This window comes from Shimia sp. R11_0 (assembly GCF_017744035.1).
Classification (GTDB): Bacteria; Pseudomonadota; Alphaproteobacteria; order Rhodobacterales; family Rhodobacteraceae; genus Shimia; species Shimia marina.
Genome location: NZ_JAGHQY010000008.1, coordinates 110166 through 166290 on the forward strand (window position 1 = coordinate 110166; position 56125 = coordinate 166290).

Consider the following 56125-nt stretch of genomic DNA (forward strand, 5'->3'; position numbering starts at 1 on the left):
TATGGGAGTTTGGGTGCCCTCCATGGCTCCCCCGCCAGAGACCAAGCTTGCCAAAGTGATCGGCAAAGTGATCGCGGTGGTACGGACGCAGGATGCGCCAATGGGATCGCCGTCTTTGAAGGAATACGGGTTCAATCGCGCTGGCTTTCATGTGCTGGCCCGGCATGTGTCTGCGCTCTTGCAGGGGCGCGCGCGCCAGACCCCGCTGTTTGATGCAGAGGGCGCGCCGATTGTTAAACCGCGTGTGCTTAGCAAGGAAGAGCGTCTGGCCGCGCAGAAATAGGCCAAGGTGATCACGATTTGCACAGGAGTGCCTGTTGGCTCTGCAGCAGGGGTGCCGCTTGGCCTGCGAACGGGGTAGTCTCTTTGAACCTATAGTGATTCAGGAGGCCGCAATGGTCCGTTATTCCCTTCTCGCGCTGATGATGATGAGCGGCGCAGCATATGCCGCAGATGGCAAAGAAGATGTCTGTAAGTATCAGGGCGCTGTTATGAAGGCCATTCAGGAGGCGCGTCTGGACCGTGTGAAGGCGGACAAACTGGAAGCGCATCTGTTGGAAAACGACCCAAGCTGGCCGCCCAACTACAACATTGCGATCGAGCAGTTCGCGCCAATTGTCTACGGCGCCAAACGCCGTGATCTTAAAAAAGTGGATCTGGGTGCGCAGATTGAACAGCAGTGTCTGGACAATTGGGAGAAGATTCAGGAAATGCAGAAGTCCGTTTCCAAATGATCTTCTGACTGATGTGATCTGACCGCATGTCGCTACCGCCCGGATTCCTTGATGAGCTTCGCAGCCGTACTTCCATCACGCAGGTGGTGGGGCGCAAAGTCATGTGGGATCCGCGCAAGTCCAATCAGGGCAAGGGCGACATGTGGGCACCATGCCCCTTTCACCATGAAAAAACAGCGTCTTTTCATGTCGATGATCGCAAGGGCTATTACTATTGCTTTGGCTGTCACGCCAAAGGAGATGCAATCAAATTTGTCACGGAAACCGAAAATGTGAGCTTCATCGAAGCGGTGGAGATTCTGGCCGAAGAGGCCGGGATGCAGATGCCCAAACGGGACCCTCAGGCGCAGCAGAAAGCGGATCGTCGCACGCAGCTTGCCGAGGTCATGGAGATGGCGGTGCAGCATTTTCGCCTGATGCTGAATGCGGCGGCAGGTGCGGAGGCGCGGGCCTATCTGGACAAGCGCGGTCTCTCCCAAGAGGCGCGGGATCGCTTTGGCATTGGCTTTGCGCCAGAGGGCTGGCAGGGGCTTTGGGATCAGTTGACCAGTAAGGGCGTGGCGCCGGATCTGATCCTTGCGGCGGGGTTGGCCAAGCCGTCGACCAAAGGCGGCAAGCCCTATGACACGTTCCGCAATCGCATCATGTTCCCGATCCGCGATGGGCGCGGCAAATGTATCGCCTTTGGCGGCCGTGCCATGGATCCAAACGACAATGCCAAATATCTCAACAGCCCGGAGACCGAGCTTTTTGACAAGGGGCGTAATCTTTACAATCACGCTCCCGCGCGGGAGGCGGCAGGAAAGGGGCATCCGCTGATTGTGGCGGAGGGCTATATGGATGTAATCGCGCTCAGTGAGGCCGGGTTTGGCGCATCGGTCGCTCCGCTTGGCACAGCGGTCACAGAGAACCAGTTGCAGCTGCTGTGGCGCATTTCGGACGAGCCCATAATCGCGCTGGATGGCGACAAGGCCGGGCTGCGCGCGGCGATGCGGGTGGTCGATCTGGCGCTGCCCTTGCTTGAGGCGGGCAAGAGTCTGCGCTTTGCGGTGATGCCAGAGGGGCAGGATCCGGATGATCTGATCCGGGCCAAAGGAGCAGGGGCCGTTCAAAAGGTTCTGGATGGTGCGATGCCCATGGTCAACCTGCTCTGGCAGCGGGAAGTCGAAGGCAAGGTTTTTGACAGTCCGGAACGCCGCGCGGCTTTGGACAAGCAGTTGAAGGCCAAGATCAACCTGATCAAAGATCCGTCAATCAAATCGCATTATGGCGAGGCGGTTAAAGAGCTGCGCTATCAGTTGTTCCGCCCACAACGTGGGGGCGGCACAAGGTTCATTGGCGGTGGCAAGCGCGGCAACTGGCAGGCGCAGCCGGTGGTGCAGAGCGGCACCAAGGTCTCCATGCTTGCGGCCAGTGAGGGTCCGGTGGAACAGCGTTTGCATGAAGCGGTGGTTCTTGCAGTGGCTTTGGTGACGCCGGCGGTGCTTGAGGACTTCGAGTATGAGCTGGAAAGCATGGAGTGTCTGGATGCAGAGAATGCGCATCTGCGCGATGTGCTGTTGCGCTATGCCAGCAGCCCGGATCCAAGAGAGGCCGTGGAAATGGCTTTGGGGCCGGAGATGGTTGAAAATCTGCTGCGCCAACCCCATGTGGCCATCACACCCGCCGTGCGCAAAGCTGGTGATCAGGCGCTGGCGCGGGTCACATTGACCGAAGAATTGGCCAAGATCAAAACCGTCCGGGGACTCGATGATGAGATCGCCGAGGCGGAAGAGGATCTGATGGGCGTTGCGGATGAGGCCATGACCTGGCGTCTGCGACAGGCCGCAGAAGAGCGCAACCGCGCCATGCAGAGCCGCCAGGAAGAAGGCGGCGATTTTACGACCGGGGCCAATGGGGCGCCGATTGACCGAGACGAACGCGCAGCGCTGGATGCGCTGATGCAGAATATTGATTTCTCACGGGGCGGAAAACCACCGCGCAAAGGGTGATTCGATGCACGCCTTTCTGCCTCGTGAGCAACAGATGAAGAAAACGGGCTTTGTGGGGTTGCGAATCACCCCGTCTAGCGATTGATTCGACGCTAGCGAATCACCTTCAGCCCGAACTTGCAGGAGCACTTAATGGCCGCCAAGGACACCGACGACCAGAAGCCCGCCGATCAGGACGCCGAAATCTCGCTCGATATGAGCCAGGCCGCCGTCAAGAAGATGATCGCCGAGGCGCGGGAGAAGGGCTACATCACTTATGATCAGCTCAACCAGGTTCTGCCGCCCGATCAGGTGAGCTCCGAGCAAATCGAAGACGTGATGTCCATGCTCTCTGAGATGGGCATCAACATCATCGAAGACGAAGATGCCGAAGACGAAGAGGCCAAATCCACCGCCGTTGTGGACACCTCCTCTGCGAACCGTGGCGTTGCGATTGCCAGCGGCAATAACGAAAAACTCGACCGCACCGACGATCCGGTGCGCATGTACCTGCGCGAGATGGGCTCTGTTGAGCTGCTGAGCCGCGAAGGTGAGATTGCGATTGCCAAACGCATCGAAGCCGGTCGCAACACGATGATTGCCGGCCTCTGTGAGAGCCCTTTGACGTTTCAGGCGATCACCATCTGGCGTGACGAACTTCTGTCCGAAGACATTCTGCTGCGCGATGTGATCGATCTTGAGACCACCTTTGGCAATCAGATGGGGGAAGATGGCGATGAGGAAGAGGAAAGCCCCGTCGCCGAAGCCGCCAATGTGACCACGGCGCCCAAGAAGGAAGCCGAGCAGGAGCTGGACGCGGACGGCAACCCGATTGCCAAAGACGATGACGATGATGAAGACGAGCAGGCCAATATGTCTTTGGCCGCGATGGAAGCCGCGTTGAAGCCGCGGGTTCTTGAAACGCTTGATATCATTGCGCGTGACTTCGCCATGCTGAGCGACATGCAGGACGCCCGTATTTCTGCAACGCTGAACGAAGATGGATCCTTCTCTGATACGGATGAGGAAACCTATCAGAAGCTGCGCTCAGAGATTGTGGAGCTGGTGAACGAGCTTCACCTACACAACAACCGTATCGAAGCGTTGATTGACCAGCTCTATGGCATCAACCGCCGCGTGATGCAGATCGACAGCTCCATGGTGAAGCTCGCTGATCAGGCGCGCATCAATCGCCGCGAGTTCATCGACGCTTATCGCGGACGCGAGTTGGACCCGACTTGGCTGGAAGACATGTCCGAGAAGTCTGGTCGTGGCTGGCAGATGTTCATGGAACGCAGCCAGGACAAGGTTTTGGAATTGCGCAACGACATGGCTCAGGTTGGTCAGTATGTTGGTCTGGATATTCCCGAATTCCGCCGCATCGTGCAACAGGTGCAAAAGGGTGAGAAAGAAGCCCGTCAGGCCAAGAAAGAAATGGTTGAGGCCAACCTCCGCTTGGTGATCTCGATTGCCAAGAAGTACACCAACCGTGGCCTGCAATTCCTTGATCTTATTCAGGAAGGTAACATCGGCCTGATGAAGGCGGTGGACAAATTCGAATACCGTCGCGGCTATAAGTTCTCCACCTATGCGACTTGGTGGATCCGTCAGGCGATCACGCGTTCGATCGCCGATCAGGCGCGCACCATCCGTATCCCGGTGCATATGATCGAAACGATCAACAAGCTGGTGCGGACCTCGCGTCAGATGCTGCATGAGATTGGCCGCGAGCCAACGCCAGAAGAACTAGCTGAAAAGCTGCAGATGCCGCTTGAGAAAGTGCGCAAGGTGATGAAAATCGCCAAAGAGCCGATCTCTCTGGAAACCCCGATCGGGGATGAGGAAGACAGCCAGCTGGGCGATTTCATTGAGGATAAGAATGCTGTGCTGCCACTGGACAGTGCCATTCAGGAAAACCTCAAAGAGACCACCACGCGGGTTCTGGCGAGCCTCACACCGCGTGAAGAGCGCGTGCTTCGGATGCGCTTTGGCATTGGTATGAACACCGACCACACACTTGAAGAAGTGGGGCAGCAGTTCAGCGTGACCCGTGAGCGTATTCGTCAGATCGAAGCGAAGGCGCTGCGCAAGCTTAAGCATCCGAGCCGCTCGCGCAAGCTGCGCAGCTTCCTGGATCAATAAGTCATGTCTTGGTTGAAAACTCTGTTCGGAGGCGGTGCCAAAACGGATGCCGCCTCTGCACAGGAAGCGCAGGCGGTGGAATACAACGGCTTTCACATCACGCCGACCCCCATAGCGGAGGGTGGTCAGTTTCGGATTTCTGCACGCATTGATGCGGTGATTGATGGTGAGCCGAAGACCCACACTTTGATCCGTGCAGATGTGCTGCGGGATCAGACAGAGGCCAATGAGGCGTCGATCGGCAAGGCAAAGCAAATGATCGACCAAATGGGAGATCAGATCTTCTGATCTGTGTTGAGGGTCAAATGTCTTCTGTCTGGAGTGTTTGTGACGTGATGTGACGTCGATTTTAGAAGGGCCGCCGGTTGGGGGCCTTTTTTATTGGTGCTTGTAAGACTAAGCTGGAAAGGCTTGGTGTTACCAATTTGAGCAGAAAGAGGCTGTGATGAAACGTTTTTTGCCAATCCTGGGCTTGTTGGTTGCCGGATGCTCGGCCACGTCAGATGGGGGATATGTGACCATTGGCAATATTCGGGTGAACCCTGTGTCTGAGGACGTGTTTGAAGTTGCGGCCCGCCCTGGTGGCAATATGCACAACCAGCTCTGGTGCGGTGCGGGCAACTACGCGCGTCAGGTTTTGGGCGCGCCGCCAAATGCGCGCATCTATGTTGTGGGAGAGGCCGGTCCTGCGGTGACCAGCGACAGCCGAGATGCGGCACAGTTTTCTTTGAAGCCAAGTGGTCAGGCCGTTGGCGCGAGCGGCCGTAAAGGTGGATGGGGGCCGCGCATTGGCGAGGATGAGTTTGTCGGAGACGCAAGCCGCTATTGCTCTGCCATCAATGATGCGTTTCTCTTCTTTTAACTGTGATACCGAAACCCGCTGAGACTCCTTTAGGGGATCTGAGTAGGGTTGCGGAACTCCATGTTAGATGTGTGGTTTGGGAATTTGTGATGAAGATACCTGCTTTAGGACTTTCAACTTGTGCCATTATTTTGGCAGGCTGCATGGGCTCTTCCGGGTTTGTGACCAGCACAGGTGTGCGCGTGAACCCTGTGAATGAGGATATCTTTGAAGTTGTCGTGCGGCCTGGTGCCATTGAGGCAGATTTCTGGTGCGGGGCCGGAGACTATGCACATCGGGCCTTGGGAGCTGAAGGCAATGCACGGGTCTATGCGGTGAGTGGTACTGGGCCTTCGGTGACCAGCGATGGTCCGGATGCGGCGCAATTCTCTCTCAAACCACTGCGTGCATCGACAGGGGCAACCGGCAGCATCTGGTCTTGGGGCCCGCGCGTTGGGGATAGCCGATCTGTCAGCGATGCTCGAAGCCAGTGCAATCGATCACGCAATGACTTTTGGTCCTAAGCTGTGCGGGGCGCGGTCATAAGGTGCATTTGTCTTGCGATTGTCGGGTTGGAGATTGCGGGATGCGACAGTTCCGGCAGCGCGGTCTTCAGGGCCCACAACGGCGTGCGCGTGAATCCGGTGACCGAAGATGTTTTTGAGGTGTTTGCGCGGCCAGGTGGACGACAGTCCGATTTTTGGTGCGGGGCCGGAAATTATGCCAGTCGTGTGCTTGATGCACCTGACACGGCGCCAGTTTATGCAGTGGGTGGCGCTGGTCAGGGGGTGACCATGAAGAGTCCAGACGCGGCACAGTTTTCTTTGAAGCCGCCGGGGGACGCGCGTGGTGCGACTGGCCGGCCCGCAAAAGGAAGTTGGGGGCCCGATGTGGGGCAGGCGGTTTCGGTGGGGCAAGCGCGCAGGAGTTGTCAGCCCCTGCTCAATCAGGATGATTGAGCCTTATCACAGGTCAGATTGAGATCAGATATGCAGACGGAATTTCAAATTTCGACGAGAGGTGCCGGGCTCTATGAATTTACACAGCACGTAGCGCAGTGGGTGGGGGCTTCTGGGCAGCGTAGCGGTCTGCTGACCCTGTTTGTGCGCCACACCTCTTGTAGCCTTTTGGTGCAGGAGAATGCCGATCCCGAGGTGCAATCCGATTTGCAGGCGTTCTTTCACCGTCTGGTGCCACCCACAACCGATCCTGCGATGTCCTATTTGACCCATACCTATGAAGGGCCAGATGACATGCCCGCGCATATCAAAGCGGCGATGATGCCGGTGTCTCTTTCTATCCCGGTGACAGAAGGCCGCCTTATGCTGGGCACTTGGCAGGGGATTTATATGTTTGAACATAGAAATGCGCCGCACACGAGACGTGTGGCAGCGCATTTAAGTGCATGAAGGGATAGGCCGGGGAGCCTATGCCTTGGACATAGCAGCGTTGCCTGCAAAGCTCACGGGGAAAGAAACTCAGATTTTCCCCATATGCTCTATATCGCGGTTTACTTTTGCCTCTACCCAAAGGGTTGTGGTTGACCTATAGTGCCTGTGGATAAGTTGGGAAAATACCCAATCGGCCATAAGATTATCAGGCCGTTTCAGAGCAGCAGGTACGCAGTAGGTACAAGGGGAAGTCAATGCGCTGTCCGTTTTGTGGAAACATCGACACTCAGGTGAAAGATTCACGTCCAGCGGAGGATCATGTCTCGATCCGGCGGCGTCGGTTCTGCCCAGCTTGCGGTGGGCGCTTTACGACTTATGAGCGGGTGCAGTTGCGCGATCTGGTGGTTGTGAAATCCAACGGCCGTCGCGAAGATTTTGACCGTGACAAGCTGGAGCGTTCGATCCGGATTTCCATGCAGAAACGTCCGGTTGAGCCAGAGCGTATTGATCAGATGATTTCAGGCATTGTGCGCCGTCTGGAGAGCATGGGTGAGACAGATATCCCCTCCAAGACTATTGGTGAGATTGTCATGGAAGCGCTCGCCCGGATTGATACGGTGGCCTATGTGCGCTTTGCCAGCGTCTATAAGAACTTCCAAGCCGCCGATGACTTCGATAAATTTGTCAGCGAACTGCGTCCGGATCCTGCTCCAGAGGAATAATCGTGACTGATCGCCGATATATGGCGCTGGCCCTGAGTTTGGGGCGGCGCGGTCAGGGTATGTGCTGGCCCAATCCTGCTGTTGGTTGTGTCATCGTGAAAGATGGCCGCATCGTGGGCCGCGGCTTTACGCAGCCGGGCGGACGTCCGCATGCGGAGCCTGTGGCCTTGGCACAGGCGGGAGCCGCCGCGCGTGGGGCCACGGCCTACGTCACGTTGGAGCCGTGTTCACACCATGGCAAGACGCCGCCCTGTGCGGAGGCGCTGATTGCGGCAGGTGTGGCGCGCGTTGTTGTGGCGGTGGAAGACAGTGATGCGCGCGTTTCCGGGCGCGGGCTGAAGATGCTGCGGGCAGCGGGCATCGAAGTGACGCTGGGCGTGATGGCGGAAGAGGCCGCGCGCGATTTGCAGGGCTTTTTTCTCAAGACGGATCTGGGTCGTCCTTTCTTGACCTTGAAGCTGGCCACCACTTTGGATGGCCGTATTGCCACGGCCTCTGGAGAGAGCCAGTGGATCACAGGGCCAGAGGCACGGCGCGAAGTGCACGCCATGCGTCTGCGCCATGATGCGGTGATGGTGGGCGGCGGCACCGCGCGTGCGGATGATCCATCTCTGACCGTGCGTGGGATGGGCGCAACAGCGCAACCCGTGCGGGTTGTGGTCTCACGCCGGCTGGATCTCCCTCTGATGGGCAATCTTGCACGCACGGCGCAGGACATTCCTGTTTGGATTGCCCATGGCCAGGATGCGGATCCCAATTTGCAGCAAACGTGGCGTGATCTGGGGGCTGAATTGTTGCCTTGTGGGCTTGAAGGGGTTCAGCTCTCTGCCACCTCTGTTTTGCAGGCTCTGGGCAAGCGCGGATTGACGCGTGTGTTCTGTGAAGGGGGCGGGGCTTTGGCGGCTTCTCTGCTTGCCGCCGATATGGTTGATGAATTGATCACCTTCTCGGCGGGTATGGTGCTGGGCGCAGAAGGGCATCCGGCCATTGGAGCCATGGGGCTTGCCAGACTGGCGGAAGCCCCAAAATTTGATCTGATCTCCCAGCGCGCGGTGGGGCGGGACATCATGTCTGTCTGGCATCGTCTGGAAGGACGAGCCGGACGCCGGTGAGTTTGGGGCTGGTGTGTCTGAAGAAGAAGAGCTTACCGCCGCCAGAGGTGGTGATAGCTTGAAAACTGTCCCTGCAGCTTTGACAGCAGGCGGTTGCCAAGGCCGGGGTGTGGGATGTCTCCCGCTTGCAAGCGCTCAATGATGAGTTCTGGCGTGCAGGCAAGGCTGCTGACCGGGTCATGGTACCGGGGATAATCAATCAAAGTGGCGTGGATGAGCCCGGTCAGGCTTGGCCGGGCGCGTCGTCTTGCAGGCGGTGTACCTAGATCCTGCGTCAGCCCCCAGCCTGCATAAAAGGGCGCGCCAAAAGTGGTAACTTTGCATCCGCGGATGAGAGCCTCAAAACCGGTCAGGGACGTCATTGTCCAGATTTCATCGACATGATCGAGAAGATATCCCATGTCGGCCTGCTCAAGGACCATATCCGCCAGCGCCTCTGCTTCATTTCTGTCAATGGCACCTTGGCGTAATCCAGCTTCTACATCCGGGTGCGGTTTGAACAGAATGCGGGCGGCGGGGTTGGCCGCGCGGGTGGCGCGCAGCAGGGCAATATTGGTCGTTATCTCGGAGGTGCCCTTCAGGATGGAGGCGTCATCCTCAACCTGTCCGGGCACCAGAATGACATGGCCGCTTGGCAGATCAGGCGTCTGACCTGAAAGATTATATTTGCTCACGCGGGATTTACGCAAAGCGGAGCGCAAGGCCAGAGCGCGCCGCTCCTGATCAATGCGCAGGGTTTCGCGCTTGGCGATCCAATGTTCCAGACGGCTTTCTTGGCTGGGGTCATAGTAGATGCCCAGATCATCACAGACCAGCGACAGAGGCGGCACCAGAGCTGCGCCAAGGCCGCGAGAGCGTAGAAAACCGTCTTCCAGTTTCACGGCATTGTCCGGGCCGGCTTTGTTGGCCCAGACCATGTGTGGCGCACTTTTTTTACCGTGCCGATCAAAGGTCATGGGGGCGTGTTGCCCAAAGAACTTTTGCAATGGTTTACGTTTCCATAGGCGCATGCCAAAGGCGTTCCAGCCTTTGCGGTCTTCATGCCATGCGCGTGCCTGTGCCGCCATCTGCTCCAGCGCAACTTCGAAATCACAAAGCTGGTCGCGGCAGGGATCATACCAAGTGGGATAAAGGATCATGGCGGCGGCAAAAAGCTGCGCTCGGGTCAGGCGGCGTTGGCGGCGGTACAGCGGGAATTCATCCTGCGTCAAATCCCATCCTGCATAGAAGGGCTGCCCAAAGACGCGAGGTTTATGTCCGGCAAGAATAGCCTCAAACCCCATCTGGGACGACACGGTATAGACGGCGACAGCCCCCTCCAGAAGGGACCATGGGCTGTGCGCGCTGGTGCACAGCGTGACGCGGTCGGTCTCATGTTCTGGCCCGTAATAGCCTGCGCGGGTGCCTGCCTGAGTTTCTGGATGGGTTTTGATCAGCACGGGCGCGCCGGGATTTTCTTCCTGTGCCAGCACCAGCATTTCCTGAAACCGTGCCTCATTCGCATTGCTGGCGCGCACCGCGGCATCATTGCGGGTTTGGTCGATCACCAGCACATAACCGGCGGCGGGCAGGGGCTGATCGAGGTTGACGGCTGCATATTTTGTCAGATGGGTTTCCCGTAGCCGGGCGATGCCGCCGCGCGCCCGGTCGAGCAAAACAGTGTCATCCAGTGCATGGTGTTTGAGCAGGTTTTCCAAGTCAGAAGGCTGGCTTGGGTCAAAATGCGGACAGATACCATCAATGAGCAAGCCAATTGGCGGCTCCTTCGCCACGCGTCCCGGAAACAGAGAGCGCAGGAAGGCATCCTCAAGAAAAAGCTTGGAGGCACCGGTTTTCTCTGCGGCTTTGAGGCCGCGATGTGCTGTGGGGCTGTTGCCCCAGATGGCAATCAGATCTTCTGGAGTGGGCCTGCCTAGACGCAGATCATACCCGGCAAGGGAGAGAATGCGCCGCAGGCGCTTTTGCAGGAAAAAGCCGCCGTTGAATGCAAAAAGCCGCCGGGGTTTGTCGCTCCCGGCGGCTTTGATATCAGTTGTGTCCTGCACAGTTACAGGCCGCCGAGGCTGCTCAGCGTATCTGCGGAGGTCAAAGTACCTGTGATTGCAGAGATGGTTTTGTCCCAAGTGGTGATCGGCGCTTCGGTGACATAGAGTGTGTCGCCATCGCGAATGATGAAATCGCGCGCCATGAACATACCATTGGGTTCGGTCAGATCCAGCACATAGACCATGCGCTGCGCGCCAGTGAGGTCCTTGCGTCCCAGCACGCTATTGGCAATGTCATCAGCTTCGTTGCGGAACACAAAGACGCCTGTCGGGTCACTGTTGGTTGGGGTGAGGCCACCCACTTGTGCCAACGCTTCAATTGCGGAGAGGTCTTTGGTGAAAAAGTTCACACGGCTTTGCGTGCCGGTGGCACCAAGCGCGGTGAAGGCGCGGGTGTCTTCCTCAACCAGAATGCGGTCCCCGCCACGCAGCGCGATGTCCAGCTGTGGGTTGTCATAGAGATCTTGAAACCAGATCTGCCCTGTTGTGGAGCCGCGCAGCACGGTGATCTGCGCAATTTCAGGCACAATGGTCACGCCGCCGGCCTGCGCGAGCATGGTTGAAAGCGTGCGGGTGGGGCGCTCAATCGGGTACACGCCCTGCGCGCCAACCGCTCCCACGAGAGAGACCGTTGCCCCGTCCCCTGCGGCGCGGCGCACTTCAACCTGTGGGTCCGGGGTCTGTTCTTCGAGTTTGGACGAGATGATCCGGCGGATGCCTTCGGGCGTGTTGCCCGCCGCCCGGATGCGGCCTGCATAAGGGACAAAGATAAAGCCCGCGCCGTCCACCTGAACTTCTTCGAGCACAGCGGCCACCTGGCCTTCGGGGCCCAGCAACGGCTTATCGACGTTTTCCCAGATGGTCAGCGCCAGAATATCGCCTGGGCGGATGGTGTCAGAGCCCAGTTGTCCGGCATTCTGAAAGTCGCTGGAGAAGCCAAGGGCAGGCACGACGGCCGTGGCGCGCGAGACGCGGTCGTTGACGGCAACAATGAAGGCATCGCCTTCGCGTTGAACCGACCCGGCATAAATTTCACGTTTGTTTGGCCCGGAGCGGGGCACAAGGCTGCAGGACGTCACAGCTGTCAGCGCGACAGCCATCACGGCGCACTTGCCCAAGCGGGATGCAAAGAGTTTCACTGCTCGGTCTCCTCGACCTGTTTATTCTGCCTCAGTTTTTTGAGACAACTTATCGAAATTCAATCCAAAAATCCAGCGCTAGACCTAGTGGTTGTCACTTCACCAGCCGCAACTGTTGCCTTGGGGCCGCTGTGCCGGTGGCCAGCGCCTGATAGGGGTCTTCGTCAGACAGCATCATATCCACCACCTGACGCAGCAATTGGCGACGCCCGCGCGCAGAATAAAACCCGCCGGGCACCTGACTGGTTTCCAGGAGATAGCGACGGTAGGTTTTGTAGGCGCGATTGTCAGGCCGGGTGGCACCGGCAAAGAAATCCAGCAGGGCCTGTGTGCTCACAAACTCGGGCTGATCATAGACCGCGCTGCCGAAGGCTTTCAGGGGAATGCCCCGCCAGAGCACCTGCTGGGCTGCGGTGGAGTTCACGGTGACAGCGGTGCGCGCATCGTTGAGTAGCTGGGCCAGTTTGCCGCCGCGCACGTAATGCACCCGATCTTGCACATGGTGTTTACGCGCAAGCCGCTTGATCTCCCGGCGCAGCGGAACGCGGCCATCCTCAAGCGGATGGGCCTTAAAGACCAGATGGTGATGCAGTGGCGCGCCAGAGGCAAAATTCTCAATGGTGAGCGCCAGAAAATCCGTCATGCTGTCAAAGGGGGAGTGGATCTGGAAACTGCTGTCATGCTCAAGCTGGAGCAGAGCCAGATGGTAAGGAAAGCCCCCAAAGCGGATGCGTAAAGTCGCAAGACGCCGCTCCAATGCCTGAAATGGCATCAGAAGAAGACGCCGCACATAGAGCTGAAACTCGCGCGTGACTGTCAGTGCGCGGTGGGGTTTGAAATTGCGGTAGCGCCGATTGGCGAACATCACAAACCAATGATAAAGCGCGCCATAAAACACATGTTGGCGCATATCACCCCAATGACCCGGAGGCATGGGGGTTTCCATATCGGAACTTTCCAGCGCCTTTTCCATCTGGGCAATGTTCATCTGCATCAGGCGCGAATTGCCATTCGAGCCGCCACGCTCATAGGTCACCCAATAGGGACGCAGGTAGCCTTCTTCAAAGACATGTACGGTCACACCCTGCGCCTTTGCGATCTTCACGGCTTGGGTATGGATGGGGCGGGTGTCCCCATAAAGCACAATGTCTGTGACGCTTTTCTGTATCAATATATCTGCGAAGACCTTGGGCCAATCCTCTGGGGTGCCTCGAAAAGGTAGAAAAGTCTTGCGCTGTGTCCAGAAAGCCTGATCGCCCGCATTGAAGCCCACGCGCCATGTCTGTGCCCCTGAGCGACGGAGCATGCGCGACAGGGCTGCAAAAAACGGCCCATGCGGCCCTTGCAGGAACAGGTAAACTCTATTTTGGCCCATGGTATTTGTCATGCTCTGCAACCTTACAGGCGGGTTCTATCGAATTTGTTAACCATCTGAAATGGCAAAAATATGGAACAGCTGTGCGGAGGGCGGGGCAGGGGGCAGTGGTGAAACACGCTGGGCGCTTGTCATGTGCGCGGGTGCCGGTTAGGTCTGTCTCAAACCCTTACAGTGGAGCGCATCATGTTTACCGGAATCATCACAGATGTGGGCGAAATCAGCGCGCTGGAGCAGCGTGGCGATCTGCGGGCGCGCATCAAGACAGCCTATGACATCAGCACAATCGACATGGGTGCGTCCATTGCGAGTGACGGCGTCTGCCTTACCGTCGTGGCGATGGGCGATGATTGGTATGACGTGGAGATTTCAGCGGAAACCGTCTCCAAAACCAATCTGGGGGATTGGGCGGAAGGGCGCAAAGTCAATCTGGAGCGGGCCTTGAAAGTGGGTGACGAACTGGGCGGACACATTGTGTCGGGGCATGTAGATGGGGTGGCAGAAATCATCGCCATGCAACAGGAGGGCGACAGCACGCGCGTCACCTTCCGTGCCCCAGAAGATTTGGCAAAGTTCATTGCGCCGAAAGGCTCCGTGGCGCTGAATGGCACATCCCTTACCGTCAATGAGGTGGAGGGGTGCGATTTTGGCGTCAATATGATTTCACACACCAAAGAGGTCACCACTTGGGGCACGGCCAAGGTGGGTGATCAGGTGAATCTTGAGATTGATACCTTGGCCCGCTATGTGGCGCGGCTTGCTGAGGTCGGCGTCTGACAGGGCAGGCTCTGTGCCAATAAGGCTGGGGGCTCTGCCCCCAGACCCCCGGGATATTTCTGTCAAGAGGAAGGGGGCTTTAGATGCAAGTTTTGTCTACGGCGGTTTTGCTGGCCTGCATCTGGCAATTTTTCTCGTTTAGACGGCTCTGTCTCAAATTTGTGGTGTGGCATGGTTGGTGGCACGGCATGATGACCACATCCATCTACAACTGTAATGTTCGGCGGAGAGGTCGTGCGCGAGAGCGCCTGTGTCCTGCGCTTCGTGATTGGATGTCGTTGCGTTTTTGCCTGCTTGGGTGTCGCGCCCGCACTGGCATTCGGGCGGCGCATGGGCTATCTGGGCAGCAACCAAGCGGAGAGACCTCATGTCCTTTGAACAGCCCGGACCCGTCGAGCAGAGCCTGCGCGATGCGATCAGCCCGATTGAAGAGATCATTGCCGATGCGCGCGATGGCAAGATGTATATCCTTGTGGATCATGAGGATCGCGAAAATGAAGGGGATCTGATCATCCCGGCGGAATTTGCCGATGCGGCGGCCGTCAACTTCATGGCGACTCATGGGCGCGGGTTGATTTGTCTGCCGATGACGGCGGAGCGCATTGATGCGCTGGATTTGCCGATGATGGCGGTGAACAACTCGTCGCGCCATGAAACTGCCTTTACCGTCTCGATTGAGGCGCGTGAGGGGGTGAGCACGGGGATTTCCGCCGCAGATCGCGCGCTGACGATTGCCACGGCCATCAACGAACAGAACACCATGGCCGCCATTGCCACACCCGGGCATGTCTTCCCATTGCGCGCCAAACGCGGCGGTGTGCTGGTGCGGGCGGGTCATACCGAAGCCTCCGTGGATATTTCGCGCCTCGCGGGGTGCCACCCCAGTGCGGTGATCTGCGAGATCATGAATGAAGATGGCACCATGGCCCGCCTGCCAGAATTGGTGGAGATGGCCAAGAAGCATGGCCTGAAGATTGGCACCATAAGCGATTTGATTGCCTATCGGTCGCGCGTGGACAACGAAGTGGTGGAAACTTCGCGTGAGACCGTGATGTCGGAATATGGCGGCGAGTGGGATATGCGCATTTTCACCGATCAGATCCACGGCATCGAGCATGTTGTCATGATCAAAGGGGATATCACCACGCCAGAGCCGGTTCTGTCACGCACCCATGCGCTGCATGAGGCCAGTGATGTGCTTGGGCTGGGGCCAAAATCGGTGAATGAGCTGCCGACGGCGATGCGCAAGATTGCCGAGGAAGGGCGTGGTGTGGTCTGTTTGTTCCGCGAAGTGCGCCACAGCCTTTATGCCGAAGAAGACGAAGGCCCGCGCATTGTGAAGCGCACCGGACTCGGCGCGCAGATCCTGTCAAACCTGGGGTGTAAGGAGTTGATCCTGCTCACAGACAGCCCGGAAACAAAATACCTTGGACTTGACGCCTATGGTCTGTCCATTGTGGGCACACGCCCAATCCTGTCGGAGGAATGATCATGGCTGGCGCAGAAAAACACTACATCATGCCGCGTGCGGAATTTGACAAGCCGGTGAAGCTCGCGATTGTCATGTCGCCCTATTACAAAGACATCGCGGATAATATGCTGGCGGGTGCTGTGGCTGAGATCGAAGCCGCCGGTGGCACCTATGAGGTGGTCGAAGTGCCCGGAGCGCTGGAAATCCCGACGGCGATTGGCATTGCCGAGCGCATGAGCAATTTTGATGGCTATGTCGCGTTGGGCTGTGTCATCCGTGGTGAGACCACCCATTATGAAACTGTCTGCAACGACAGCAGCCGTGCAATCCAGCTTTTGGGACTGCAGGGCCTCTGCATCGGCAACGGCATCCTGACGGTGGAGAACCGCAAGCAGGCCGAGGTGCGCGCCGATCCGGCCGACCAGAACAAAGGTGGTGGTGCGGCGGCTGCGGCCTTGCATCTTGTGGCATTGGGCCGTAAGTGGGGCGCTCCGCGCAAAGGCGTTGGTTTTCTTCCAGATGCCGAAGAGATGAAACTCGCTGGCCAACTCAAGGACACTCCAAAGGCATGACCCTATCCGGCAACCAGAAACGCAAGATGAAATCTGCCTCCCGTCTGTATGCGGTGCAGGCGCTCTTTCAGATGGAAAGCTCAAACCAGACCGTCGATCAGGTGCGGGTGGAGTTTCTGGATCACCGGTTTGGTGCCGAAGTGGAGGATGGCACCGACATGATCGAAGGGGATGCGGATCTGTTTCGCAAGACCCTTGAGGATGCAGTGAACTATCAGGCCCCCATTGACCAGATGACCGATCGTGCGCTGGTGGCCAAATGGCCGATCGACCGGATTGATCCGACCTTGCGGGCGCTGTTCCGTGCGGCAGGGGCGGAAATCCTGCAAAGCGAGACCCCGCCCAAGGTGGTGATCACCGAATATGTGGGGATTGCAGCGGCCTTCTTCCCCGATGGCAAAGAGTCCCGTTTTGTGAATGCCGTGCTCGACCATATGGCCCGAGAAGCCAAGCCAGAGGCTTTTTGAGGCCGCTTTGATGGTTGGGCGAGTCTTCAAGCTCTGTTAACTTTGTTGGATCACTCTGGCGCGCAACCGATGGGTTGCGCGTTTTTTGCGCTCAGCTGTGCTGACGCAGCGTTCGCGCCAATCTGTCGCGCAGCTGTGACTTGCCCACAAGGGCGGGCTGGCGTTTAATGATCGCAAGGAGGCACCGTCATGCCAAAGCTGATTGCTCTTTATATTCGTCAGGTGGCCATTGGGTTCGCCATTTCTGCAGCCTTTGTGGCGATGCTGCTTTATCTCAATGTTGCAAATCTCTGGCATCTGGTCAGCAGTAGCTCGGATGGGGTGCTGGCGGTGGTTGTGATGTGGGTGCTCAACGGCATTGTTTTTGCAGGTGTGCAGTTTGGCATCGCCATCATGCGCATGAAAGACGACGATCATCCGGGCGGGGGCAAGCGTGATGCGCTGCCAACAGGGTTGCAACAGGTGATGTTGGCAGAGCCGGTGCCGGTGAAAATCGACCAACGCAGCCCGCAGAAAAAGCAATTGCAGCGCTGATGCTTTGTGTCGACCGCAAGGTCAGGCGTAAGTAGATAGATTGTGAGAGCCATCTTGAAGAGCCACCGTACGCACGGTGGCTTTTTTGTTACGGTTTGAAGTGGCGCGGTCGTCTTCGCAGAGCGGACGGATCTTGTGCTTTGGGTCCTCTCTCATTGCTGATAGGCGGGGCGCATGCAGTGGATTATTCAAGACTTTGAGGACACGCGGAAACTCGGGCAGGTATTGGCGGAGCTTGGGCGCGATGTCAGCTGGCACAAGGTTGTGCCTTTCGTCGGAGAACTGACACCGGAGCCAGTGATCCGAAATCCTAAGTCTGTTTTGCTTTTTGGCGCCTACAGCCTTTGGAAATATGCCGACTCCCATGGCCTGTTTCCCGGGGTGTTTCGCATCGCTCCGTTTCTTTATGAGGATGTCTGGCGTCCGTATTTGCTGAATGGCAGCGAGGCTCTGGTGATGCCTCTGTCAGACTGCGCTGTGCGACTGACGCCGTCAGAGCGTCTGTGGTTTCTGCGTCCCGTGGAAGACAGCAAGGAAGTCCCGGGCCGTGTTTTGCCAGCAGCGGAGATTGTGGCATTGGCCCAAAGGGTGGCTCGGCTTTCGTTGGAGGAGCTGCCGATTGGATCTTTGCGCCCAGATACGGAAATCATGCTGTCCGCGCCGCAGGCGATTGAAGCCGAGTGGCGGCTGTGGATTGTCGCAGGTCAGGTGGTGAGTTATTCGCGCTACAAACAGGCCGGGAAGGTCGCCTATGTGCAGGACATCCCCCTAGAGGCTCTGGCCTTCGCGCAAAAGATGGTGGCTCTCAATCCTGACTACAGCGCAGCCTATGTGATAGACATCTGCCAAACGGCAGATGGTTTTCGCATTATTGAGACAAACTGCATCAATGCAGCTGGGTTTTACGCGGCAGATATCAAAGCCATCGTTGCGGCGCTTGAGGTGCGTTTCGATCAGGGCTGACCTGGCGTGCGGTCTCACGCAGCGCTGCGTTAAAAGTGGCGGGCCCGCAAACGCGACCGTTCGGTTATCTCATTCCCGAGGACCTGTATGTACAGGTGGGCGCCAGGTAACCAGGCCAGGGCCAGGACAGAGCCAGCTCCCTCGGAATTGCTTAAGGCCACCGGAATGCAACCATATCACGGGAAGGGCAGCACCCGCCGACCTCGTATCTATGCGCCAATCCCTTGTGGCGCAAGAGGTGGGGCTGAAAAGGCTGGTATATTCCGGGCTTGCAAAATGTTCCTCAAATGTTCACATTTCGTGCATGTCTGATGAAAACCCGCCCACTCCACAGCCCCCTTTGCAACCCGGCCAACTGCTGGCGCGGGGTGTTGCGCGGCATCTGCGCGGCCATGGGTTTGTCTCAGTAGAAGAATTTGTCCCCACGCGGGGCTTGCGGGTGGATGTTATGGCTTTGGGCCCCAAAGGAGAACTTTGGGTGATTGAATGCAAATCCAGCCGGGCGGATTTTCAATCTGACACAAAGTGGGAAGGCTATCTGGAGTGGTGTGATCGCTACTTCTGGGCGGTGGATACAGAGTTTCCCACAGATCTCCTGCCAGTGGGCAGCGGGCTGATCTTTGCGGACGCTTATGATGCGGAAATCATCCGCATGGCCCCTGAAGAGAGGCTGGCGCCTGCGCGCCGCAAAAAAATCATTCAGAAATTTGCCACAGATGCCGCCCGCCGATTGCAGCGTTACCGCGACCCAAGGCTTGCCCCAATGCCCGATGAGCAGACATAGCTGCGCTGCGATGGAGGGGCTGACCCCTCCGATGCTTTTTAGCTTGTTTACTTAGAGACCTGACGTGCGGTGGCTGCTGCGGCGCGGATTTCCTCGGCGATCTCTTCGGCCTCTTCCGGATCAAAATCCATCGGGATCTCAATGCCCTTTGCCTCGATGTAGATGCGCACAAAGCCCTGATCTGTTGGGCCGATCTGCAGGTTGGCTTCGATCTCGCTTTCGGTGTTGATGCCCATGTGTTTTCTCCTGTGCTGCGCGCTCGCCTAGCCTGATCTGTCCTCAATAGCAAGAACTGCTGTTGAGACGTGGCTGCGCGCTTGCGCGGATGTCGCGGTTGGTGGGCTTTTTACGGGAGTGGTCCTGTGGATAAAGTCTGTAAAAGGCTGCTCTCCAAAAAACTTATCAAACAATCTGCCAATTTCCTGTTTTAGGCGCTTGCATTCCCTGTGAGGGGGCGGTAAATCGCCCCTCACAGGGCCGCCTTAGCTCAGTTGGTTAGAGCGCTGGATTGTGGATCCAGAGGTCCCCCGTTCAAACCGGGGAGGCGGTACCATCACCCCCAAAATAAACGCATGAATATGCTTGTAGGCATACCCGCACGCGTTTTGAGCACGTTGCGCGACAAGGTGGGCACACCCTGTGCAATGCCATGCCAACATCCCACGTTCTTCTGACCTTGAATACTCTGGGGGAGGCGTAGCCTGCTGCGCCGGGGGCAAAGCCCCCTCTCACAAAGCCGCTTTAATGCTCGACAGTCGACCCAAAGGCGCCGGGGGACAGGATGATCTCCTGGCGCCGCGCACCGGTGATCCGATCATGGATCAGGATACGGTTGTCTGTGGTGACAATCGCCACCCAGCCATCTCCCATGGTCACGGCCTGCGCCACCGCGCCATCCTCCAGAGTAAGATTTTCAGGCAGGATCGGCCCATCGTCACGGAAGCGCATGACAAGCAGGACAACCAGCGTTACAAGCCCGACAACCATAATCCCCGTCATGCCCGTCACCAACAGGCGCAGGAAGCGCAGGTTGGCTGGCTCAATTGGTTCTGGAGACTCATCCATGGCTCAGGCCCTTGTAGAATTTGTGATTGCGGAAGATCCGCCCAAGCGCCTTGATAAGGCGCTTTCCCGTGATGTGCCAGTGGAAGCCAGTCTCAGCCGCACCCGACTGTCCAAGTTGATCGGGGAGGGGGGCGTCACGGTAAATGGTGTCGTTGTCGCAGATCCTAAGCATAAGGTGACAGGCGGGGAGGCCATTGCCATCACGGTGCCGCTGGCTGAGGAAAGCCACATTGGCCCCGAAGACATTCCGCTGGAGGTGATTTGGGAAGATGAGGATCTGATCGTCATCAATAAACCTGCGGGTATGGTCGTGCATCCGGCGCCGGGTACCCCGAATGGCACGTTGGTCAATGCGCTGCTGCACCATTGTGGTGACACGCTGTCCGGTGTGGGCGGCATGAAGCGGCCGGGAATTGTGCATCGCATCGACAAGGAAACCAGTGGGCTCTTGGTGGTGGCCAAAACCGATGCCGCCCATCAGGGGCTTGCGGCCCAGTTTGAAGCCCACACGGTGGAACGCTACTACCGTGCGGTCTGTTACGGCGTGCCTGATGCCAATGATCCGCGTCTGCGCGGTGTGCGTGGGGTGAATTTTGAAACAGGCAACATCATGAAGGTCACCACCCATCTGGCGCGGCATAAAACCGACCGTCAGCGGCAGGCAGTGCTGTTTGAAGGCGGGCGTCATGCCGTCACGCGGGTGCGCATTGTGCAGCCTTTTGGAACGCCTTCGGTGGCCTGCCTCGTGGAATGCTGGCTGGAAACCGGTCGCACGCATCAGATTCGCGTGCATATGGCCCACGCTGGGCATGGACTGGTTGGGGATCCCGTCTATGGGGGGCGGCGCAAACTGGCGGAGAAAGCCATCGGAGTCACAGGCGCAGCAGCGGCCAAGGGGTTTGCCCGTCAGGCCCTGCATGCCGCGGTGCTTGGCTTTGAGCATCCCGTCACAGGAGAGCACCTGCGATTTGAGGCCCCTTTGCCGCAAGACATGGCGCAATTGATCGAGGATCTTGGCGGCGCTTGACGTATCAACTGGCTTTGCAACAAACTGCACATGGCTGTGAAAAACCGCGACACCCATTCCAACAGGCCTGAAAAAAACCTAGTCTTGGAGTCAGAAATTCGCGTGCAACGGTTGAAATCCCGTTAGCGCAACCTAAATGGATGTTAACGAGATAAACATCGAGGGAGGCAACTGAGATGAGCAACTATCAGAATCTGCCGGCACCGACTCCAGAGGGCGGGCTGAACCGCTATCTGCAAGAAATCCGTAAATTCCCGCTGCTTGAGCCGGAAGAAGAATACATGCTGGCCAAACGTTGGGTCGAAGAGCAGGATGCCGATGCGGCCCACAAGATGGTCACATCCCACCTGCGTCTGGCAGCCAAGATTGCTATGGGCTACCGCGGCTATGGTTTGCCGCAGGCGGAGGTGATCTCTGAGGCCAATGTGGGGCTGATGCAGGCCGTGAAGAAGTTTGACCCTGAAAAGGGCTTCCGTCTGGCGACCTATGCCATGTGGTGGATCCGGGCGAGCATTCAGGAATATGTGCTGCGCAGCTGGTCCATGGTGAAACTTGGCACAACCTCCGCACAGAAAAAGCTGTTCTTCAATCTGCGCAAAGCCAAGGCGCGCATTGGAGCGCTGGAAGAGGGTGATCTGCGCCCTGAAAACGTAGAGCGCATCGCCAATGATCTTGGGGTTACTCAGGATGAGGTGATCTCAATGAACCGGCGTTTGTCTGGTGGCGACGCTTCGCTGAATGCTCAGGTCGGCTCTGAGGGTGAAGGCACCATGGAGTGGCAGGACTGGCTGGAAGATGAAACTGCAGATCAGGCGGGCGATTATGAAGCCCGCGATGAACTGGAGGCGCGCCGCGAACTGCTGGTTGAAGCGATGGAAGTGCTCAATGATCGTGAGAAAGACATTCTGACACAGCGCCGTCTGGCCGAGAAAGCTGTGACGCTGGAAGATCTTAGCGGGCAATATGACGTGAGCCGGGAACGTATCCGTCAGATTGAAGTGCGGGCGTTTGAAAAGCTTCAAAAGCGCATGCGTGAACTTGCGGGATCTCGCGGGATGCTTGCAAACGCATAAGCCGCTGGCGGTGCGCCATACAAAACAAGAAATTGTCCTGCAGCCTCTGGTTGCGGGGCTTTTTTATGTGCGGCTCTTGCCAGTGTTGTCGCGCCCCCATTAGGCTGCGGGCAACAGAGGAGGGGGGCGCTAACATGACAGATTCACCAATTCGCTGGGGCATAATGGGGGCTGCCAATTTTGCCCTCAAACACATGGGGCCTGCCATTCACGCGGCCTCCGGGGCTGAGTTGACGGCTGTTGCCAGTTCAAGTGCCGACAAAGTGGCCAAATTTGCGCACTTTGCGCCTGGGCTGCGCCACCATGACAGCTATGATGCGCTACTGGCTGATCCTGAGATTGATGCGGTTTACATTCCTTTGCCCAACCACCTGCATGTGGAGTGGGGCATAAAGGCGCTTGAGGCGGGCAAGCCTGTGCTGATCGAAAAGCCTGTAGGGATGAATGTGGCCGAAATTGACCGGCTGATCGCGGCACGTGATGCAGCTGGCCTGCTGGCCGCTGAGGCCTTTATGATCGTACATCATCCACAATGGCAACGTGCCAAGGCTCTGCTTGAGAGCGGGGCCATTGGCAATTTGCGCCACGTGAACGCGGTCTTCTCCTACTTTAATGACGATGCCAGCAACATCAGAAATCAGGCCAATATTGGGGGCGGTGGGCTGCGTGACATCGGCTGTTATGTGTTGGGCGGCGCGCGCTACGTGACAGGCCAAGAGCCTCTGTCACTGGATTACGCGCGCATTCAGATGCAGGATGGTGTCGATGTCTTTGCGGACATGGGGTTTGCCTTTGAAGGGTTCACGTTTCAGGGCTACACAAGCATGCGCATGGCACCACGGCAGGAGGTGCATTTTCATGGAGACAGGGGCGTGATCAATCTCAGTTGTCCCTTCAATTCAGCTGTGTTTGATCAGGCCGAGGTGATCCTGTCGCGCCCGGATCTCACGCGTGAGGTCATGCGCTTTCCCGGCGTGAACCAATACGTGCGACAGGTCGAGGCCTTTGGAAGGGCGTTGCGGTCTTCCGAAAGCTATGCGTGGCCTTTGGAGCAGGCGCGCGGCTTGCAGGCGATGATTGATCAGGTTCTGGCTCGCGCCTGATCTATAATAAAAACCCCCGATGGTATTATCGGGAGTTTCACAGCTTTTGTTAAGGTCAACGAGAGGGCAGCTTATTCGGCTGCTTTGCTCTCTTCTGCGGGCTTTGCCGTCTCGTCGCTGGCATTGCTCTTCTCTTCTGTTTTTGCGCTGGCTGCCGGTGCTTTTTTGCGTGGGGCGCGCTTGCGAGGCGCTTTCTTCGGAGCCGGCTTGGGCTCTTCTGATTTTGCCTCCGGCGTTTCCACAAGGCCGCTCTCTGCTACATCGACGATCAGATCTGGTTGATCGGCTTCCGATGGGTCCACGGCGAGGGCCATGGCGTCCGCTTCGGCCGCAGGTTGTGGCTGATCGCCATTGGCTTCACGTTCCTGACGCTCCATGCGTTCCCGACGCTCGCGATCACGCTCTGCCTGGCGTTCCCGGTTTTGGCGCTCCTGTTCTTCGCGGCGGGCTTCTTGCTCGCGCTGCGCTTCATTTAGCATGCGTTGGTAATGCTCCGCGTGCTGTTGGAAGTTTTCAGTGGCGACACGGTCATTGCTCAACTGCGAATCGCGCGCGAGTTGATTGTATTTGTCGATCACCTGTTGAGGGGTGCCGCGCACCTTGCCTTCCGGACCGGAGCTGTCAAACACACGGTTGACGATATTCCCGGAGGGACGGTTGCGGTTTGACTTGTTCCGCGAACGTGACTTCGAAGATCTCATGTTTTCTGCAATCCAGCCTTGGTCAAATGCGGTCGCTCGTCCCGTTTCACGCCTCTTGCGCTCAAAATTTCCGGGGGCGACAAATTTTTGGCTTGATGTCTTTTCGGGACCGCCCGAAACCGGGCATCCACCAAAAGGACAGCAACTTGATATTGCGCCTTGGGACTTCGCACAAGGCCTTTTCGCACCGGAAACTTTCTAAATTCGCAATTTTGATGCGGAATTTACAGGTTTTGCCCGGTCACGACACGGTCACGCCCATCCAGATCCGGCAGAACGGCGATATTTTTCAGACCAGCATTTTCAAAAAGCGTGGCCACATCGGCGCTTTGTTGCCAGCCAATTTCCACCATCAGCCAACCGCCGGAGGTGAGGTGCGCCGGTGCACCCGCTGCAATTTTGCGATAGGCCGTCAACCCGTCCGCCTCATCAGTGAGTGCCATGCGCGGCTCATAAGACAGTTCCGGGGCCAGCGAGGCCATTTCCTCCATTGCAATATAGGGCGGGTTGGAGACAATCAGATCATAGGTGCCGCTGACATGTGCATACCAATCGCTTTGGATCAGTTCGACCCGATCCGCAACGCCCACTGCAAGGGCATTTTCATGCGCCACCCCCAGCGCGCCCTGAGAGAGGTCGGTGGCAATGCCGGTGGCCGTTGGGCGCTCTGCAAGCAGTGATAAGGCGATTGCGCCCGTGCCTGTGCCAAGATCCAAAAGCCGAGAAAAAGGGCGCTCAAGTGCCGCTAGGATCAGCGCTTCAGTTTCCGGGCGCGGGTCCAGCGTGTCAGCGGTGACTTTGAAGTCATGTTTGTAGAATGCCCGCTGACCAATGATATGCGACATTGGTTCGCGTGCCATGCGGCGCGCCAGAAGAGAATTCAGTGTGGATTGCTGTTGCTCAGTGGCTGCTTCCCGCGCTTCCAGTGACAGCCTTGCGGCTGGAACCTCTGTGGCTTTTGCCACCAGAAGCCGCGCTTCTCTTCCGGGATCCTTAAAACCGGCGGCTTTCAACCGCTCGCCAGCTTGCGCGATCAGCGCCGCGATGGTGAGGCTCACCCCTCCATCTCCGCCAGTGCAGTGGCCTGCGCATCTGCGGTCAAGGCATCAATGATTTCATCCAGATCCCCGGTCATCACCGCATCCAGCTTATAAAGTGTGAGGTTGATGCGATGGTCGGTCATGCGGCCTTGTGGGAAGTTATAGGTGCGGATGCGCTCTGAGCGGTCCCCCGAGCCAACCTGACCGGCGCGCTCAGCGGCGCGTTCATCCGCCAGACGTTGACGTTCCAGATCAAACAGACGGGTTTTGAGCACCTGCATGGCGATCTCGCGGTTGCGGTGCTGCGACTTTTCCGAGCTGGTCACGATGATGCCCGTGGGCAGGTGGGTGATGCGCACCGCAGAGTCGGTGGTGTTCACATGCTGCCCACCCGAGCCTGAGGCGCGCATGGTATCGATGCGGATGTCATTGGCGTCGATTTGAATGTCCACGTCTTCAGCTTCGGGCAACACAGCCACGGTGGCGGCAGAGGTGTGGATACGCCCGCCGCTTTCCGTGGTGGGCACGCGCTGTACCCGATGCACGCCGGATTCATATTTCATGCGGGCAAAAACATTGTCACCCTTGATATGGGCCACAACCTCTTTGATGCCGCCCAGTTCGGTGGCGTTTTCTTCAAGAATCTCAAGTTTCCAGCCGCGCGCCTCTGCGTAGCGCTGATACATGCGCAGCAGATCCCCGGCAAAGAGTGCGGCCTCATCGCCACCGGTGCCGGGGCGGATTTCCAGAATGGCGGGGCGCGCATCTGCGGCATCTTTGGGCAAGAGCGCCAGTTGCAGCGCATGTTCGGCCTCAGGCAATACGGCGCGCAGCGTGGGCAGCTCTTCTTCTGCGAGATCTTTCATATCCGGATCTGTGAGCATCTCTTCGGCCTCGCTGATATCACTCACCAATTTCTGGTAGGTCTGCACCTGTTCCACCACAGGTTTCAGTTCAGCATATTCTTTGGCCAGCGCAGCAATGTCGCCGCCGCCTTCGGCCATTTGCGCCTCAATAAACTCAAAACGCTGGGTGATCTGGAGAAGTCGCTCTATCGGAACCATGTCGCTAAGTGGGACAATCCGCGGAGTTGGTCAAGAGCGTGTTGTAGTGTAGGATCATCCCATGACACGGTTTTTGGCGATGCTGGTACTCTTGGCCACGCCTGCTTGGGCGGATGGCGTGATAAATGGTGTACCTGTGGATTGCTACTGCACCGACAAACAGGGCCAACGTGTCGAAGTGGGGGAAATGATCTGCCTTCAGGTGGATGGGCGCATGTTCATGGCGCAATGCCAGATGTCGCTCAATGTGCCCATGTGGCGCGAAATCTCTCCGGGCTGTTTGAGTTCAAGACTGTCTGCGCCCGCGCGAACTGGGCCCTTACAAAGCTTCGATCCAAGCATCCACACGAGCGGCATTGACGCCAAAGTCCTTTAGGCCAAACCGCGACCGTCCGAATACTTTAAGCAGCTCTCCATCCTGAATCGCGGTGGTGTAATCCGGGTATCCCATCACTTTCGTGCGGGTGATGAAGGTGACCATGCCCTCTTCAACAGATCCGGCCAGCACGCTGGTATTTGGTGTTTGGATGGCGATCTCTGCAAATTTGGCCAGCCCATCACTGCCCGTCACCACCATCCGGCGGACGCTGTTTTCAGAGTTACTGTCGTGGTTGATCTGGACATCGCGGTGCCATTTGGCCGGATCGCTTGGCGCCAGTCTCACATAGGCCAAGCCAGCTGCTAGGAATACAATCAGTCCAACTACGATCGCCATTTTTGCCCTCATATTCACAATATCCAGTGGTGAAGAATCATGAACAGTATACCCCACGGCACTACGGAGCGGACGCCGTATCTGGCCGCAGGGTGGACAAACTCTTGCTGTTTCAGGTGGTTCCGTTGCGGCAGTTGCGACGGTTCCAGCCCCAAAGACAGATCAATTCAAGGGCCACATGCGCACCTGCAACAGCTGTGGCCCCGGTTGTGTCAAAGGGCGGGGAAACCTCGACAACATCGCCACCGACCATATTGATGCCAGCAATGTCACGTAAAATGATGCTGGCCTGCCCACTGGAAAGCCCGCCCCAGACTGGCGTACCTGTGCCGGGCGCAAAAGCTGGATCAAGCCCGTCAATGTCGAAGGTCAGATAGGTCGGGTGATCCCCGAGAATGCCTTTGATCTTTTCCGCGACAGCCACGGGGCCGTTCACATGCACCTCCCGTGCATCAATAATATTAAAGCCCAGCGTGTCGGGATTTTCCGTGCGGATGCCCACCTGAACCGAACGCGATGGATCGACCAGACCGTCTTTGACAGCTTTGTAAAGCATGGTGCCGTGGTCGATGCGTTTGGGTTCATCATCCGCCCAAGTGTCGGTATGAGCGTCAAACTGCAAAAGACTCATCGGCCCGTATTTCTCGGCATAGGCTTTCAGGATGGGGTAGGTGATGTAGTGATCGCCCCCCAAAGCAATGCTGGCCGTGCCGCTGTCGAGGATGGTGCGAATGTGGTTGGTCAGTGTTTCCGGAAATTCCATCACGCGGGCGTAGTCAAAGGCCAGATCGCCATAGTCCACAATGCTGAGTTCGGTCATGGGATCATAGCCCCAGCCATAGGGCGGATCAAAAGCCTGAATGGCGCTGGCTTCACGGATCGCACGGGGGCCAAGCCGGGTGCCCGGGCGATTGGTCACGGCCATGTCAAAAGGCACGCCAGTGACGGCGATATCCACGCCACTGAGATCTTTGCTGTAGCGCCGTCGCAGGAAGGAAGTTGCCCCGCCAAAGGTGTTTTCAAAGCTCAGCCCGCGCCGCTTGTCGCGGGTGAAAGCATTGTCGACCTGGGTTTTGGCATCTTCGAGCGCCATGGGATGTCCTCATTTTCAAAATTTGATCAAATTTCGCAAATGGGACAAAAAGGTCAAGCCCAAAGAGTTCCGATGCTCCTTTGAGCGACCTATTTGTTGGGGATAAAGGTCCTTTACAGGGCGCTTTCTGTGCAGAGCGCCCTGTGGTGTTCCGGTCACTGGTGTTTGCTCAACGTGGCTGTGCTGTTTCTACCAGTTTGGCAAAAAACGACGCGCCGATGGGGGAAATCTCATCGTTGTAGTCAAAGGCAGGGTGGTGCAGGCCAGCGCCGTCCCCTGCGCCGAGGAACAGATAGCTGCCCGGACGGGCCTCCAGCATATAGGAGAAATCTTCCGCACCCATTTCCATGGGCTGGTTGGCATCGACATTTTCCGCACCTGCAATGGCGCGCGCCACATCAGCGGCAAAGGCTGTCTGATCAGGGTGGTTGACCGTTGCTGGATAATCAATTTCCAGATCGAGCTCCGCTGTCAGCCCATAAGCGGCGGCTGTGCCTTGGGTGATTTCGTCCAGACGGCGGTGGATCATCGCCTGCACGTCTTTATCAAACGTGCGGATGGTGCCGTTGATGAAGCCGTCATCCGCGATCACATTGTTTGTGCTGCCCACGTGGATCTGGGTGACAGACACCACGGCTTCGTCGCGGGTGTCATGGTTGCGGCTGACAATGGTCTGGATGGCGTTAACCATGGCCACAGCCGCCACAACCGGATCGATGGTTTCCTGGGGGTAAGCGCCATGCCCGCCTTTGCCCTGAAGGCGAATGGTGAACGTGTCCACCGAGGCCATGATTGGGCCGGGGCGGGTGTGAAAGCTGCCAACCGGCACGCCGGGCACGTTGTGCAAGGCATATACCTCTTTCACATCAAAACGGTCCATCGCGCCTTCTTGGACCATGATGTTGCCGCCGCCGCCATCTTCTTCGGCAGGTTGGAAGATCAACGCCACCCGGCCAGAGAAATTGCGGGTCTCCGCCAAATATTTTGCGGCCCCCAAGAGCATGGTGGTGTGCCCATCATGGCCGCAGGCGTGCATCTTGCCATCGACAGTGCTGGCGTGATCCAATCCGGTGATTTCCTGCATCGGCAGCGCATCCATATCGGCGCGCAGGCCAATGGTGGGGCCGTCGCCTTGGCCGTTGATGAGGGCAACGATGCCCGTCTTGGCGATGCCTTCATGGATTTCATCCACGCCAAATTCTTTCAGCCGCTCAACCACGAAGGCGGCAGTTTCAAAGCAATCAAATGCCAGTTCTGGATGCGCGTGCAGGTGCCGGCGCCATGTTTTCATCTCTTCTGCGTAGTCTGCAATGCGATTTACAATCGGCATGACTGGACTCCCCTCACTCATTTCGCTCAGATGCCGTCAAACCAAAGACTGGAGCGCAGCGCAATGGCCGAAGATCCCCTTATCCTGAACCCGAATGGCGGTATGCCGCGTCTGCTTGAGATCATGCGCCGTCTGCGCGATCCGGAAAGCGGCTGTCCTTGGGACATCGAGCAGGATTTTGGCACCATTGCGCCTTACACCATTGAGGAAGCCTATGAAGTTGCCGACGCGATTGAGCAGGAAGCCTGGGGTGAGTTGAAAGGGGAACTGGGGGATTTGTTGTTTCAGACGGTGTTTCATGCGCAGATGGCGCAGGAAAAGGGGCTGTTCACCTTTGATGAGATTGCCGACACCATGTCTGACAAGATGGTTGCGCGCCATCCGCATGTCTTTGGCGATGAAGATCGGGAGAAATCCGCCGAGCAGCAGGTCCGGGATTGGGAAACCGTCAAGGCTGCGGAACGGGCAGGGAAGGCACAGGGCGGCACGCTGGATGGGGTGGCGCTGGGCCTGCCAGCCTTGCTGCGGGCGGTGAAGTTGCAGAAACGGGCGGCACGGGTCGGCTTTGACTGGCCCGATGTGTCTCATGTGCTCGACAAGATTGTTGAAGAGGCCGGGGAACTGGTGGAGGCGCGTGAGACCTTGACGCAGGCAGAGGTCGAAGAAGAGTTTGGTGACATGCTCTTCGTGATGGCCAACCTTGCGCGGCATTTGAATGTGGAGCCTGAGGCCGCATTGAGGGCGGCAAACGCCAAGTTTGTCCGGCGTTTTGAAGGGGTGGAGGCCAAGCTTAAAGCAAGGGGGAAGACCCCGCAGGAAAGTGATCTTGCCGAGATGGACGCGCTTTGGGACGCTGTGAAAGCAGAGGAGAAAGTGCGCCGTTCCTAGGCATCTTTGCGGGGCGCTGTTGGCGAAGAGCGTTTGGGCACTGTGTGCCACAAACGCGTGGCGCGACGTTTGAAAAACCGCCCAATTTCTCTGAAAGGACGGAAGTAGATCGTGCCAAGATCGGCCTCATAATCCGCATCCCGTCCCTCTAATCCAAAGGTCAGATCCTTTTCACGCTCAGAGAGGTGCAGCGAGCCAAACAGCCAATCCCAGACCGCGAGGGCTGCGCCAAAGTTTTTGTCATGATGTTCTTCGGCAACGGAATGGTGCAATTGATGTTGCGCGGGTGAGATCAGAATGCGCTCCAGCCATGGCCAGTAGTGAATATCCACATGGCTGTGACGTAGATTGGATCCGGTCACATGGAATGCGAAGACCAGCACATTGACCCCCACCACGGTGTAAAGATCCACGGTATTACCAAAGAGAAAGATAAACAGACCAATCGTGCTGCCCTGTGCCACGGCTCCGCGCGCCCCGTAGAGCACACCTTCAAGTGGATGCACACGGTAGACGGTGATGGGCGTCATGGTCGTTGCAGAGTGATGTACCTTGTGCAGCGACCAAAGCGCAGGCCAGCGGTGCATCCAGCGGTGCAAAAGGTATTTGGTGAAATCATCCACCACAAACATGGTCAGTGAAAACAATGCCACAACCAGAGTCTTTGGAGTGCCGCCCAAGGCACCAGACCGCACCCAGTCCTGATCGTGAAGCAGGTAGAACATACCCGTCGCAATGCCGACCTGCGTAAGCAACAGCGGCGAAATAAATCCGCTGAACAGGCGGTTGAGCACAAAAATCTTGTAGTCGGCTTTGGCAGAGTTTGAAAAAAAGATGCGCTTGTCAAAGAGGCGACGCAAAGAGCTGCGGCCGGTTGTGTCCGGTGTTTTGCGCCCTACCCACCAGATCCAGACAAAGGCGATGATCAGCGACAGGAAGAGATAGCCCACAAACACCCGTTTGCGCGGATCTGCAAAATCCTGAACGATCCAGATCAGATTGTCCCAAACGTCCATGTCCATACCTCCTGCCTGTAGGTGTTTTCGAACAAAAAGGGCGCCCATGTACAGGGCGCCCTAACGTCTTGCCCAAGTGGCGAAGATTAGTCGGTTTCGGCGTTGCTGTCAGAAGACAATTTGCCTGCCAGAGTTTCCAGATCTGCGGTGGCATCATTGGTCAGGGAGGCCAGACCAAAGGTGTCTTTCAGCAGCTTCTGTGCCTGCAGCATCTGCAGCTGGTAGTCGCTCCAGGTGGCGCGGCGCTCACGCAGGAAGTTGCCATCCGCGTCGATGCCGGTCACATAGGTGTTGTCCAAAGTGACAGGGCCGTAGCCGATCAGCTTGTTAAGCTCGGTTGCGGTGCCGCCGAGGTTGTTTTTGCCGGTCTGCAGCGCCATGGCGAAGCCTTTCAGCTCACCCCAGTGCTTCACGTAGTTGCGGTAGGCTTTGGCCAGCTCTTCGCCTTCCAGGGAACCCATTTTGGCGATGTCTTTGTAGACCGAACCCGCATATTTGAAGGTTGCTTCCGCCAGCACTTTTTCCCAGTTGCTCTCGATGACTTCAGCGTAAGCTTTCAGCTCGCTGCGCTGTGCATCTGTCAGAGCTTCGCCTTTGGCGTCTGCGATCAGTTGACGACCGTCAATGAAGGCCTGCATGATGGTGTGCATGTAGTTGGTGGACTGTGTGCCACCTTTGTCTGCGCCCGCAGCGTAGTAAGCCGGGCCAAACACATGTTCGGATTTCAGGTCCACCACACCGTCGCCGTCCGCGTCAGCTGCAGCCAGATCTTTGCCTTTGGCAATGCCGTAAGCCTGCTTTGGGGTCAGGCTCATGGTGTGTGCCGGGCCGCCCCAGTAGCCGAAAGCTTCATCCCAGGAATGCTCTTTGCCGGTGTAATACGCGCCGTCTTTGTAAGGCTTGTCGTTTGGCTTATTGTCCGCTTCAAGCTTTTCGTCGAGATAGTTGTCGACGGCTTGGTTATACATCATGGCGCCCATGGTGTACTTGGAGATGATCTGACCCCAGTCATAACCGTTTTCTGCGTCAAAGCCGCCGTTGGATTGTGCAGCGTGTTTGATCATGTGCAGCACGGCCTCTTGGCCGGAGACATTGCCAGGCCACGCAGGCATTGCGCCATTGTAGAACTTGCCGGAGATGTTTTTGCCTTTGGAGATTTCGTTCACGGTGGATTGCTTTACCGGGAAGCCGTCCTTGGAGGTAGGTGCCAGAATGGCGAGGTCTTCGTCAGAACCGTTGAAATAGGCCAGCAGCATGGCTTCAACCTCTGCAGCGTTTGCGCCGCCGTCACCTTTGGCCGCGGCCTTCTTCAGGCTGTCATGCAGCGCGTGGCGCGCGATCTGGCCGGTGTAGGAGACAGAGTTTGTCTTGTCGCCTTCGTAACCTTTCACGGTTACGGGGAAGGGGCCATAGGTGTCAGCTGCGGTGGCGGCGGTTGCAATAAACGCACCTGCGACGAGGCTGGTTGTGAGTTTCAAAAGTGTTTTGGACATGAACTGTCTCCCGTCTCCGAACTTGAGTGTTACACTCAACTTTTATCCTGATTGTTTCACTCAATGAATGGCGGTAGTAAGTCAAGTGATTTTGTCGGAAATTTTATATTCGCAAATCCGCGAGGTTGCACGGTTTCGATCAATAAAAGTTAACAATAACAGAGCCCTTATTCTGAGGGGCGCAGGCGTTTAGAGATGCGACAAGATAGATCAGTTGACCCGACAATTCCTCTCAGGTTTAAGCGCCATAAGGATTTTGAAACGTGGAGATGTGAAATGCGTTCCTTGAAGACCTTTGCCATGGCAGCCGCGCTTGGCGGTGTTGCGGTTCCGGCGCTGGCTGAAGAAGTCAATGTGTACTCCTATCGTCAGCCTGAGTTGATCAAACCATTGACGGATGCCTTCACTGAAGAGACGGGAATTAAGGTCAATGTGGCCTACCTCAAAAAAGGCATGGTTGAGCGTCTGGTGGCCGAGGGCGATCGTTCCCCTGCGGATCTGGTGCTGACGGTGGATATTTCTCGTCTTAATGCGGTGGTTGATGCGGGTGTGACACAGCCAGTGGTGAGCGATGTGATTGCCGCCAATGTACCCGAAACCTATCGCGATCCTGAAGGCCACTGGTTTGGTCTGACCACCCGTGCGCGCATCATCTATGCCTCTAAAGACCGTGTGGCGGACGGCGAGGTGACCACCTATGAAGATCTCGCAGACCCCAAATGGGAAGGTCGCATATGTACCCGTTCTGGCACTCATGCCTACAACGTGGCGCTGACTTCTGCCGTTATTGAACATCATGGTGCGGAAGGGGCCAAAACATGGCTGGAAGGTGTGAAGTCAAATCTGGCGCGTAAACCTCAGGGCAATGACCGCGCGCAGGTGAAAGCGATCTGGGCCGGGGAATGCGACATCGCTGTGGGCAACACCTATTACATGGGTAAAATGCTCAAAGACAAAGAGCAGCAGGCCTGGGCGGATAGCGTGAACATTGTGTTCCCAACCTTCGAGGGCGCTGGCACACATGTGAACATCTCTGGTATCGCGCTCACCAAGGCGGCGCCTAACAAAGAGAACGCCATCAAAATGATGGAGTTCCTCACCGGTTCCAAGGCGCAGGAAGTCTATGCCTCTGCCAATTTCGAATATCCGATTGCGCCGGGCATGGAAGCTGATCCACTGGTGCAGAGCTGGGGCGCGTTCACGCCGGATGACGTGAACCTGATGACCCTCGCCGGTCACCGCTCCGAAGCACTGAAGTTGATCGAAGAAGTTGATTTTGACGGCTGATACAGCTTGTAATAAAGACAAAAAGGCGGCCCCTGTAGCCGCCTTTTTTATCTTCAAATCCTCTGCAAACACGGAGCGTGGTTCGGGGGATTGAGTGGTTAGGTTGGCCCGATCAGCGGGCCGCGAGTGCAAGCAGGCTGCGGCGTAAATCCTCCGTGCCCGTCTCCCCAAGCGTTTCGCTAATCTCTGTTTCAATCAGGCGAATTTGTTCCGCTGCGAGTGTGCGCCAGCGCTGACCTTTGTCTGTGATGGAGACGATCTTGTCGCGTTTGCTATTGGGATCTGCATCGAGGGAAACCATGTCATGGCGGATCAGGCGCTCCACCGCCTGCTGCGCGGCCTGGCGTGAGAACCCCATTTCTCGATGGATTTCTGAAAGCCGCACGGTGCGCCCGCGCAATTGCGCAAAGAGGCGCATGTCCGCAGGGCGCACATCGGCAAATTCCGTATTGGCGCGAGCCGCATCCATTTGCCCGTTCCAGCGGGCAATCAATGTCATCATTATGCCTTTGATATTTTGCCCCAGAAAGGCCTCGTCTTTTTTATCAATCATGGTTGACAAATTATTCCTGGTTCCGATTTATCAATCATAGTTGATAATTTATGGAGAGTGCAATGAATCGCAGAAGCTTTCTTAAGTCCGCAGGGGCCAGTGCGTTGTTTGCAGGAGGGAGGCTTGCAGGCGCGAGAGCTGCGTTTGCGCAGACCGCGCCGCGCCCTTTGCCACTCATTCCAATGAAGGATCTGACAGGCGGCATCAACGAGCGGATCCCTCTGCATCTTAAGGTTGGTCGGCATGATTTTGGCAATGGCGTGTTGAGCGATACGTTTGGGATCAATCAAGAATATCTCGGCCCGGTTCTCAGGGTCAAACAGGGGCAAACGCTGCCCTTTGATGTGCGCAATGACATTGGCGACACATCCACCTTGCACTGGCACGGCCTGCATATTCCCGGTGATGTAGATGGTGGCCCGCATCAGGAGATTGAGCAGGGCCAGGTCTGGTCGCCGGATGTGCCTATTGTGCAGCACGCTTCTATGAATTGGTTCCACTCCCATATGCACGGCAAGACTGCGCGTCAGACATATACGGGGCTGGCCGGGGTGCTTCTGGTGGAAGATGACGCCAGCCTCTCGGCCGATCTGCCCAAAACATATGGCGTGGATGATTTCACGCTGGTGTTGCAGGATAAGATGTTCGGCGGTGATGGTAAAATGGCCTACGAGCTTTCAGGCGAAGTATTTGAAGATGGTTTTGAGGCGGATACGCTTGTCATCAATGGTGCCATTGCCCCTGTGGCGCAGGAGGTGCCGAGCGGGCTGATCCGGCTGCGCATTCTCAATGCCTGCAATGCTCGGTTCCTGACGCTGTCCATGGCGACGGGGCCCGTCACGGTGATCGCATCAGATGGCGGTTTTCTTTCGGCTCCCGTGGAAACTGCTGAGATCGTGATGTCTCCGGGCGAACGATATGAGATTTTGGTGGACATGCGACAGGCAGAGAGCAATGCGCTGAACGTTGCCTATGATGAGGGGGGATTGGGTTTTCTGGTCAATCTGTTCGGCGGGTCCCAGACTCTTACGGCGCTCATCTTGCAGCGCTCATCGCGGAAAGGTTTCACCGGGAGTATGCCAAAGCAGTTGGCGAATCTCGCGCCGCCGCGCCCCTATGATGCCACTGTGACACGCTCCTTTGAATTGCAGATGGATGTTGGCGCCGATCTTGCTGCGCTGGCATTGGCGTGGGACAACTTCTGTGGCAATGCCGGTGCCATGGCGATCAATGGTCTGCCCATGCAAATGGATCGCATCGACGAAGAGGTGCGCAAGGGCGATACGGAAATCTGGCGCATTTCTGTGGATGACCAATTGCATCCGTTTCATATTCACGGCTGCTCCTTCCGCATCCTCACACAGAATGGCGCCCCGGCACCGGCCTATGCGCAGGGCTGGAAAGACATGGTGCATGTCGAGGAGGGCTGGTCAGAGGTCTTGGTGCGGTTTGATCATACTGCCCCTGCGGATGCGCCCTATATGTATCACTGTCATATTTTGGAACATGAGGATTGTGGCATGATGGGACAGTTCACGGTGACCTGAGATCTGCGGATCTCACGGGTTTAAGGCGGCCGCTCTGGTACGGTGCCTTATCCCAGCCGCGCGCGCAGCACCCGCAGCATGTTTTGCCCCATGACTTTGCGAATCTGCGCCTCGCTTAGGCCCGCATCCATCAAGGCTTGCGTGAGGGCGGCCAGCTCTGAGGTATCAAAGGCCGTGGGGACAGAACCATCAAAATCCGACCCCAGCGACACGTGGTCTTCCCCGAGAAGATCCACTGCCGCCTTCACCGTTTTGGCAACACCTGCCGGGCTGTCATCGCATGTCACATCCGCCCAATATCCGATGCCCACAACGCCCCCGGACGCCACGATGTCCTGCATTAGAGCATCCTCATAGTTTCGTTTCACCGGGCAGTTGCCATAAATTCCCGTGTGGCTCACGATCAGCGGCATGTCGGTCATCTCTATGACCTCCCGCGCCACGCGGGGGCTGGAATGGGCCAGATCAAGCACCAGATTACGCGCTTCTATGGCCTGTACCACCTCGCGGCCAAAAGGCGTCAGCCCTTTGTTGCCAATCCCATGCAGCGAGCCGCCCAACGCGTTGTCAAAGAAATGCTGCAACCCGATGACGCGGTAACCGGCATCTTGAAGGTGTTGCAGGTTTTCGAGCTTGCCTTCCAGCGGATGTGCACCTTCTATACCGAGCATGCCCGCGGTCACATTCTGCCCTGCGGCGCGATCCGTCAGGACCTGATCCAGCTCCGCAGCGGAGCGCACGATGCGCAATGCGCCCTCTGAGTCGGCTTCGGCTTTATGCAGACGTTCAGACTGATAGATCGCACGTTCAAAAATCGATCCCCATGTGCGGCTGGGCCAGAGTTGGCCAACCGCCAGCAGGGTGATGTTGTCGCGCGCATCGGCGGCGTTTTCGTCATAGTTTTGTCCAGTAGGCGATTTGGTTACGGCTGTGAAGACCTGGAGGGCCACATTGCCTTCCTGCAGACGTGGCAGGTCCACCTGCCCACGCTCGGCGCGTTTCAGGGGATCACGTTTCCACAGCAATGTATCTGCATGCCAGTCCCCGATGATCAGGTCCTCATGCAACGCCTGCGCGGCCGCGCTGACCGGGTAGGGCGCATGGTCGGCCACCGCGTTGCGGGATTTCTCCACATATCCGGGGGCGACAATCAAAAACAGGGCGACCGCCACCAAAGAGAGCAGCAAGAGCCGCCCCAGCCATTTCCCAAAAACGCGCATTCTCTCTCCCCCGCATGCCTGTATGTTGAGCACAGCCTAGAAGCGGCGCAGTGTTTCACAAAGGGTGACGTTGGGGGACTTGGCTGACGTTACGGGAAGAGACCTGACTCACTCCATCCGAACGCAGTTGATGGGGGCCCCACCGGGGCTGATCACCATGTAGTTTTCTGATGTGAACTGGACCTTGGCCGTGCCCTCGGCCCCTTCCAAAAGGCTCATGCGCAGTCGTTCGGCATGGTCCGATTTGCGGGCGTCTTTCCCATTAATGGTGAAGGCATTGATGCTGGCGCCTACTGCTGTGTCGCTAAGTGTGCCCGCCTCAAAGACATAATCAGAGCGATAGCGTGCCTGTGCAAACACCTCCTGATCCACCCCAAGAAAGGTGATGTTCACCAAAGCGTTCAGGCGGCCATTGGCATCAAAGGTCACATTGGAAAGCGCGGTGCTTTGCGCCGTATCACGCGCGCAGGTCCAGGTGCCAATCAGCGATTGCGCGGCGCTGGCGGAAGCGGTGGCGCAGATCAGAGCGCAGGCGGTTATTGCGGCTTTCATGGATGTAACGTCTCCTGTGATGATACCCAAAAGTACTTGAAACGATGCTTCGTCACATCCAAGGGTAGTATAGAGTGATGCGCGCTTCAACGTGGCTCTGCGATTGTTTGTAGACTGTGATGGCGCTGTCGCAGGAAGGGATCGCTATGGCCGAAATGCTGATCATTTATCATTCGCGCACCGGGGGCAGTCGCCAAATGGCACAGGCGGCGTTTGACGGCGCTCAGCAAGAAGGGCAGGCTCGGCTGTTGCGCGCTGAGGAAGCGCTTGCAGACGATCTCTTGTCGGCGCAGGGCTACCTCTTTGTGGCACCTGAAAATCTCGCCAGCCTCTCTGGTGCGATGAAAGAGTTTTTTGATCGGTGCTACTACCCGGTTTTGGGGCAACTTGAGGGGCGCGCCTATGCCCAGATGATCTGTGCAGGCTCTGATGGGCAGGGGGCGGCACGGCAAGTGGCGCGTATTGCCACTGGCTGGCGTCTGAAAGAGGTGCAACCACCGTTGATCATCTGCACAAATGCGCAAACCGCCGAAGAGATTATGGCCCCAAAGACGCTATCTAACAACGACTTGCAGCAGTGTTTTGATCTGGGGGCTGCCTTGGCCGCAGGCCTTGCGATGGGCGTGTTTTAGCCAGTTTTACAGCCCGTAGGACTCCCGCATCAGGGTGCCGATGTACTCCGCAGCACTGATCGGCGCATAGCGCGCTGGACGTTCGGGGGACTGACAGTTGTCTAACACGCCAAGCTCCCACAGTGGATTGGTGCTGGCAAAAAAGGGCAGGGAGTAGCGCTCCAACCCAGTGCGATTGACCACGCGGTGAAAAGTGGAGCGATAAAGATCGTTGGTCCAGCGCTGCAACAGATCCCCCACATTCACCACAAATCCCTCTGGCATCGGCGGCACGGCAATCCAGTCATCCGCAGCGTTCTGCACCTCTAGCGCTGGTACAGGGCCTGTCGCCACAACCGTGAAAACGTCGTAGTCAGAATGTGCGCCAATCCCCATGATTTTCTCAGGATCATAGACCGGTGTCTGCGGCGGATAATGGGCCAGACGCAACTCGGCAATGGGTTTGGTGACATGGGGAACAAAGAAGTCTTCCGACAGATCCAGAGACAGGGCAAATCCCCGAAACAGCCGCGCGCTCAGGGCGACCATTTCGCGGTGATAGGCCATTACAGGGGCGCGGAAGTCTGGCAGATCTGGCCACTGGTTAGGGCCACAGCCATAGGTGCCTGCCAGCGTATCCGGGTCTTCCGGCCCCAGATCAAGGGCGAGATCAAAATGCTCATGCAAATCGCCGTCATTGTCGGGGTCTGTATTTTCCTCAAGCAGCCCACCATAGCCGCGCAGCAGTGGCGAGTTTTTCACAGAGACTTTGCGCTTCTCCGCATCAGGCAGCGCAAAGAACCGCTTGGCGGCAGTAAAGGCACCGGCCTGCACCTCCATGTCCACACCATGGTCTGTGATCTGAAAGAAACCTACCTGCATGCAGGCATCGCGAATTTCATCCGCGACGGCCTGTTTGGCGCCGGTATCGCTGCCAAACAAGGGCGCGAGGCTGATCACTGGAATGGAGGTGAACGTCTCGGTGATTTCTGCGCGGGCCAGAAGTCGGGAGGCATTGCGGGATTTGATATCAAGCTGTTCGTCCACAGGCGATCTCTTGTTTGGCGTTTGTTGTTGCGCGCACCCTATCTGGATGGCGCATGGGGGCAAGTGGTCTGGCCTATGATCCGTGTGCGTCAGGAGCCCAGATAGGCCGCATCTCTGCTGCAGACGATGTCGCGCCCCTCTGCACGGATTATCAGATCGGTCGCTGTCAGCGTCGTCACCTTTGCTTGGACGTTGTCATCCTTCATCAGGAATTCCTTGAGCATTTTGGCTTCTTCGCCTTTGGAAATATCCTCCCCATCAGCGGTGAAGCTCAGAATGCGCGCGCGGATCGGCCTGTCGGTCAGGGTGCCCTCTTCGGAGAACGTATAGCGGCCTTTGTATTTGGCTCGGGCGCGCACATCGAACTCCGGCACAAAATAGGTGATCCGCATATCTGCGAGCATGATGCCATTCTTTTTGAACTCGATCTTTGACACAGCCTGACCTTCTGTGTCCTTGTCCAGACAATGCCAGGTGCCTAGCAGGCTCTGAGCCGTTGCTGGCAGGGCCAAAGTCAAAGTGGTTGCAGCGGCGAAAGCAGCCAACTTTATCATTACGTCACCTTTGAGAAAAAGCCGGGGATCAGGCCCCGGCTTTTGTCTTTACTCCATCGCTTCCAGCTCGTCGATCATATCTGAGATCATCGATAGGCCTTTGTCCCAAAAGCTGGGATCTGAGGCATCCAGCCCGAAGGGAGCGAGCAGCTCTTTGTGGTGCTTGGATCCGCCCGCTTTGAGCATGTCAAAATACTTGTCCTCAAAGCCTTCGCCGCCTTCAGCATAGACTGCATAAAGCGCGTTCACGAGGCCGTCGCCAAAGGCATAGGCGTAAACATAGAAGGGCGAATGCACGAAGTGCGGGATATAGGCCCAGAAGGTTTCATAGCCTTCCATAAAGTCAAAGGCTTCGCCAAGGCTTTCCGCCTGTACCGACATCCAGAGTGCGTTGATGTCTTCCGGAGTGAGCTCGCTTTCGCGGCGGGCCGCGTGCAGTTTGCATTCAAAATCATAGAAGGCGATCTGGCGCACCACGGTGTTGATCATGTCTTCAACCTTGCCCGCCAGCAGGATTTTGCGCTGCTCCTGGGTTTCTGCCTTGTCCAGCATGGCGCGGAAGGTCAGCATCTCGCCAAAGACAGAGGCAGTTTCTGCAAGCGTCAGGGGCGTGGAAGAAAGCATTTCACCCTGCTCAGCGGCCAACACCTGATGCACGCCATGGCCAAGCTCATGTGCCAATGTCATCACATCGCGCGGTTTGCCCAGATAGTTCAGCATCACATAGGGGTGCACGCTGGTCACGGTGGGATGTGCAAAAGCCCCCGGCGCTTTGCCCGGCTTCACGCCCGCATCAATCCATCCTTTGGTGAAGAACGGCTCTGCAAGTTCGCCCATGCGCGGATCAAAGGCGTTATAGGCATCCATCACAGTTTTCTGCGCGGTGGCCCAATCCACAGTGGAAGGGTCTTCCATCGGCAGGGGCGCGTTGCGGTCCCAGACCTGCATACGGTCCAGACCCAGCCACTTGCGCTTCAGCTCATAATAGCGGTGCGACAGTTTGGGGTAGGCGGCCACAACCGCATCGCGCAGCGCTTCAACCACCTCGGCTTCCACATCGTTGGACAGGTGGCGGCCTGTCTGTGCGCTGGGCATGTTGCGCCAGCGATCCACAACTTCTTTCTCTTTGGCAGCGGTGTTGTGCACGCGGGCGAAGATTTTGATGTTGTCGTTAAACACGCGCGCCAACTCATGGGCGGCGGCCTCACGTTTGCTACGATCCGGGTCTGTCAGGAAGTTCAGCGTGCCTTCGATGTTGTACTCTTCACCGAGCACGTCAAATGTCAGGCCTGCGATGGTTTCATCAAACAGGCGCTCCCATGCGTCGCCCACCACGCCAAGATCATGCAGGAATTTCTCCAACTCATCAGAAAGCTGATGTGGTTTCATTGCACGAATGCGGCGGAAAACTGGCTCATAGCGCGCAAGTTCTTCGTTTTCTGCAAAGGCTGCGGCCAGTTTTGCATCGTCGATGCGGTTCAGTTCGAGTGTGAAAAACACCAGCGGCGTGGAGAAATTGGTGAGTTTCTCCTGCATATTGGCCATGAACTGTGCCCGCTCGGCATCTGTGGTGAGTTGATAGTAGCGCAGACCGGCATAAGACATGATGCGGCCGGAGATTTGCGAGATTTTTTCGTTGCGCTGCACACAGTTCAGCAGGTCAGCCGCAGATAGATCTGCCAGCTTGCCCTCATAATCCGCTGCAAAGGCTGCGCATTCCCCTTCCAGCCACTCCAGATCCGCAATCAGTTCTGGCGCGTCGTCCCCGGCATAGAGATCGCTCAGATCCCATTCAGGCAGATCGCCAAACTCTTGGGAGCCTGCGGCGGCATTGGCATCGCGGACTGGGAAAGGAAGGTTGAGCATCAAAGCCCCCTGTGTTGAGAAAAATCTTGATGCTCAGATAGGCAGAGCAGCGGGGGAGGTTCAAGAGGGGTGCGGGGTTTGAGTGGCAAAGAGCAGTTGTGAGCGGCAAGAAGGGGCCAGCCCCTCTGTCGCAGCAAGCTGCGCCATTCACCCCGGGATATTTAGGGTCAAATTAAGCGGGCAGCGCTTATGTGTGAGAGGCAAAGAACTCTGCGGCAGCATCAAAAACATGACGTCTTGTCTGGGGCACTTCCATCATCACTTCATGCTCCCCATTTGCGATCATGTCGAGCGTCCCGTTGGGCCAGCGTGCCATTCGGTCATGAATGTCCTGCGTGTCGACAATAGCTTCATCGGTGCCCAGAAAGGTAAGGCAAGGGATGTCCGGTGAGGCCTGTGTGCGCAGCTCTCGACATTCTTTGAGGGCGACATTGAGCCAGTGCAGGCTGGGGCCAGCGAGGCTGAGCGCCGGATAGCTGCGCATCTGGCGCTGCATATAGGCATACATGTCAGCATCTTTGGTGAGGTCATTGCCCTCAAAGTTCTGATCCAGAACATATGTGGTTGCGCTCGTGCCAGGTGCCAGCTTTGTGCCAAACCCTAAAGGAATGGACAGCGAGCTGAGCACCCAGGCTGCGGGTCTCAGGGCGGTGGACATGCCGATGCCCCACATTGGCGCGCTAAAGGCCACGGCAGCCACAGGCAAATCGCCCATGAGCGCACGCAAACCGATGCAGCCCCCCATGGAGTGTCCCAGAAGATAGAGCGGTTTGGGCAGATCCAGATCCTGCAGAGCGGCCATAACGGCAGCTACGTCGCGTTGATAATCAGCGAAATTGGTCACATAGCCTGCGTAGTCGGGTTTGACCAAACGATCAGCGAGCCCTTGTCCGCGCCAGTCGATCGCCACCATCGCAAAACCGCGCGCCGCAAAATCCTGCGCCGCACGGCCGTATTTTTCGATGTATTCTGTACGGCCCGGAAAGAGCAGCACAGTGCCTTTTGCAGCCTCTTTGGGCCAGAAAGCGAAACGCAGGCGCACCCCATCATCTGCAGTGATCCAATATGCAGAGGCCTCAGGACCTTCTGCAACGTCGTGATGATACGGTGCGCTCTGCAAGGGCATCAGGACAGCACGCCGCCCAGCTTCATGGCTGCGCCCATGTCACCGTCGATGGTCAGTTTGCCGGACATGAAAGCTGCGGTTGGGTTCAGCTCCCCTTCGAGGATCGCCTGGAAGGTTTCCACATCGGCGGTCATGGTCACATCGGCTTCGTCGTCGCTTGCACGTACGCCGTCGCTGTCGATGATGATGGCGCCTTCACCTTCGATGGCAAATTTCGCAGAGCCGTCAAAACCTGCACCACCCAGTTTTTCAGTCAGGGCAGCCACAGCACCAGTTACGATATCGCTCATATACTTGATCCTTCACTTTGTTGTGCGCATCTTGGGTTTGTTACGCATAAGGTCTACAATGATTTACGTTATGGTCAACTTAAAGCAGCTTCTCAAACTTACCGTTGCGGCATTTGTTCTGACAATGGGGGTTTTTCTACCGTCGGTTGACGGTGGTAGGCTCCACGCGCAGGCGTCCGCCGAGGTCGATCCCCAAGAAAACACTGTAGAATTGTCAAACTCGCAAGATGTGTCTGACATGTTGCAAGCGCTTGCCTCTGCAGAACCTGGTCAGGCTGAACAGCTGGCGCGACAGATTCGCCATATCTGGGATGCGTCCGGGTCGGCGAGTGCGGATTATCTGCTGCGGCGCATCCGCCGCGCCTTTGAGACCGAAGACATGGGAGCTGCGCTGGAGCATGCAACCGCCCTTGTGGACCATGCGCCCGGGTTTGCGCAGGGCTGGGCGGAGCGTGCGCGCGTCTACTATATGCTGGATCTCTATGGGCCTGCTTTGGGGGACTTGGAGCAGGTGCTCGCGCTGAACCCACAGCATTTTGACGCCATTATGGGACTGGCTGTCATGTTGGATGAGATGGGAAAACCTGCGGATGCGTATGAAGCCTATCTACAGGTCAAGGCTATACATCCTCATCAGGCAGGCCTAACAGAAGCCCTGCAACGACTCGAGCCGCAGGCGCGTGGTCAGGAGCTCTGAAGAACGGATAGAACGGACGCAGGCGATCACATGAGCCAGGAACGGCGGATCACGGCGGTGTTGGGGCCCACCAACACGGGCAAGACCCATTACGCAATTGAACGCATGCTGGGCTATCGCACGGGCGTTATTGGCTTGCCTTTGCGGCTTCTGGCACGGGAGGTCTATGACCGCATCGTGGCGGCGCGGGGCCCCTCTGTTGTGGCGCTGGTCACGGGTGAAGAACGCATTGTGCCCCCACGTGCCCAATATTGGGTGGCCACGGTGGAAGCCATGCCCGAGGCGCTGGGTGCCGATTTTGTTGCGATTGATGAGATACAGCTTTGCGCTGATCCAGAGCGCGGTCACGTTTTTACAGACAGGCTGCTGCGCGCCCGAGGTACGCATGAAACGCTCTTTCTTGGCAGTGATACCATGCGTTCCACCATCGCAGAGCTGGTGCCGGATGCGCAGTTCCTGCGCCGGGAGCGCATGTCCACGCTCAGCTATTCCGGCAGTCGTAAGATCAGCCGGATGCAGCCGCGAAGCGCCATTGTCGGCTTTTCGGTTGATAACGTCTATGCCATCGCCGAATTGATCCGCCGCCAGAAAGGCGGCGCAGCCGTGGTGATGGGCGCGCTGAGCCCGCGTACGCGTAATGCACAGGTGGCGCTCTATCAGAATGGCGATGTGGATTATCTGGTGGCCACAGATGCGATTGGCATGGGGCTGAACCTTGATATTGATCACGTTGCCTTTGCCTCTACCACCAAATTTGACGGCCGCCGCATGCGTACGCTTGCGCCCAATGAGCTCGCGCAGATTGCAGGTCGCGCCGGGCGAGGCATGAGCCATGGCACCTTTGGTGTAACAGGAGAGGCACCGCCGCTTGATGATGGCGTGGCGGAAGCCATTATGGAGCACCGATTCACACCTGTGCGCAAGCTCAACTGGCGCAACCCTGCTTTGCAATTTGGCACGGTTGAGGCGTTGATCCGTTCATTGGAGGAGGGCTCTGATGACGAGCTCCTGATCAAGGCGCGTGAAGCGGATGACCTGCGGGCGCTGAAAACACTGGCCGCTGATGCCGAAGCACGCGCGCGCGCCAGCGATGGTGCCTCTGTGCGCCTGCTGTGGGATGTTTGCCGTATTCCCGATTTTCGCGGCATCAGCCACGCAGAACATGCGCAGATGATTGGTCAGATATTTGGCTACCTGCACCAGATTGGCAAAGTGCCCGATGACTGGTTGGCGCGGCAGGTCAAACGTCTTGATCGTACCGAAGGTGACATTGACACATTGTCGAAACGTCTGGCCTTTATCCGGACGTGGACTTATGTCGCACAGCGTAAATCCTGGGTCAGTGACGAAAACCATTGGCGTGAAGAGACGCGCGCGGTAGAAGATCGCCTGTCGGATGCATTACACGAGCGTCTGACACAAAGATTTGTGGATCGGCGCACGTCAGTGTTGTTGCGCCGGCTCAAGCAGAAGGAGGCCCTTTTGGCCGAAGTGAATGATAAAGGTGAGGTGACCGTCGAAGGAGAATTCGTCGGTCGTCTTGAAGGGTTCCGTTTCATCGCGGACAAAGAAGCCAGTGGACAGGAAGCCAAGACGTTGAAGTCGGCAAGCCTGCAAGCGCTTGCGCCGCAGTTCCATCTGCGCGCAGATCGTTTCTACAACGCGCCGGATACGGAAATCGACTTCACCGAACAGGGTGGCCTCATGTGGGGCGAGCATGCCGTCGGTAAGATGGTGCCGGGGGATGATCCGCTCAAGCCAGGCATTTCCGTTTTTGTAGATGACGAAGCCGGGGCCGATGTGGCTCAGAAGGTGCAGCGCCGTTTGCAGCACTTCGTGGATCGCAAAATTGCAGCCCTGTTTGAGCCTCTGCTGAACCTGAGCCGTGATGAAGAGCTGAGCGGTCTGGCCCGTGGCTTTGCCTTCCGTATGGTGGAAGGTCTTGGCATCATCCCACGTGGTGAAGTGGCTGCTGAAGTCAAAGATCTCGATCAAGACGCCCGGGGAGCTCTTCGCAAGCATGGCATTCGCTTTGGTCAGTTCACTATCTTTATGCCGCTGTTGCTGAAACCCGCGCCAACCCGTTTGCGTCTTGTGCTCTGGTCGTTGGCGCAAGGACTGCAGGAATTCCCCGAGGCACCGCCTCCGGGGCTGGTGACGGTGCCCTCCGGTACCAGCTTGCCACGTGGCTACCATGCGATGGCAGGCTACCGGGCCGCAGGCGAACGCGCCATCCGTATCGACATGCTGGAGCGTCTGGCGGATATGCTGCGCGCCGAAGACAGCCGGGGTGGTTTTGAAGCCAAGGCGGATATGCTCTCGATCACCGGCATGACGCTGGAGCAGTTTGCTGACCTGATGCAGGGCTTGGGCTACGCTGCCGAAAAAGGCGAACGTGCCAAAGTGAAAGCCGTGGCCGAAGCCCCAGCCGCAGAAGCAGAAGCTGCTGATGCGCCAGCAGAGGCTGATGCGGCCGCAGGTGAGGCAGCTGCCGAAGCGGAGGCTGCTGAGGTGGCGGACGCGGCGCCAGCAGCAGAAGCCGAGACCGCAGTGGAAGCGCCAGCTGCTGATGCAGGTGACGCAGAGGTGTCTGAAGAGACGCCAGCTGAACCCGAGGTCGAGGTCTACTACACTTTCAAATGGGCCGGTCGTCAGGGTGGCAACCGCAATGCACAGCGTCGAGGTGGCAACCAGAGTGCTCCGGCGGGGCGTCGCAACGATACCAAGGGCGGTGACAAGCCGCGCGGCAAGGGCGGCAAACCTAAGGGCAAAGGCCCACGCCGTGACAATGGTCCAAAACAATTCCAGGCGCGTCCTCCCAAAAAGGAAAAGGCGATCGACCCGGACAACCCCTTTGCCGCAGCGCTTATGGGGCTGAAAGGCAAGGACTAACTGCGTGACGACGCAGCCACATCAAGCGTCAGCCCTCAAATTGCGGGCTGACAAATGGCTCTGGCAGGCGCGGTTTTTCAAAACTCGCAGCCTGTCGGCCAAAGTCATCACCGGCGGGCACCTGCGTGTGAATGGCTCCAAAGTGGCAAAAGCCAGTTACGGTGTAACCGCAGGCGACGTGCTGACCTTTCCTCAGGCAAAAAAAATCCGAGTCGTTAAAGTGCTTGCGCTGGGCGAACGCCGCGGGCCTGCATCGGAAGCCCAAAAATTATACGAAGATTTAACCCCTGAGGAGAAACCTGTTCCAAAAGCGCCCGGCGCGGACGGAAAAGGGCGTCCAACTAAGCGAGATCGTCGCAATCTCGATCTTATGAAAGCTTCCCGGGTTGAAGATTGACAGAGATTTATTTAATCAATCGAATGATCTGACCACAAGTGAGCTGACCCACAATGACCTATGTTGTCACCGACAATTGCATTGCCTGCAAGTACACGGACTGCGTAGAGGTATGCCCGGTAGACTGTTTTTATGAAGGTGAAAACACACTGGTCATCCACCCTGATGAATGTATTGACTGCGGCGTTTGCGAGCCAGAGTGCCCCGCAGATGCGATCCGTCCGGACACGGAGCCGGATATGGAAGAATGGGTGGAATTCAACCGTAAGTACTCCGAAATCTGGCCGGTGATCATCACCAAGAAAGACCCGATGCCAGGTTACGAAGAGCGCGACGGTGAAGAAGGCAAGCTGGAGAAATATTTCTCGGAAGCGCCCGGTGAAGGCGGTTAAACTGCACCGTAGAACCGATTCGATTTTTGCCACGCGGATATGTGGCGAAAATCCTGAAGAAACGCGGTCTAAAGAATTGGAATGTAAGCCAATTTTTCCTTTTTAAGCCGGCGGTGCTTTCAAGGGGGCGTTTTTTATGTTATAGTTTTGTCATAGAGGACATAACTGCCTGAGAGCCATCCCCGCGCAAACGCTGAGGGTGGCTTTTTCTACCAGAGGACATTCCGTTTCGGGAAACAGCCTTTCCCGAGCGAAATTTTTTGTCTGGCATGATGGGGCTCACAAAGGAAGCACTGCATGAGCAAAGCCAAGAAAAACGAGTTCAGCCCAAACGATTTTGTGGTCTATCCGGCCCATGGCGTTGGGCAAATTATCTCTATCGAAGAGCAAGAGGTTGCTGGGATGCAGCTGGAGCTTTTCGTGATCTCGTTTGAGAAAGACAAGATGACCCTGCGGGTGCCCACCAATAAAGCCACTGAGATTGGCATGCGTGGTCTGAGCTCGCCGGATGTGATTGATCAGGCCATGAAAACTCTGAAGGGCAAGGCCAAGGTCAAGCGCGCAATGTGGTCGCGTCGTGCTCAGGAATACGAGCAGAAGATCAACTCTGGCGATCTCATTGCAATCGCAGAAGTGGTTCGTGACCTGCACCGCACCGATGATCAGCGCGAGCAGAGCTATTCTGAGCGTCAGTTGTATGAAGCCGCGCTGGAGCGTCTGACCCGCGAAGTGGCCGCCGTGGCCGGTGGGGACGAAGCAGCCGCCGCCAAGCAGGTGGATGACGTGCTGGTTTCCCGCGCAGCTTAAGGACTGCAAGCGGATCACGCATGAATCCTTTAACAAAGGGATCGCAGGAAACTGCGGTCCCTTTTTTGTGCTTTTATTTGCCGGATCAAATTGTTGCAGGATGTGGAGGCTTGGCGTTTACTGGAGCAAGAGGAGATCCCCATGGCCCATCTCAAAGCAACAGTTGAGGCGCTCTACACGGCGCACAGCCGCGGCGCGGTGCGCTTTCGCTACGCGCTGATCGTCTTTGATTTTGTCACTATCCTCTTTTTCATCGCAACGGCGCATGTGCCCTATGATGCGGCCCTTGTGCTCGCCAGCCGTTTGACCGGGGTAGTGATTGCGCTGGACCTTCTGGCACGCTGGTGGATTGCACAAGATCGGCGCTTCTTTCTGACCCGCATCTACACGCTTGCGGATGTCATCGTGATCGGCTCGCTGTTTGTGGATCCCTGGCTGTCTGGCGATCTGGCGTTTCTGCGGGTACTGCGCGGGCTACGACTGATCCACTCCTACCATCTGCTCTATGATTTGCGCCGTGACAGCCATTGGTTCCGCACACATGAGGATGCGGTGATTGCCACAATCAACCTCTTTGTTTTTGTGATGGTGACCTCGGCCACCTCTTTGGTGTTTTTCATCGACACCACAGCGAGCGCGACGCCCTTTATCGATGCAATGTATTTCACGGTCGCCACGCTCACCACCACAGGATACGGCGACATCACACTGACCACACCTGGTGGCAAGATCTTCTCGATTTGCGTGATGGTGGGGGGCGTTGCGCTGTTTGTGCAATTGGCACAGGCGATCATCCGGCCGCAAAAAGTGCGGCACAAATGTGAGAGTTGCGGCTTGCTGCGCCATGATCCGGACGCCGTACATTGCAAACACTGCGGTACTTTGCTGTGCATTGAAACAGAGGGCGTTTGAGCGCTGCTTTTCTTAAGAAACTGCGATATTCGGCTGCAGTTACAGGCCGTATTGTGCGGCAATCACCAAGCTATAAAGCAGTGCAATTTCGGTGATCTGCTGTGTTGCGCCAAGCACATCGCCGGTCTGGCCACCGATCTTAACCTTGGCCGTGGCAGAGCAGAGCGCGGCCATGACAAAGGCCACGCCGGCCAGAATGGCACCTGACACCCCCACGCAGCCAAAGGCCACAACCCCGGCCAATGCAAAGCCGGTCAGCGCCCCAGTGCGCGGCGCGCGCCCCTGTGAATGGCTCAGACCATCTGCACGCGCATGGGGCAGGGCGGTCATCACCAAAGTCATATTGGCGCGCGATAGCATGGCCACCGCGATGAGGCCAAACATCCAGACGTCCGCCTCCAGCAAAATCGCCACCGCGCCCCAGCGCGCCGCAAGCGAGAGGCACAGCGCAATCACCCCATAGGCCCCAATACGGCTGTCGCGCATGATCTCAAGACGGCGCGCCTTTTCCCAGCCGCCCCAAAAGCCGTCTGCGGTGTCTGCCAGACCGTCTTCATGCATGGCCCCGCTCATCACCACCATGGACGTCAGCCAGATCAGGGCCGACAGCATTGGCGGCAGGCCGAGCCACAGGACCGCCGCCGTTGGCAGTGCCGCCAGTAAGGCCAGCACAGACCCGGCGATGCCATAGGCCCATGAGGCGCGCGCGCCCCGGCTGAAATCGGCCTTCACCGGCAATCGGGTCAACAGCGCCAAAGCTGTGTTGATGTCACGCGGACGAAACGGGGACGTGTCGGTGCTGGCCATGTCTGCGTCTTTTTCCTCTCTTGCCGGGGGCTGGCAATGAGGTAAACAGCGCTAACGTTAAAAATTCAACAGGAGCCCGCGCATGTCCGTAGAATTTTCCACCCTGGCCGAGTTTGAAGCCCTCATCACTGCCGCACCCGCAGTGGACGAAAAAGCCATGGGGGAGGCCGAAGACCGCAATGCTCAACTCACAAAACCACCCGGTGCGCTGGGACGGCTTGAGGAGATGGCCATTTGGTATGCGGGCTGGCGCGGCACGGCGCGTCCGACCATTGAAGCGCCGCAGGTGATCATTTTTGCGGGCAATCATGGCGTGACCACACAGGGTGTCTCAGCCTTTCCCGCTGAAGTCACCGAGCAGATGGTGCTGAACTTTCAGCATGGCGGCGCTGCCATCAACCAATTGAGCAAAGCCGCCGGAGCAGATCTGGATGTGATTGCGCTGGATCTGGACAGGCCAACAGCAGATTTCACCCAAGGTCCGGCCATGTCCGAAGCCGAAGTTGTCGCTGCGTTACAAGCCGGATGGAACGCGGTCAAGCCCACGGCAGATCTGCTGGTTGTGGGGGAAATGGGCATTGGCAACACCACCAGCGCGGCGGCCATCGCCCATGCGCTTTATGCGGGGGAGGCCGAAGAATGGGTTGGTCGTGGCACCGGCGTGGATGAAACCGGTCTGGCCACCAAAGCCCGTGTGGTGCGCGAAGGTGTTGCCATCAACAATGCGCCTAAGGGGCTTGAGGCGCTGCGCTGCCTGGGTGGGCGGGAGCTGGCTGGTATGGTGGGGGCCATGGCACGTGCCCGCGTTCTGCGCCTGCCGGTCATTCTGGATGGCTTCATTGCCACGGCTGCCGCCGCAACCTTGGGCGAAGCGGTGGACGGCGCATTGGATCACATCATTGCAGGCCACCAAAGCGCCGAAAGCGCCCACGGGGCCGTTCTCGCGCAGCTCGGCAAAGAGCCGATCCTGAGCCTCAATATGCGCCTTGGTGAAGGCTCCGGCGCGGCTGTTGCCATCAACATTCTGAAGGCGGCAGTGGCCTGCCATTCCGGCATGGCCACTTTTGCAGAAGCCGGTGTGGTTGATGGCTGATCGGGCTGTCTGAACACCTTTAATTGTCGGTGTTGCCGTCCTCGTCAAACTGGGACAGCAGCACCGCTTCAAGCTCACTTTCCAGCTCTTTGGCGCGGGCCACATAGGCCGCATTGCGGATGGGGGCCACATCCTCGCGCCAGAGTTCCGCAAGTTCCTGAACAGCATAGCGGTCATGCTTGTAAAAGGCCTGCTCCGCGCGCGCCGCTTCATATTCGCTTAGCCCGATATTCTCCAAAACATAGCGTCCCGCCCGCAGGGAGCTGTCAAACATCTCGCGCACGATGTCATTGGCCCCGGCTTTATAGAGCTGAAACACTGCGCTGCGGTCTTTGGCGCGGGCAATGATGTGCAGATCGGGCCGCTCACGCCGTGCATAGCTCACCAGCTTGAGCGCCGCTTCCGGGCTGTCTAGCGCCACCACCAAAACACTGGCCTCACCCAATCCGGCGGCATGCAGCATTTCAGGCCGCGTAGGGTCGCCAAAAAAGCCTTTCACGCCAAAATGGCGCATATTCTCGATGGTCTGGATGTTGTGATCCAACACAACCGTGTCAAAACCAGAGGCGCGCACCAGACGATTGACGATCTGCCCAAACCGTCCAATGCCTGCGATGATCACCGGCCCCTGTTTGTCGATCTTGTCAGGCTCTCGCTTCTCCGTGTCTTTGGTCTCGCCAAAGCGTTTGGATATCTGGTCATAAAGAATGAACAGCAGCGGCGTGATCAGCATGGTCATGGCCACAACCAGCAAAAGCCGCTCGCCCACCGCTGGTGGGATCACGAATTGTCCCGTGGCCGTGGTGATCAGCACGAAGCCAAATTCCCCCGCCTGCGCCAGACCTAATGTGAACAGCCAGAGGCCCCGTTTGCGCAGGCCAAAAGCGCGCCCTAGAAAATAGAGGATTACCGCTTTGATCGCGATCACCGCTACAGTCAGCCCAAGGATCTGCGTAGGAGCGGCAAACAGCACGTTCAAATCGATCTGTGCGCCCACGGTGATGAAAAACAACCCCAGAAGCAGCCCTTTGAAAGGCGCGATATCGCTTTCCAGTTCATGGCGGAATTCGGAGTTGGCCAAAAGCACACCCGCCAGAAATGTGCCCAAGGCTGGTGATAGACCCACAAGGCTCATCAGGAGCGCAATACCCACCACAATCAACAGCGCCAGCGCCGTGTACATCTCCGGCAGGCGCGCGGCGTGAATGAAGCGAAACACGGGTCGTGTCAGATAGCGCCCCCCGATGACAATCGCGGCCACGGCTCCCAGAGTGACCAAGGCCACACCCCAGCCAGGAAGCCCTTCCACAAGGGAATAGCCATGGCTGGCATGGCTGTCATGGGACAGCGGCATCGTGCCCTTTGCCATCATCTGGGGCAGGGCGGCGCCCGCAAACAATGGCAGGATCACCAACATGGGAATGACGGCGATGTCCTGTGTCAGTAGAACCGAGAAAGTGGCCCGTCCTCCGCTGGTCTGCATCAGCCCTTTTTCGGTCAGCGTCTGCAGCACAATCGCAGTGGAGGAGAGCGCAAAAATCATGCCACAGGCCACCGCCACATGGAGTGGCAAATCAAAGGCCAGTGTCAGGGCAAACACTGCAAAGCCGGTGAGCCCAACCTGCAATCCGCCAAGGCCAACCAGCTTATGGCGCATTGCCCAAAGCGCGCGTGGGTCCAGCTCAAGACCAATGATGAACAGCATCATCACCACGCCAAACTCTGCATAATGCAGAAGCTCATCCGCCTCATGGGTGCCCACAAGGCCTAGAACTGGCCCGATCAGTATCCCGGCAGCCAGATAGCCAAGCACCGACCCGAGCCCCAAACGGGCACTGATCGGCACCGCAATCACGGCGGTCATCAGAAAGATCGTTGCGGTATAAAGGGCCTCTTGCATTTTCGGTCCTGCCTGCTGCTGCGCGCGCCTTAGGTTGGCAGAGGCGCGTCTTTTTTGAGTTGATCCATGACAATCTGGCTTTGCACACGGCTCACCGCTGCATGTGGTAGCAATACTTCGTGAATCAATCGGTTGAGGGCATTTAAATCTTCACAGAAAGCGCGTAACAGATAATCCGCATCCCCGGTTAGGGTCCAAGCGCTGACAATCTCCGCACGGGTGCTGATCAGGCTGGCAAAACTCAGAGATTGCTTCGGGCCATGGGTGCCAAGCTGCACCTGTATAAAAGCCTGCACCGAGAGGCCAAGATGGCCGGGGCTCAGCCGGGCAATATAGCCTTCGATATAGCCCTCTGCTTCGAGCCGCTGACGGCGACGCCCTGCCTGACTTGGCGAGAGATTGAGAATATCTCCCAACTCCTGTGCGGTCAAATGGGCGTTTTTCTGGAGTGCGGTGAGCAGGCGCAGATCGGTGTCGTCAAGCATATGCGGGTTTTCTGCGTAAATTTGAGTTCATGTGATCAAGGTACGCGTCAAATGTAAATTTTGCACGTCACTTTGCGGTTATTACGCGGGTAGCACGCAGTATTCTGATGCTGAACAGGCATATGCCAAGTGGCTACCCAAAGGAGGAGACGCATCATGGGCCCATTTCCCCACGACGCGCCGCGCGCAGAAATTTCCGATTATAACCCGGCAGGCACGGATGGGTTTGAATTTGTAGAATTCGCACATCCAGAGCCTGAGGAGCTGCGCAGCCTATTTGCAAAGATGGGCTATGCCCATGTGGCCAATCACAAGTCTAAGGCGATTGAGCTGTGGCAGCAGGGCGATGTGACTTACATCCTCAATAACGAACCGGACAGTTTTGCCGCGCGCTTTGTGCAGGAGCATGGCCCCTGTGCCCCCGCCATGGGCTGGCGCGTGGTGGATGCGCAGCAGGCTTTTGATCATGCGGTGGCCAAAGGGGCCGAACCCTATGAGGCCGCTGATAAAACGTTGAACTGGCCCGCGATCAAAGGCATTGGCGGCTCTCTGATCTATTTCACCGATCAGTATTACGACAGCTCTCCCTTCAACGAGGAGTTCGACTGGCTGGCAACGTCTAAGCCGGAAGGGGATGGGTTTTTCTACCTCGATCACCTGACCCACAATGTCTTCAAGGGCAATATGGACAAGTGGTTCAAGTTCTATGGCGATCTCTTTAACTTCCGTGAAATCCGCTTCTTTGACATTGAGGGCAAATTCACCGGGTTGTTTTCCCGCGCGCTGACCTCCCCCTGTGGCAAAATTCGCATTCCCATCAATGAAGATCGCGGCGAAACCGGCCAGATCGTGAGCTATCTGAAGAAATACAATGGCGAGGGCATTCAGCATATCGCCGTGGGCAGTGATGACATCTACGCCTCCACCGATGCAATTGCCGAAAAAGGCATCACCTTTATGCCCGGGCCCAACGATGCCTATTATGAGCTCTCCAAAACCCGGGTGGCGGATCACGAAGAACCGCTCGACCGGATGAAAAAACATGGGATTCTGATCGACGGCGAAGGGGTCCTTAACGGCGGTGAAACCAAAATCCTGCTATAGATTTTCTCCAAGACCGTGATTGGGCCGATCTTTTTTGAGTTCATCCAACGCAAAGGCGACGATGGTTTTGGGGAGGGTAATTTCAAAGCCCTGTTTGAATCCATTGAGCGTGAACAGATTGCCAGCGGAGAGATTCAGGCCGCTGAATAAAAGTAACACAGAATCCTTCCAACCCCGGTTGGAGCGAGGGGAGCGTCGTCTGCCGAAAGGCAGGCGGCGCTTTCTTTTGGAATAAACAGGCTGCGCCGCACAAGTACTATGCCAAGAGCAGCAGAGGATCAGCCGTCTTTGGGCATCTTGAGTGTGACATTGCGCCCGCCTTTGACGTATCGCAGTTCACTTTCTCCAATGGCAGCGACCTTGCCGCCATCAATCCGGTCGCCCACTTGCACTTTCTTGTAGCGACCATTGGCCAGACGCACCAATGCGCGTCGGTTGGATGCCGTGCCATAAACTCCAATCAAACTTGTTTTTTTCAGGTTGATTGCGTTTTGGATCGTCGCCTGACGCGCCACAGAAGCGGTGGTTGGAATGCTCGGGGTCACCGTGGCTGGGGCTGGCGTAAGAGAGGTGGACAGGGACGGCACATTTTCGCTTGGTGTCGCCCGGCTCGCCAACTGGGCGATATTGGACGGTTTGATACGGGGCCGCAATGAGGTCTTCACCGCCAGTCGTGTGGGCGCTTGATCGGCGGCGCTGTCCTGCTGTGCGCTTTGTGGGCGCAGTTGCGGCCGAATACTCGCCAGTTCTTCCAGCGTGCGCCCGCCAAGCGTGGCGCGCTGGTTGTTTTCCACCAGATCGCTGGGGCGCAGTTTGGGGCGCACAGAGGCCAGGCGCGATGTGGCCGTCGGGCTCAGGACGCTGTCATCGACAACAATGCGCTTGGGGTAGGATGCAGGCTCCACGGGCGGGCGTCCGGCAAAGACCCGCACACCTTCCGGCGACAGGGCCCCTTCGGGTACCGCCACCACCAGCCCGCGTTCATCCAGATCAAAGACGGTATCCGCAGCCACGGGATTGACCTGCGCGCGGGGCAGAGCATCTGTGTTTAGTGATCCTGTTGTGGGCAGAGCCACCGCATCAAAGGCGATGGTGTCACGGTCCACAGAGGCGATATAGATGTCATCGCTGGTCTCATCTGCAAGGTCCGCTGGCTGTTCTGGTGCCCGCTGCCAGATCCCTGTCACCGCATATTGCGCCTCTGCCTCGGCGGGATCTAGTCGGTCATCTGCGGCTTGTGCATCCAGAAGCAACTCGACCTCTGTACTGTCGGTGATCGTGTCTGTGCCAGACACAACGGTGTCAGCCTCAACTGCGCGCGACTCAACGGCAAGCGGCT

Annotated in this window: 57 protein-coding genes, 1 tRNA gene and 1 pseudogene (2 of these 59 only partly in view); 34 read left to right on the plus strand and 25 right to left on the minus strand. The window is 57.3% G+C overall.

Features of this window, described 5'->3' with window-relative positions; genetic code table 11:
- The 10 genes from J7382_RS16095 to ribD form a co-directional block, all read left to right on the plus strand.
- On the plus strand, positions 1-283 hold the end of the coding sequence (locus tag J7382_RS16095) for a DUF6151 family protein (protein WP_209070035.1). It extends 323 nt beyond the left edge of the window; only the last 283 of its 606 coding nucleotides appear in the window; its start codon lies off the left edge, out of view; its stop codon occupies positions 281-283.
- Positions 284-395: 112 nt separating this feature from the next.
- Positions 396-734: a hypothetical protein gene (locus J7382_RS16100; RefSeq protein WP_058240418.1), complete on the plus strand. Its 339-nt coding sequence runs from the start codon at positions 396-398 to the stop codon at positions 732-734.
- Positions 735-760: 26 nt separating this feature from the next.
- Positions 761-2725 (plus strand): DNA primase, encoded by a 1965-nt coding sequence (gene dnaG / locus J7382_RS16105; RefSeq protein WP_209070036.1) that lies wholly within the window; start codon positions 761-763, stop codon positions 2723-2725.
- A gap of 132 nt (positions 2726-2857) precedes the next feature.
- Positions 2858-4846: an RNA polymerase sigma factor RpoD gene (gene rpoD / locus J7382_RS16110; RefSeq protein ID WP_209070037.1), complete on the plus strand. Its 1989-nt coding sequence runs from the start codon at positions 2858-2860 to the stop codon at positions 4844-4846.
- Between the two features lie 3 nt (positions 4847-4849).
- Entirely contained in the window at positions 4850-5134 is a 285-nt protein-coding gene (locus J7382_RS16115; protein WP_209070038.1) for an HlyU family transcriptional regulator, read from the plus strand.
- A gap of 157 nt (positions 5135-5291) precedes the next feature.
- Positions 5292-5708 (plus strand): hypothetical protein, encoded by a 417-nt coding sequence (locus J7382_RS16120; RefSeq protein ID WP_209070039.1) that lies wholly within the window; start codon positions 5292-5294, stop codon positions 5706-5708.
- Between the two features lie 89 nt (positions 5709-5797).
- The gene (locus J7382_RS16125; protein ID WP_209070040.1) at positions 5798-6211 is read left to right on the plus strand and encodes a hypothetical protein; all 414 of its coding nucleotides are present in this window, start codon (positions 5798-5800) and stop codon (positions 6209-6211) included.
- 465 nt (positions 6212-6676) lie between these two features.
- Positions 6677-7096 (plus strand): secondary thiamine-phosphate synthase enzyme YjbQ, encoded by a 420-nt coding sequence (locus J7382_RS16130; protein WP_058240423.1) that lies wholly within the window; start codon positions 6677-6679, stop codon positions 7094-7096.
- A gap of 236 nt (positions 7097-7332) precedes the next feature.
- On the plus strand, positions 7333-7800 hold the full coding sequence (nrdR, locus tag J7382_RS16135) for a transcriptional regulator NrdR (RefSeq protein ID WP_058240424.1): 468 nt from the start codon (positions 7333-7335) through the stop codon (positions 7798-7800).
- Positions 7797-8912 (plus strand): bifunctional diaminohydroxyphosphoribosylaminopyrimidine deaminase/5-amino-6-(5-phosphoribosylamino)uracil reductase RibD, encoded by a 1116-nt coding sequence (gene ribD / locus J7382_RS16140; protein WP_348540046.1) that lies wholly within the window; start codon positions 7797-7799, stop codon positions 8910-8912. The genes nrdR and ribD overlap by 4 nt, the downstream gene beginning before the upstream one ends.
- Positions 8913-8944: 32 nt before the next feature.
- On the opposite strand, the gene J7382_RS16145 is transcribed toward ribD, so the two are convergent.
- The 3 genes from J7382_RS16145 to J7382_RS16155 all read right to left on the minus strand — a co-directional run bounded on the left by J7382_RS16145 (position 8945) and on the right by J7382_RS16155 (position 13471).
- Complete coding sequence (locus tag J7382_RS16145) at positions 8945-10957, minus strand: capsular polysaccharide biosynthesis protein (RefSeq protein ID WP_348540043.1); 2013 nt, start codon at positions 10955-10957, stop codon at positions 8945-8947.
- 2 nt (positions 10958-10959) lie between these two features.
- Complete coding sequence (locus tag J7382_RS16150; RefSeq protein ID WP_209070107.1) at positions 10960-12057, minus strand: polysaccharide biosynthesis/export family protein; 1098 nt, start codon at positions 12055-12057, stop codon at positions 10960-10962.
- A gap of 133 nt (positions 12058-12190) precedes the next feature.
- Positions 12191-13471: a capsular biosynthesis protein gene (locus J7382_RS16155; RefSeq protein ID WP_247745058.1), complete on the minus strand. Its 1281-nt coding sequence runs from the start codon at positions 13469-13471 to the stop codon at positions 12191-12193.
- Between the two features lie 186 nt (positions 13472-13657).
- Between J7382_RS16155 and J7382_RS16160 the strand changes: the two genes are divergently transcribed.
- The 7 genes from J7382_RS16160 to J7382_RS16190 all read left to right on the plus strand — a co-directional run bounded on the left by J7382_RS16160 (position 13658) and on the right by J7382_RS16190 (position 19039).
- Positions 13658-14248, plus strand: a complete 591-nt coding sequence (locus J7382_RS16160; protein ID WP_209070042.1) for a riboflavin synthase — start codon at positions 13658-13660, stop codon at positions 14246-14248.
- Positions 14249-14615: 367 nt separating this feature from the next.
- Positions 14616-15737, plus strand: a complete 1122-nt coding sequence (gene ribB / locus J7382_RS16165) for a 3,4-dihydroxy-2-butanone-4-phosphate synthase (protein ID WP_209070043.1) — start codon at positions 14616-14618, stop codon at positions 15735-15737.
- Positions 15738-15739: 2 nt separating this feature from the next.
- A complete protein-coding gene (locus J7382_RS16170; RefSeq protein WP_209070044.1) occupies positions 15740-16291 on the plus strand; it encodes a 6,7-dimethyl-8-ribityllumazine synthase in 552 nt (183 codons plus the stop codon).
- Positions 16288-16758 (plus strand): transcription antitermination factor NusB, encoded by a 471-nt coding sequence (gene nusB / locus J7382_RS16175; protein ID WP_209070045.1) that lies wholly within the window; start codon positions 16288-16290, stop codon positions 16756-16758. Before J7382_RS16170 ends, nusB begins: the two co-directional genes overlap by 4 nt.
- 189 nt (positions 16759-16947) lie before the next feature.
- Positions 16948-17292 (plus strand): hypothetical protein, encoded by a 345-nt coding sequence (locus J7382_RS16180; protein WP_209070046.1) that lies wholly within the window; start codon positions 16948-16950, stop codon positions 17290-17292.
- A gap of 174 nt (positions 17293-17466) precedes the next feature.
- A complete protein-coding gene (locus J7382_RS16185) occupies positions 17467-18255 on the plus strand; it encodes an ATP-grasp domain-containing protein (RefSeq protein ID WP_209070047.1) in 789 nt (262 codons plus the stop codon).
- A 304-nt stretch (positions 18256-18559) separates the two neighbouring features.
- A complete protein-coding gene (locus tag J7382_RS16190; protein WP_209070048.1) occupies positions 18560-19039 on the plus strand; it encodes an MmcB family DNA repair protein in 480 nt (159 codons plus the stop codon).
- A 47-nt stretch (positions 19040-19086) separates the two neighbouring features.
- Here J7382_RS16190 and J7382_RS16195 read toward each other — a convergent pair whose 3' ends face one another.
- Entirely contained in the window at positions 19087-19275 is a 189-nt protein-coding gene (locus J7382_RS16195; protein ID WP_058240434.1) for a DUF6324 family protein, read from the minus strand.
- A gap of 240 nt (positions 19276-19515) precedes the next feature.
- Between J7382_RS16195 and J7382_RS16200 the strand changes: the two genes are divergently transcribed.
- Positions 19516-19592: transfer RNA gene (locus J7382_RS16200), tRNA-His, on the plus strand.
- 188 nt (positions 19593-19780) lie between these two features.
- On the opposite strand, the gene J7382_RS16205 is transcribed toward J7382_RS16200, so the two are convergent.
- Complete coding sequence (locus tag J7382_RS16205) at positions 19781-20104, minus strand: DUF6476 family protein (RefSeq protein WP_209070049.1); 324 nt, start codon at positions 20102-20104, stop codon at positions 19781-19783.
- Between J7382_RS16205 and J7382_RS16210 the strand changes: the two genes are divergently transcribed.
- The 3 genes from J7382_RS16210 to J7382_RS16220 all read left to right on the plus strand — a co-directional run bounded on the left by J7382_RS16210 (position 20103) and on the right by J7382_RS16220 (position 23307).
- Positions 20103-21131, plus strand: a complete 1029-nt coding sequence (locus J7382_RS16210; RefSeq protein ID WP_209070050.1) for an RluA family pseudouridine synthase — start codon at positions 20103-20105, stop codon at positions 21129-21131. The genes J7382_RS16205 and J7382_RS16210 overlap by 2 nt on opposite strands.
- Before the next feature lie 176 nt (positions 21132-21307).
- Positions 21308-22204, plus strand: a complete 897-nt coding sequence (gene rpoH / locus J7382_RS16215) for an RNA polymerase sigma factor RpoH (RefSeq protein ID WP_209070051.1) — start codon at positions 21308-21310, stop codon at positions 22202-22204.
- A 134-nt stretch (positions 22205-22338) separates the two neighbouring features.
- The gene (locus J7382_RS16220) at positions 22339-23307 is read left to right on the plus strand and encodes a Gfo/Idh/MocA family oxidoreductase (RefSeq protein ID WP_209070052.1); all 969 of its coding nucleotides are present in this window, start codon (positions 22339-22341) and stop codon (positions 23305-23307) included.
- A 71-nt stretch (positions 23308-23378) separates the two neighbouring features.
- Here J7382_RS16220 and J7382_RS16225 read toward each other — a convergent pair whose 3' ends face one another.
- The 3 genes from J7382_RS16225 to prfA form a co-directional block, all read right to left on the minus strand.
- The gene (locus tag J7382_RS16225) at positions 23379-24008 is read right to left on the minus strand and encodes a DUF4167 domain-containing protein (RefSeq protein WP_209070053.1); all 630 of its coding nucleotides are present in this window, start codon (positions 24006-24008) and stop codon (positions 23379-23381) included.
- A 224-nt stretch (positions 24009-24232) separates the two neighbouring features.
- The gene (prmC, locus tag J7382_RS16230; RefSeq protein ID WP_209070054.1) at positions 24233-25066 is read right to left on the minus strand and encodes a peptide chain release factor N(5)-glutamine methyltransferase; all 834 of its coding nucleotides are present in this window, start codon (positions 25064-25066) and stop codon (positions 24233-24235) included.
- Positions 25063-26112, minus strand: a complete 1050-nt coding sequence (prfA, locus tag J7382_RS16235) for a peptide chain release factor 1 (protein ID WP_209070055.1) — start codon at positions 26110-26112, stop codon at positions 25063-25065. Before prfA ends, prmC begins: the two co-directional genes overlap by 4 nt.
- Positions 26113-26173: 61 nt before the next feature.
- On the opposite strand from prfA, the gene J7382_RS16240 reads away from it, so the two are divergent.
- Positions 26174-26488: a hypothetical protein gene (locus J7382_RS16240; RefSeq protein ID WP_247745059.1), complete on the plus strand. Its 315-nt coding sequence runs from the start codon at positions 26174-26176 to the stop codon at positions 26486-26488.
- Here the strand turns inward: J7382_RS16240 and J7382_RS16245 are convergent.
- From J7382_RS16245 to J7382_RS16255, 3 genes are all read right to left on the minus strand, one after another.
- Positions 26432-26827, minus strand: coding sequence for a DUF1499 domain-containing protein (locus tag J7382_RS16245; RefSeq protein ID WP_247745060.1), 396 nt, complete (start codon positions 26825-26827; stop codon positions 26432-26434). The genes J7382_RS16240 and J7382_RS16245 overlap by 57 nt on opposite strands.
- A 112-nt stretch (positions 26828-26939) precedes the next feature.
- The gene (gene speB, locus J7382_RS16250) at positions 26940-27920 is read right to left on the minus strand and encodes an agmatinase (RefSeq protein ID WP_209070057.1); all 981 of its coding nucleotides are present in this window, start codon (positions 27918-27920) and stop codon (positions 26940-26942) included.
- A gap of 169 nt (positions 27921-28089) precedes the next feature.
- Positions 28090-29250: a M20 aminoacylase family protein gene (locus J7382_RS16255; RefSeq protein ID WP_209070058.1), complete on the minus strand. Its 1161-nt coding sequence runs from the start codon at positions 29248-29250 to the stop codon at positions 28090-28092.
- Positions 29251-29313: 63 nt separating this feature from the next.
- On the opposite strand from J7382_RS16255, the gene mazG reads away from it, so the two are divergent.
- On the plus strand, positions 29314-30138 hold the full coding sequence (gene mazG, locus J7382_RS16260) for a nucleoside triphosphate pyrophosphohydrolase (RefSeq protein ID WP_209070059.1): 825 nt from the start codon (positions 29314-29316) through the stop codon (positions 30136-30138).
- Here mazG and J7382_RS16265 read toward each other — a convergent pair.
- A complete protein-coding gene (locus J7382_RS16265) occupies positions 30135-31154 on the minus strand; it encodes a sterol desaturase family protein (RefSeq protein WP_209070060.1) in 1020 nt (339 codons plus the stop codon). The genes mazG and J7382_RS16265 overlap by 4 nt on opposite strands.
- Positions 31155-31240: 86 nt before the next feature.
- A complete protein-coding gene (locus tag J7382_RS16270; protein WP_209070061.1) occupies positions 31241-32647 on the minus strand; it encodes a DUF4856 domain-containing protein in 1407 nt (468 codons plus the stop codon).
- Positions 32648-32923: 276 nt separating this feature from the next.
- Here J7382_RS16270 and J7382_RS16275 point away from each other — a divergent pair, with 276 nt between their 5' ends.
- Positions 32924-33934, plus strand: a complete 1011-nt coding sequence (locus J7382_RS16275) for a Fe(3+) ABC transporter substrate-binding protein (RefSeq protein ID WP_209070062.1) — start codon at positions 32924-32926, stop codon at positions 33932-33934.
- A 112-nt stretch (positions 33935-34046) separates the two neighbouring features.
- On the opposite strand, the gene J7382_RS16280 is transcribed toward J7382_RS16275, so the two are convergent.
- Entirely contained in the window at positions 34047-34487 is a 441-nt protein-coding gene (locus tag J7382_RS16280; RefSeq protein WP_209070063.1) for a winged helix DNA-binding protein, read from the minus strand.
- Positions 34488-34549: 62 nt separating this feature from the next.
- On the opposite strand from J7382_RS16280, the gene J7382_RS16285 reads away from it, so the two are divergent.
- The gene (locus J7382_RS16285; protein WP_209070064.1) at positions 34550-36034 is read left to right on the plus strand and encodes a multicopper oxidase domain-containing protein; all 1485 of its coding nucleotides are present in this window, start codon (positions 34550-34552) and stop codon (positions 36032-36034) included.
- 47 nt (positions 36035-36081) lie between these two features.
- Here the strand turns inward: J7382_RS16285 and J7382_RS16290 are convergent, their stop codons facing one another.
- Both J7382_RS16290 and J7382_RS16295 read right to left on the minus strand, forming a co-directional pair.
- Positions 36082-37254: a membrane dipeptidase gene (locus J7382_RS16290; protein ID WP_209070065.1), complete on the minus strand. Its 1173-nt coding sequence runs from the start codon at positions 37252-37254 to the stop codon at positions 36082-36084.
- Positions 37255-37362: 108 nt separating this feature from the next.
- Positions 37363-37806, minus strand: a complete 444-nt coding sequence (locus J7382_RS16295; RefSeq protein WP_209070066.1) for a hypothetical protein — start codon at positions 37804-37806, stop codon at positions 37363-37365.
- A 146-nt stretch (positions 37807-37952) separates the two neighbouring features.
- Here J7382_RS16295 and J7382_RS16300 point away from each other — a divergent pair, with 146 nt between their 5' ends.
- A complete protein-coding gene (locus J7382_RS16300; protein ID WP_209070109.1) occupies positions 37953-38438 on the plus strand; it encodes an NAD(P)H-dependent oxidoreductase in 486 nt (161 codons plus the stop codon).
- 6 nt (positions 38439-38444) lie between these two features.
- Here J7382_RS16300 and J7382_RS16305 read toward each other — a convergent pair whose 3' ends face one another.
- From J7382_RS16305 to J7382_RS16325, 5 genes are all read right to left on the minus strand, one after another.
- Complete coding sequence (locus J7382_RS16305; protein WP_209070067.1) at positions 38445-39464, minus strand: isopenicillin N synthase family oxygenase; 1020 nt, start codon at positions 39462-39464, stop codon at positions 38445-38447.
- A gap of 89 nt (positions 39465-39553) precedes the next feature.
- Positions 39554-40018 carry a hypothetical protein gene (locus J7382_RS16310; protein WP_209070068.1) on the minus strand — a complete coding sequence of 155 codons (465 nt, stop codon included), beginning with the start codon at positions 40016-40018 and terminating at the stop codon, positions 39554-39556.
- Positions 40019-40066: 48 nt separating this feature from the next.
- Entirely contained in the window at positions 40067-41884 is a 1818-nt protein-coding gene (locus tag J7382_RS16315; RefSeq protein WP_209070069.1) for a M3 family oligoendopeptidase, read from the minus strand.
- A gap of 187 nt (positions 41885-42071) precedes the next feature.
- On the minus strand, positions 42072-43010 hold the full coding sequence (locus J7382_RS16320; RefSeq protein WP_209070070.1) for an alpha/beta hydrolase: 939 nt from the start codon (positions 43008-43010) through the stop codon (positions 42072-42074).
- Positions 43010-43300 carry an SCP2 sterol-binding domain-containing protein gene (locus J7382_RS16325; protein ID WP_209070071.1) on the minus strand — a complete coding sequence of 97 codons (291 nt, stop codon included), beginning with the start codon at positions 43298-43300 and terminating at the stop codon, positions 43010-43012. Before J7382_RS16325 ends, J7382_RS16320 begins: the two co-directional genes overlap by 1 nt.
- A gap of 238 nt (positions 43301-43538) precedes the next feature.
- On the opposite strand from J7382_RS16325, the gene J7382_RS16330 reads away from it, so the two are divergent.
- From J7382_RS16330 to J7382_RS16355, 6 genes are all read left to right on the plus strand, one after another.
- Positions 43539-43997 carry a tetratricopeptide repeat protein gene (locus tag J7382_RS16330; RefSeq protein ID WP_209070072.1) on the plus strand — a complete coding sequence of 153 codons (459 nt, stop codon included), beginning with the start codon at positions 43539-43541 and terminating at the stop codon, positions 43995-43997.
- 30 nt (positions 43998-44027) lie between these two features.
- The gene (locus J7382_RS16335; RefSeq protein ID WP_209070073.1) at positions 44028-46889 is read left to right on the plus strand and encodes a helicase-related protein; all 2862 of its coding nucleotides are present in this window, start codon (positions 44028-44030) and stop codon (positions 46887-46889) included.
- A 4-nt stretch (positions 46890-46893) separates the two neighbouring features.
- Positions 46894-47286: an RNA-binding S4 domain-containing protein gene (locus tag J7382_RS16340; protein ID WP_348540044.1), complete on the plus strand. Its 393-nt coding sequence runs from the start codon at positions 46894-46896 to the stop codon at positions 47284-47286.
- A 53-nt stretch (positions 47287-47339) separates the two neighbouring features.
- Entirely contained in the window at positions 47340-47678 is a 339-nt protein-coding gene (gene fdxA, locus J7382_RS16345; RefSeq protein WP_209070074.1) for a ferredoxin FdxA, read from the plus strand.
- 297 nt (positions 47679-47975) lie between these two features.
- Entirely contained in the window at positions 47976-48485 is a 510-nt protein-coding gene (locus J7382_RS16350; protein WP_058240464.1) for a CarD family transcriptional regulator, read from the plus strand.
- Between the two features lie 141 nt (positions 48486-48626).
- On the plus strand, positions 48627-49397 hold the full coding sequence (locus J7382_RS16355; RefSeq protein ID WP_209070075.1) for a potassium channel family protein: 771 nt from the start codon (positions 48627-48629) through the stop codon (positions 49395-49397).
- 39 nt (positions 49398-49436) lie between these two features.
- Here the strand turns inward: J7382_RS16355 and cobS are convergent, their stop codons facing one another.
- Positions 49437-50204 (minus strand): adenosylcobinamide-GDP ribazoletransferase, encoded by a 768-nt coding sequence (gene cobS, locus J7382_RS16360; RefSeq protein ID WP_209070076.1) that lies wholly within the window; start codon positions 50202-50204, stop codon positions 49437-49439.
- An 82-nt stretch (positions 50205-50286) separates the two neighbouring features.
- On the opposite strand from cobS, the gene cobT reads away from it, so the two are divergent.
- On the plus strand, positions 50287-51297 hold the full coding sequence (gene cobT / locus J7382_RS16365; protein WP_209070077.1) for a nicotinate-nucleotide--dimethylbenzimidazole phosphoribosyltransferase: 1011 nt from the start codon (positions 50287-50289) through the stop codon (positions 51295-51297).
- A 19-nt stretch (positions 51298-51316) separates the two neighbouring features.
- Here cobT and J7382_RS16370 read toward each other — a convergent pair whose 3' ends face one another.
- Together J7382_RS16370 and J7382_RS16375 are read right to left on the minus strand one after the other, a co-directional pair.
- Positions 51317-53197 (minus strand): monovalent cation:proton antiporter-2 (CPA2) family protein, encoded by a 1881-nt coding sequence (locus J7382_RS16370; RefSeq protein WP_209070078.1) that lies wholly within the window; start codon positions 53195-53197, stop codon positions 51317-51319.
- 29 nt (positions 53198-53226) lie between these two features.
- On the minus strand, positions 53227-53682 hold the full coding sequence (locus J7382_RS16375) for an Lrp/AsnC family transcriptional regulator (protein WP_209070079.1): 456 nt from the start codon (positions 53680-53682) through the stop codon (positions 53227-53229).
- 156 nt (positions 53683-53838) lie between these two features.
- On the opposite strand from J7382_RS16375, the pseudogene hppD reads away from it, so the two are divergent.
- A pseudogene (gene hppD, locus J7382_RS16380) lies at positions 53839-54936 on the plus strand (4-hydroxyphenylpyruvate dioxygenase).
- A 128-nt stretch (positions 54937-55064) separates the two neighbouring features.
- On the opposite strand, the gene J7382_RS16385 reads toward hppD, so the two are convergent.
- Positions 55065-56125, minus strand: partial view of a hypothetical protein gene (locus tag J7382_RS16385; RefSeq protein ID WP_209070080.1) — the end only. It continues 1603 nt past the right edge of the window; only the last 1061 of its 2664 coding nucleotides appear in the window; its start codon lies beyond the right edge, outside the window; its stop codon occupies positions 55065-55067.

Coding starts and splice junctions, on each gene's coding strand:
- J7382_RS16100 (WP_058240418.1), top strand. CDS start 396: ATGGTCCGTTATTCCCTTCTCGCGCTGATGATGATGAGCGGCGCAGCA.
- dnaG (WP_209070036.1), top strand. CDS start 761: ATGTCGCTACCGCCCGGATTCCTTGATGAGCTTCGCAGCCGTACTTCC.
- rpoD (WP_209070037.1), top strand. CDS start 2,858: ATGGCCGCCAAGGACACCGACGACCAGAAGCCCGCCGATCAGGACGCC.
- J7382_RS16115 (WP_209070038.1), top strand. CDS start 4,850: ATGTCTTGGTTGAAAACTCTGTTCGGAGGCGGTGCCAAAACGGATGCC.
- J7382_RS16120 (WP_209070039.1), top strand. CDS start 5,292: ATGAAACGTTTTTTGCCAATCCTGGGCTTGTTGGTTGCCGGATGCTCG.
- J7382_RS16125 (WP_209070040.1), top strand. CDS start 5,798: ATGAAGATACCTGCTTTAGGACTTTCAACTTGTGCCATTATTTTGGCA.
- J7382_RS16130 (WP_058240423.1), top strand. CDS start 6,677: ATGCAGACGGAATTTCAAATTTCGACGAGAGGTGCCGGGCTCTATGAA.
- nrdR (WP_058240424.1), top strand. CDS start 7,333: ATGCGCTGTCCGTTTTGTGGAAACATCGACACTCAGGTGAAAGATTCA.
- J7382_RS16150 (WP_209070107.1), bottom strand. CDS start 12,057: ATGGCTGTCGCGCTGACAGCTGTGACGTCCTGCAGCCTTGTGCCCCGC.
- J7382_RS16155 (WP_247745058.1), bottom strand. CDS start 13,471: ATGGGCCAAAATAGAGTTTACCTGTTCCTGCAAGGGCCGCATGGGCCG.
- J7382_RS16160 (WP_209070042.1), top strand. CDS start 13,658: ATGTTTACCGGAATCATCACAGATGTGGGCGAAATCAGCGCGCTGGAG.
- ribB (WP_209070043.1), top strand. CDS start 14,616: ATGTCCTTTGAACAGCCCGGACCCGTCGAGCAGAGCCTGCGCGATGCG.
- J7382_RS16170 (WP_209070044.1), top strand. CDS start 15,740: ATGGCTGGCGCAGAAAAACACTACATCATGCCGCGTGCGGAATTTGAC.
- nusB (WP_209070045.1), top strand. CDS start 16,288: ATGACCCTATCCGGCAACCAGAAACGCAAGATGAAATCTGCCTCCCGT.
- J7382_RS16180 (WP_209070046.1), top strand. CDS start 16,948: ATGCCAAAGCTGATTGCTCTTTATATTCGTCAGGTGGCCATTGGGTTC.
- J7382_RS16185 (WP_209070047.1), top strand. CDS start 17,467: ATGCAGTGGATTATTCAAGACTTTGAGGACACGCGGAAACTCGGGCAG.
- J7382_RS16190 (WP_209070048.1), top strand. CDS start 18,560: ATGTCTGATGAAAACCCGCCCACTCCACAGCCCCCTTTGCAACCCGGC.
- J7382_RS16195 (WP_058240434.1), bottom strand. CDS start 19,275: ATGGGCATCAACACCGAAAGCGAGATCGAAGCCAACCTGCAGATCGGC.
- J7382_RS16210 (WP_209070050.1), top strand. CDS start 20,103: ATGGCTCAGGCCCTTGTAGAATTTGTGATTGCGGAAGATCCGCCCAAG.
- J7382_RS16205 (WP_209070049.1), bottom strand. CDS start 20,104: ATGGATGAGTCTCCAGAACCAATTGAGCCAGCCAACCTGCGCTTCCTG.
- rpoH (WP_209070051.1), top strand. CDS start 21,308: ATGAGCAACTATCAGAATCTGCCGGCACCGACTCCAGAGGGCGGGCTG.
- J7382_RS16220 (WP_209070052.1), top strand. CDS start 22,339: ATGACAGATTCACCAATTCGCTGGGGCATAATGGGGGCTGCCAATTTT.
- J7382_RS16225 (WP_209070053.1), bottom strand. CDS start 24,008: ATGAGATCTTCGAAGTCACGTTCGCGGAACAAGTCAAACCGCAACCGT.
- prfA (WP_209070055.1), bottom strand. CDS start 26,112: ATGGTTCCGATAGAGCGACTTCTCCAGATCACCCAGCGTTTTGAGTTT.
- J7382_RS16240 (WP_247745059.1), top strand. CDS start 26,174: ATGACACGGTTTTTGGCGATGCTGGTACTCTTGGCCACGCCTGCTTGG.
- J7382_RS16245 (WP_247745060.1), bottom strand. CDS start 26,827: ATGGCGATCGTAGTTGGACTGATTGTATTCCTAGCAGCTGGCTTGGCC.
- speB (WP_209070057.1), bottom strand. CDS start 27,920: ATGGCGCTCGAAGATGCCAAAACCCAGGTCGACAATGCTTTCACCCGC.
- J7382_RS16255 (WP_209070058.1), bottom strand. CDS start 29,250: ATGCCGATTGTAAATCGCATTGCAGACTACGCAGAAGAGATGAAAACA.
- mazG (WP_209070059.1), top strand. CDS start 29,314: ATGGCCGAAGATCCCCTTATCCTGAACCCGAATGGCGGTATGCCGCGT.
- J7382_RS16265 (WP_209070060.1), bottom strand. CDS start 31,154: ATGGACGTTTGGGACAATCTGATCTGGATCGTTCAGGATTTTGCAGAT.
- J7382_RS16270 (WP_209070061.1), bottom strand. CDS start 32,647: ATGTCCAAAACACTTTTGAAACTCACAACCAGCCTCGTCGCAGGTGCG.
- J7382_RS16275 (WP_209070062.1), top strand. CDS start 32,924: ATGCGTTCCTTGAAGACCTTTGCCATGGCAGCCGCGCTTGGCGGTGTT.
- J7382_RS16280 (WP_209070063.1), bottom strand. CDS start 34,487: ATGATTGATAAAAAAGACGAGGCCTTTCTGGGGCAAAATATCAAAGGC.
- J7382_RS16285 (WP_209070064.1), top strand. CDS start 34,550: ATGAATCGCAGAAGCTTTCTTAAGTCCGCAGGGGCCAGTGCGTTGTTT.
- J7382_RS16290 (WP_209070065.1), bottom strand. CDS start 37,254: ATGCGCGTTTTTGGGAAATGGCTGGGGCGGCTCTTGCTGCTCTCTTTG.
- J7382_RS16295 (WP_209070066.1), bottom strand. CDS start 37,806: ATGAAAGCCGCAATAACCGCCTGCGCTCTGATCTGCGCCACCGCTTCC.
- J7382_RS16300 (WP_209070109.1), top strand. CDS start 37,953: ATGGCCGAAATGCTGATCATTTATCATTCGCGCACCGGGGGCAGTCGC.
- J7382_RS16310 (WP_209070068.1), bottom strand. CDS start 40,018: ATGATAAAGTTGGCTGCTTTCGCCGCTGCAACCACTTTGACTTTGGCC.
- J7382_RS16315 (WP_209070069.1), bottom strand. CDS start 41,884: ATGCTCAACCTTCCTTTCCCAGTCCGCGATGCCAATGCCGCCGCAGGC.
- J7382_RS16320 (WP_209070070.1), bottom strand. CDS start 43,010: ATGCCCTTGCAGAGCGCACCGTATCATCACGACGTTGCAGAAGGTCCT.
- J7382_RS16325 (WP_209070071.1), bottom strand. CDS start 43,300: ATGAGCGATATCGTAACTGGTGCTGTGGCTGCCCTGACTGAAAAACTG.
- J7382_RS16330 (WP_209070072.1), top strand. CDS start 43,539: ATGTTGCAAGCGCTTGCCTCTGCAGAACCTGGTCAGGCTGAACAGCTG.
- J7382_RS16335 (WP_209070073.1), top strand. CDS start 44,028: ATGAGCCAGGAACGGCGGATCACGGCGGTGTTGGGGCCCACCAACACG.
- fdxA (WP_209070074.1), top strand. CDS start 47,340: ATGACCTATGTTGTCACCGACAATTGCATTGCCTGCAAGTACACGGAC.
- J7382_RS16350 (WP_058240464.1), top strand. CDS start 47,976: ATGAGCAAAGCCAAGAAAAACGAGTTCAGCCCAAACGATTTTGTGGTC.
- J7382_RS16355 (WP_209070075.1), top strand. CDS start 48,627: ATGGCCCATCTCAAAGCAACAGTTGAGGCGCTCTACACGGCGCACAGC.
- cobS (WP_209070076.1), bottom strand. CDS start 50,204: ATGGCCAGCACCGACACGTCCCCGTTTCGTCCGCGTGACATCAACACA.
- cobT (WP_209070077.1), top strand. CDS start 50,287: ATGTCCGTAGAATTTTCCACCCTGGCCGAGTTTGAAGCCCTCATCACT.
- J7382_RS16370 (WP_209070078.1), bottom strand. CDS start 53,197: ATGCAAGAGGCCCTTTATACCGCAACGATCTTTCTGATGACCGCCGTG.
- J7382_RS16375 (WP_209070079.1), bottom strand. CDS start 53,682: ATGCTTGACGACACCGATCTGCGCCTGCTCACCGCACTCCAGAAAAAC.